Source organism: Neorhizobium alkalisoli (assembly GCF_002968635.1).
Lineage (GTDB): Bacteria > Pseudomonadota > Alphaproteobacteria > Rhizobiales > Rhizobiaceae > Neorhizobium > Neorhizobium alkalisoli.
In genome coordinates this window covers 737103-791242 of record NZ_PVBN01000001.1, presented here as the reverse complement: position 1 = coordinate 791242, position 54140 = coordinate 737103, and the positions used below count along the sequence as shown (strand labels likewise).

Here is a 54140-nt window from a genome sequence, read left to right as displayed (position 1 = left end):
CTGCCCGTCGGCGCAATTCTTCGACGATGACAGAACCCTACCAAACCACCGTCACGCCGTCAAGGATTATTTTCCTATCTCGCGAATTTTAGATAGAGAACAGCTTTTGGGAACGCGCCTAGAGATAATGCTTACCGGTCGCGGTTTCCATTACGCTGGTCAGCTGCGCCGCCAACATGCCTTCAATCAGTTCTTCCATTTTGGAAAAGTCATATTGACCGGCGATGGCCGCTTTGTCGGCCGCCTCCAGTGCGTCGAAATAAGGTACTCGATTGTCGACGATCTGATCAGGGATGGTATTGCGGCCGGGCAACAACAATCCCAATTTTACACACAGAACGAGGTACGAAACCATACGAGAAGTGCGCCCGTTGCCGTCGCTGAATGGATGAATCCAGTTTAACCGCCACATTACAAACGAGGCCAGGTGGACAGCCGTCTTCTCCCTCCAGTTGTCATTCACATAGTCGCAAAGTTCTTCAATGAGTTCGGGAACCCGGTGCGCTTCCACGGGCTTATGCTGGCTTCCTTCAATCTCAACTGTCGAGGGTCGAAAATTTCCCGCGTAGTTGCTAATCCCCTGAAGCGCTTCACGATGAAGAGCAAGAAACGTTGATGGACGAAGCTTCCAACCCTCGCCCTTGTCGATTGCGTCCATGATCATCCGGCAGGCGAGATCAAATTGAAGCAGGCCATTTCGCGCTTCCGCCTCAGCGCGTGCGTTTTGATCACCGACCAGATAGGCCTCCGCCGCAATACTGTGGCGGCGCGTATGATCACTCATCTTTGTCTTTCTCAACCATTTCGTCGGCGATGCGGTCAACCATTTCTCGAGTAATCAAACCGTTCTCGAAATGGGTGTTTCCATATGCAAAACTCCGACGCTGGATTTCCAGCTCCTTTGGAGTCTGGGGAACCTTCCTTGCGGCATCAAGAAGTTTTCTCAGTGGCTCGTTCATTTGGAATTCCTTTCTGCATATGCCCATAAAATCGCTTTTATGATTCACGGCAATGTAGATTCATATATTCTCGCAAATTTGCGTCGGCCTTATGGCCTATACGCCACTCACGTCCCGCAAAACGTCTGGGTCACCCGCTCTTCCGGCTTCGGCGGCGTCGTCAGGTCGGCAAATTCCGGACGTTCGTCGAAGGGATGTTCGATCGCCTCCAGCAGCCGTTCGAAATAGCTGAGGTCGCCGTAGTTCGCGGCGGAAAGCGCTTCCTCGACCCGGTGGTTGCGGGGAATGATGGCGGGATTGACCGCCCGGAGCGCCGCAGCCCGTTCGCCGCCCTCCCGCAGATCGCCGGCCAGCCGGTCGCGCCATGCCGAAAGCCAGTCGCCGGCCTTGGTGGTCGTGGCAAAGCAGGAGAGAAACGCCTCGTCCTCGCCCTCCGCCGGGCCGGCCAGCCGCCGGAAGGCGAGCGTGAAATCCGCCTCCCCTTCCTGCATGGCGGAAAGCAGCGCCTGGATCAGCTCGCCGTCGCCTTCGGCCTCGGAGAAAAGCCCGATCTTCCTGCGGAAAACCGCCAGCCATTCGGCCTGAAACCGCTCGCCGAATGCCTTCAGCACGGCGTTCGCCGCCTCCACCGCCTTCCCTTCGTCGGCGTCAAGCAGCGGCAGCAGGCATTCCGCCAGCCGGGCGATGTTCCACTGGCCGATGCCGGGCTGGTTGCGATAGGCATAGCGGCCCATCTGGTCGATCGAGGAAAAGACCTTCATAGGATTATATTCATCGAGAAAGGCGCAGGGGCCGAAATCGATGGTTTCGCCTGAAATCGTCATGTTGTCGGTGTTCATCACCCCGTGGATGAAACCTGCCCCCATCCAGCGGGCGATCAGTGCCGCCTGCCGCATCGCCACGGCCTCGAGCAGCGCGAGATAAGGATTTTCCCGCCCTCGGAGTTCAAGATAATGCCGCTCGATCACATAGTCGGCGAGCAGTTGGACGCCTTCGTTGTCGCCACGTGCGGCGAAAAACTGGAAGGTGCCGATCCGCACATGGCTTGCCGCTACCCGCACGAAAACGGCACCCTGCTCGACCCGTTCGCGATAGACCGGCTCGCCGGTCGCGACCGCAGCGAGCGCCCGCGTCGCCGGGATGCCGAGCGCCGCAAACGCCTCGGAGATGATGTATTCGCGAAGCACCGGGCCGAGTGCCGCGCGTCCGTCACCGCGTCGGGAAAACGGGGTCGGCCCCGCCCCCTTCAACTGGATGTCGCGGCGTATTTTCTTGCGGTCCACCACCTCGCCCAGCAGGATCGCCCGCCCGTCGCCGAGCTGCGGCACGAAATTGCCGAACTGGTGGCCCGCATAGGCCATGGCGATCGGCGCTGCTCCCGGCGGCAGGACATTGCCGGCGAGGATCGCCGCAAGCCTGGCGGGATCGGAAAAATCCGCTTCGACGCCAAGCTCCTCGGCAAGCTCCTGGTTGAACTTCAACAAGACAGGCCCGTCGACCGGCTCCGGGTAGACGGAAGCGAAAAACCTGTCCGGCAGGCGGGCGTAGGAATTGTCGAACTGGAACACCAAGAATGCGCCTCCTCGGGCCGCTGCGGCCTCATTTCCTCAATATGGGTAAGCTGCCCTGCCGAACAAGGAAATCACGCTTTTGTTGCACCGCCGGACTGCCGCTGAGGGCCGTGATCATGAAAACCAAGCCGGTGGGAGAAATAGTCAGACTACCACCAACGAAGGGCTTAGGGAGATCCGGCCAAAGTTGACGTTTATCAACTACAAATACCTATTGATAAGCACGTTCCCCCAATGGATTAAGTATATTACCCCTAAACTCTTGTGTAATAATTGGTTCACATATAATTAAAGTGGGGCAACGATGTTGTTGCGTTGAGGGGGTAACTATGAAGAAGGGTTTATTCGCGTTGGCCGCGGTAACAATCCTTGCACTTAGCGGGGGCTCGGCCTTTGCGGCCAAGGGCGGCAATGGCGGCGGCGTCGGTGGTGGTGTCGGTGGCGGCAAAGGCCACAAAGGCGCTCCGGTGCCGATCGCTGCGCTCGGCTTGCCGCTCGCTGCAGGCCTTTTCGCCTATGTCGTACGCAAGAACAGCAAGAACTGACCTACCCGCTGCGGCATTACCTGCCGCAGCGGCCTTTTTGTTTGAAAGGCAGCGCGTGGGGCCACTTTATTCCATCCTTGTACTTTGTGCGTTCGCCAACGCTGCTTTCGAAGATGTCCGCAAGGTGTTCGTTGAAGATGGTGCCATGTCCGCCCTGCTCACGGGCGGAGGCATTCACCCGGTGCTCTTGTTTTCGGTGCTGTGGGTTGCCTGGGCTCTCTGGAAAGCGCCTCTCGAAAGCCGCCTGCCGGTTTGGGCGGAAAGGCTGATCCTCGGCCTCGTCGCGCTTCTTCTCTATGTTCCACTCACCTGGTTTTCATGGCTGGCGCTCACCGTCCTCGGCGGCCGCGTGCTTCTGTCCGAACGCTGGCTGGGCATGCTCTGCATCTATCTGACGGTTCCCAAATTCTGGGGCCTGATGCTGGTCATGGGCATCGGCACGCCTGTTCTGACCATCGATGCCTATGTCACAGCACTCGCCGCCGGATACGAGATCAGCGGAAATTTCGTTGTGCCGGGCGATGGCAATGACCCGGTGCTCATCCTCTGGGCCTGTTCTTCCTTCCACGGCATTTCCTACATGCTTCTGGCATGGCTCGCGTTTTCGGTGGTGAACAAGGTCAGCCCGCTGCAAAACCTCCACTGGCTGGCGGCGGGTGTTGCCGGCGTCGTGCTGATCAACTGGATGCGCCTCTTCGCGATGATCCGCTTCATGGACCTCTACCAGCCCCTGCACGAGGGCACCGCCGGCGAAGTGGTCGGGCTGCTCACCACCCTCTGGATGATCGGGCTGGCGTCCATGCGTCCCAAGTCTGCGGTGCGCGCATGATCCGCCTGCTTGTCGTTGTCCTCCTGTTTCTGGCCGTTCCGCTCGTTCTGAAGGAAAGGGCCGGAGGCCTGCGCGACCTTGCGTCCACGAGCTGGCGCGAGGGCGTCGCCAACGCGCAGGTATTGTCCGCCCTGCGCGCGGCGGGCATGTCGGTGGAGGTCGGCCCGAACGGATCGGAGGGAACAGCGGCAGCGGCGGGCTGCGAGGTGGAATTACGGCCCGCGGATCCGCAGGGGCAGACTCTCGGTTACCTCATCGAGTTTTCCAAGGAGTTCGACCGCCTGTCATTCCTGTACAAGGGCGGGCTTCACGACGAATTCCCCTATCTGAACGCCCTCACCCGGCATATCCTGTTCATTCTCCTGAATTCCGTCGGGATCGAGAACGACTACCGGCCGGTCATCGGGGTTTTCCAGCGGGGCGCCTGCGGCAACCTCGACCAGCTGCGCCAGATCTGAAACCCCTCTTTCCCGGCGTCAGTTGCCTTTCAGCCTTACGCCGAAGCCGAACAGGAAGGTGAGCAGCGCGCCTGCTGCCGCCGTGCCGTAGAGCCAGAAGGCCGGGCCGCCTGCCTCCCCGCCCTCGAGCCGGGATATGAGCCCCGTTGCCGTCGCGATCATCCCGGCAAGGCCCGCGCCGATCGCATAACCGGCGGTCGAAATGGTCGGCAGCAGCGCGCTCGCCAGATCCCGCTCCGCCGTCTCGGCCGCCTCCATGGCGGCCTGGTTGATGCTGGCCCAGGCGAGGCCGAAACCGGTGCCGATCGCGATCTGTCCGAAAAGCAGGAGCTCCAGCGAGCCGTTCACAAACGATGCCGCGAGCGCCAGGAACCCGAAAAGCTGGAACAGGGCGCCGCTGCGCATCCAGGCATGCCGCGGCCCCAGTGCCACGATGCGGCTTGCGACGACCGCGACCACGCTCCAGGTGAGAGCCATGCTGACGACGATATATCCCACCACGGCCGGCCGGAACCCGAACACCGCGTCGATCATCACCGCCAGATAGACGCTGCCGACCGAGTGGCTGGCCGACATCAGGAACAGCACCCAGAAGCCGTTCCCCAGCACCGAGCCCAGCCTGAAGGCCCCGGCCGGGAAAAGCCTGGCGCCGATCTTTCCGTCGAGCTTCAGGGCCGGCAGGAAAAGCCCCGCCCCGGCGGCAATCGCCACAGCCTGCATGGCGCCATTGGTCGCGACGGAGGAAAGCGACAGGACGAAGGAAGCGGCAAGGCAGAGCCCGATCGTGGCGAAGGAAAGCGGCATGGGCGCCGCCTCCGTCACGCGAGGCCGTGCCGCCAGCGTCAGGACCGGCAGGAGAAGAACGAAGGGGGCAACGGCCAGGAATGCCGCCCGCCAGGAATAGGCCTCGGTCAGCAGCCCGCCTGCGAGCGGCCCGGCAATTGCCGCCACCGCCCAGACGACCGCTTCGACGGCAAAAACCTTGGCGATCAGCGCGGAGGGAAAGTTTGCGGGGATTAGGCTGTAGCAGATCGCCACCACCAGCCCGTCGGCCACGCCCTGCAGGAGACGCCCTGCCATGATCCAGGAAAAGGCAGGCGCGGCCAGCGCAAGCAGTCCGCCGGCCGCAAAGACGAGCGCCGAGATCATCAGGCTCGCCTTCACGCCGATGCGGTCCCGAAATGCCGCCGCACCGGTGCCGCCGGCAATCGAACCCAGGAAATAAAGCGTATAGGCCCAGCTGAAATAATCCGTGCCGCCGATCTCCCGCGCCGCCGGCGGCAATGCCGCAACGATTGCGAACTGGTTGAAGGCATGCAGCCCGATCCCGGAGGAGATCAGCGCAAGCATTGCACCGTCACGACCCCGCAAAAGCCTCGACCAACTCGTATCCATGTCCTGCAGCACGCCTGTCTCCATGTCCGTTTTACAATGCGCGGCACGCTACGACCTCAAGCACAGTTGAGGTCAAGGCGATAGATGAAAATAAAAGCGCAGCAATTTCAATCGCTTAAAATGAGTCGCCAGTTTTGGCGCTTTGTTGTATTTTAGCTACAGCTTTCCAAGCAATGCGCACTACATCAATATCATCATCAACCGGAGGGAATATCCATGAGGGCTATTTTCATTCTCGCCACGACGGCCGCCATGACCGCCTCTTCCGTTGTTTTTGCCGCGGATGCGGTCGAAGCGGTTCCTGCCGCGCCGGAAGTGGTGGAAACGCCAGCCGTATTCACCTGGTCCGGCCCCTATATCGGTCTTCATACCGGCTATGGCTGGGGAGATGGCGATGCGATCGTCGGCGGCTCCGACAGCTTCGATGGCTGGCGGTTCGGCGGGTTTGTCGGCTACAACTGGCAGTTTTCGAACGGTTTCGTCGCAGGTCTCGAAGGCGACGTGAACTACGACTGGAATGAAAACAGCTATGCCGGCGGCGTCGACATCGGCACCGGCTTCTCCGGTTCGGTGCGCGGCCGTGTGGGTTATGCCATGGATCGGGCTCTCATCTTCGCAGCCGGCGGCTGGACCGCGACCAATGCCAGCATCGACGGCGGCGGTTTCGACGATGACGACACGCTGCACGGCTGGACGGTCGGCGCCGGCCTCGACTACGCCTTCACCGACAACGTCTTCGGCCGTATCGAATACCGTTACAACGATTTCGGGGAAGGTGACCTCGCGGGCTCCGATTTCAACTTCGACCAGCACATCATCAATGTCGGCATCGGCGTGAAGTTCTAGGCACGCGGCGCCTATTGCACCAAGGCCGCCGGAACGGGAATTCCGGCGGGTTTCAGGTGCAATCCTCTTCCCTCGGACCGCACCGCTCACTGCTTCTCAATCTGCTCGCGCAGACGCTCGTGCTGCTCCACGATCTCGGGCGTCAGGACCTCGGCGAAATCCTCCATCTCGTAGAGGGGTCGGATCTCGATCTCGCTCGGGCCCGGCATCGGATTGGGGCAACGCTTGACCCAGGCGATCGCCTCGTCCAGATCCTTGACCTGCCAGAGCCAGTAACCGGCGACCAGTTCCTTCGTTTCCGTAAAAGGCCCGTCGATCACCAGCCGGTCGGCGCCGTCGAAGGCCACGCGCTTGCCCTGAGACGACGGCTTGAGGCCATCGCCGGCCAGCATGATCCCGGCTTTCACCAATTCCTCGTTGAACTTGCCCATTGCTTCGAAAAGCTCAACGGTCGGCATCACGCCCACTTCGCTATCCTTGGTCGCCTTGACCATCACCATGACACGCATTTTTCTCTCCTCTTGCCAACCGGCCACCACGGCCGTCTCCCGAAAGACGCATGAACCCGGTCGAAACCGACAGACGACACCAAATTAAACTGAGCCCAAATCAAACTGGGCAAAGGGTCAGATGATGGCTTGGGCCAGCGGTCAACTTGTGACCGCAAATTGCGCGTGCCATCATAACCTCATGACGAGACTCAGCATCCGCCGAATTGAAGACGCCGTTCACAAGATCGACCGCGTTTTTCAAAACACACCTCAGTATCATTGCCCCCATCTCAGCAGAGCTTTGGGATGCCGCATCATATTGAAGGTCGAAACATTGAACCCCGTCCGGTGTTTCAAAGGGCGCGGAACAGAAACCGTGCTGGCCAGTCTCGAAGCAAACGGCGGTCAGAAAGCCGTGGTCTGCGCAAGCGCCGGAAATCTTGGCCAGGCACTTGCCTACTGCGGAAGGAACAGAGGCTTCGCAGTTACCGTGGCGGCCTCATCCGCTGCCAATCCCTTGAAGATCGAACGCATGAAAGCCCTGGGCGCCACTGTTGTTCTGGTCGAAGGGCAAATCGAAGAAGCACTCGAAGCGGCGATCGCCCATTCCCGAAAAACCGGCGCATTCCTTGTCGAAGACAGCAAAAACATCGACACCTGCGAAGGAGCGGCGACGATCGGTCTGGAACTCGCCAAACTGCCGTTCCCGCTGGATTCCGTCCTGATTTCACTCGGCGCCGGGGCGATGGCGACCGGTATTGGTTTCGCGCTGAAAACCCATAGCCCGGACACCAGGGTCTTGTCTGTTCAGCCTCGAAATGCGCCTGCGTTGACCCGGTCATATCTTGCGGGTGAAGTCGTGGAATCCGGGGCGCCCAACACGATCGCCGACGGTGTCGCCGGAAGATACGTCATCCCCGATGTGTTGACGGATATGCTGGAAGTCGTGGACGATGCCCTTCTGGTCGAGGAAGGCAGCATCGTCGAGGGCATGAGGCTGCTCTACAAGCACTCCGGCTTGATCGTCGAACCTGCGGCCGCTTTGGGTATTGCCAGCATTCTCGAGAGCCCGGACCGTTTTCGCGGGCAAACGGTCGCGACGGTTCTGTGTGGAAGCAACGTCGCACCCGTGGATTTCGAAAACTGGATGAAACATTGACACCATGAGCGGCAGGCCCACGAGGTCCGTCCTTAGTTTTACTACCAGCAGAAACAACTCTACTTTATTCGCAGCTCCTAAACATTAGTTCTACACCTCAGGCCAGTGTATTTATCCACAGGTTCCTCTGTATCTCTAATGCAACCCCCAATTTGGGGGATGGATTTTCTTGCAGATCTGCCGTCTACTGCGCAAATCGAATTGAGGTAACGAGGCACCGCGACGTGAGCGCCATAACCGATCTGGTATCTGAACTCGTGCGGTCGGCAAATGAGCTCGTGCGGCTTTCCGACGTGGGAAAGCGGCAGTTGTTGACCAGTGCCAGCGAGAAGGTCTCCGACCTTCAGGAAGGCGCCTGCGTTGCGGGCATGCACAAGGAGATCGTCGGCGACCTCCAATCCATTTCGCTCACCCTTGGAATCGGCAAGATCACCAACGACCAGCTTCAGGCCAATCTGCTGGATGCCGCCGGCGCGCTGAGGATGCTGCATATCGCAATCGACGCCCGCCGGGCATAAGCGCTGCGCCAACGAAACACCGCGTTTCGGTCCTCGGCGCCGGCCGCATCGTTCCGAGAGGGCAGGCCGTCTTTCAGGCTGCCACGCGCTCGGGGCTGTAGCCTGCCTCGCGAATGGCCTCCTCGGCCTTTAGCGCATCGCCTTCGACCGCAACCCTTTTCGACGAGAGGTCGACCGCCACGGCGGCACCCGGCAGCGCTTCCTCAAGCGCTCCACGCACGGTCTTTTCGCAATGGCCGCAGGTCATGTCCGGCACGGTGAAAACGGCAGTCATAGGGGTCTCCTTGTCCGATTTTACTTTTCTGCTCTCCTCCCTCAGGGGAGATCAAGCGGGTTGTTTCGTCTTGCGGGGTGCCGGCGCGGGGGCGTCACCTGCGAGGTCGTCGAGGATCGGGCAGTTCGGCCGCTGGTCGCCGCCGCAGCAATGGGCAAGATGCTTCAGCGTCTTCACCATGCCCTGCATCTCGGCGATCCGGCGTTCAAGGTCGGCGATGTGGGCGGTCGCCACATCCTTGACGGCAGCGCTCTCGCGGCTCTGATCCTGCCAGAGCTTCAGGAGCGTCTCCGTCTCTTCGAGCGAAAAGCCGAGCGAGCGGGCCCGCCTGATGAAGCGCAGGACATGCACCTCCTCCTCGCCGTAGACACGGTAATTGTTGCCCGTGCGGCCCATCGGCCGGATCAGGCCGATCTCCTCGTAATAGCGGATCATCTTGGCCGATACGCCTGACGCATCGGAAGCCTGGCCGATATTCATCTCTTTTCTCCAATCGTGACGGCCTTCAGTCTGAGCGCGTTGCCGAGCACGAAGACGCTCGACAGCGCCATGGCGCCGGCGGCAATCATCGGCGACAGCAGCCAGCCGAAGGCGGGATACAGGGCACCTGCCGCAACCGGGATCAGCGCGACGTTGTAACCGAAGGCCCAGAACAGGTTCTGCTTGATGTTGGTCATGGTGGCGCGGCTCATGGCGATCGCCGCGACGGCGCCGGAAAGCTCGCCGCCCACCAGCACCACGTCGGCGCTTTCGATCGCGACGTCCGTGCCGGTGCCGATGGCAATCCCGATATCGGCCTCGGCGAGCGCGGGAGCGTCGTTGATGCCGTCGCCGACGAAGGCGAGTTTTCTGCCGCCCGCGCGCATCTCGTGGATCGCCTTTACCTTGCCCTCGGGCAGGACTTCGGCCACGACCTTTTCGATGCCGACCTGGCGGGCGATCGCTTGCGCCGTGCGGCGGTTGTCGCCGGTCACCATGGCGACCTCGATGCCCATGTCCTGCAAGGCCTTGATCGCATCGCGGCTGGCCGGCTTCAACGGATCGGCAACGGCGATCGCAGCCGCCACCTTGCCGTCGATCGCGGCATAAAGCGGCGTCTTGCCCTCGTCCGCGAGGCGCGCTGCGGCTTCGGCAAAACCTTCGACCGAGGCCCCGAGCTTTTCCATGAAGCGATCGGCGCCCACGGCCACCCTGCGGCCGTCCACGTCGGCTTCGATGCCGTAGCCAGTGACGGATTGAAACCTGTCCGCCTTCGGCACGGTAATGCCCGTTGCTTCCGCCGCCCTGACGATGGCATCGGCGATCGGGTGCTCGGACTGCGCCTCGACGGCGGCGACGAGCTTCAGCACCTCGTCCTCGGCAAAACCGTCCGCGGTCACGAGATCGGTCAGTTCCGGCCGCCCCTTGGTGACGGTGCCGGTCTTGTCGAGCACGACGAGATCGACATTGCGCAATTCCTGCAGCGCTTCGCCCTTGCGGAACAGCACGCCGAGTTCCGCCGCGCGCCCGCCGCCGACGACGATCGAGGTCGGCACGGCAAGCCCCATGGCGCAGGGGCAGGCAATGATCAGCACGGCGACCGCGTTGACGAGCGCATGGGTCAGCGCCGGGCTCGGGCCGTAGAAGAACCAGACGGTGAAGGTAAGCGCCGCCAGCACGATCACGGCCGGCACGAACCATGCGGTCACCCGGTCGACCAGGGTCTGGATCGGCAGTTTCGACCCTTGCGCCTGCTCGACCATGCGGATGATCTGCGCCAGCATCGTGTCGCGGCCGACCTTGTCGGCACGGAAGCGGAAGGAGCCGGTCTTGTTGATCGTTCCGCCGACGACGCTTGCGCCCGCCACCTTTTCGACGGGCAGCGGCTCGCCTGATATCATCGATTCATCGACGTTCGACTGCCCGTCGATCACCGTGCCGTCGACCGGCAGTCGCTCGCCGGGACGGATCACCACGATCTCGCCCGCCACGACCTGATCGGCCGGAATATCGATCGTCCTGCCATCGCGCTCGACACGGGCGGTCTTGGCCTGAAGGCCGGCCAGTTTCTCGATCGCCTCGCCGGTGCGGCCGGTCGCGCGCGCTTCCAGCAGCCTGCCGAACAGGATCAGCGTGACGATCACGGTGGCCGCCTCATAATAGACGAAGCGGGCACTTTCCGGCAGCAGATCGGGGGCGAAGGTCGTCACCAGCGAATAACCGTAAGCGGCCAGCACGCCGACCGCCACCAGCGAGTTCATCTCCGGCGCACCGCGCAAAAGCGCCGGCAGGCCAAGCCTTAGAAAGCGGAAGCCGGGACCGAAGATCACCACGGTCGCAGCCAGGAAATAGCCGTAATAGAGGTTCTGCGTCTTGATGACGCCCATAAGCCAGTGATGGAACGGGTCATAGAAATGGCTGCCCATTTCGAGCACGAAAAGCGGCAGGGTCAGCACGAAGGCGATGGCGAGATCGCGCTTCAGCACGCCCTCCTCACCCTGATGCATATGCATGTGGTCGTGCCCGCCGGCCGGAGCCGGTTGGTCGTGGCCTGCCATGTGCCCCGCGTCCGCTGCGTGGTCGTGATGATGGTCATGCCCGGCATGCTCCGCCGCCGGCGCCGCAGGCCGTATCCCGGCGCCGCGCATGGCGTGATCCATGGCACCCGGCGGAATTTCGTAGCCCACCTTGCGGATCGCCTTTTCAAGATCGTCCGGCGAAAAACCTTCAGCCGATTCCACCGTCAGCTTCTTGGTGGCAAAATTGACGGCGCTCCTGTCCACGCCCGGCACCTTGGCGGCGGCGTTTTCAACGCGGCGTACGCAGGACGCGCAGGTCATGCCCTCCACCGGAACGGTGAAAGGCTCGGCGGGATGAACGTGTTTTGTCATCTGGTTCATGGGCGGAATCTCCATTTCCCGCCCTATGTGGACCTTCCCATCATGGGAAGGTCAAGAGGCTTTTGTCGCCCGCCTAAACTTGCCCGCTCAAACGAGGAATTCCAGCCCGTTGCGGCGCCCGATCTCCAGCAGTCGGGGAATGTCCGGGGCGGCATCCTGCGGCGGAAATTCGGTTGTTCCTTCCGCGACCTTCTCCCCGGCTTCGCTGAAGAAGGACTCGTGAATCCTGCCGGGAGTATTGATGACGAGCATCCGAGCCGGCGTCTGTCCGGCATTGGTAAAGGAATGGACCGCGCCATTCGGCACCTTTATGCAATCGCCGGGACGAGCGGAAAACGCCCGGTCAGCAATCATGAAATCGAATTGGCCTTCCAGCACGTAAAACACCTCATCATCTCCGGGGTGCCGGTTCGGCGGCGCGCCGGCACCGGGAGCGGTGCGCAGTTCCACCATGCAATAGCCGCCGTTTTCTGCGGGGCGGACATGGAAGCGAATGAGGTTTCCGAGTAAATAATAGGTATCGCCGTGATCTGCAGGCATCGCAGTTCCTCCTCGACGGACGTTCTGGCCAATGGCTTTGAACTGGATGCAGAAATGCTGGCTCAACGCGGCATCTGCCGCAATAGATCATTCGGATGAAGAGCCTTTGCCGGCCAGAGACCGCTGCTTACTTCACTCGCCGTTCGCGCCACCGCCGAAGATCGGCGCGCTCAATCCCGACAGCAAGAGAACCAGTTCCGCCTGCCTGGTCGTGCCGGTCTTCTGCATGATCCGCTTCAGATGCGACCGGGTGGTTTCGACGGAGACGCCGAGCGAGGCGGCGATCGTTTCCGGCGTTTGGGCGAGCGCGATGCCGCGCGCCACCCGCGCTTCCGCCGGCGTCAGGTCAAAAAGGCCGCACAGGACCCGCATGTCGGGTGGCCCGACCTTGCCCACTTCGGTGACCGCAAGCACGGCCATCGAGCGGGAAAAAATGTCGCGCGCCGCGCGGCGGATCGGCAGGAGATGCAGAATAATAGGCGGTGCGCCGTTGCGCGACATCATCGGCAGCGACTGCACGGTGGGGGCAGCCTGCGCGCGGTAGCGCTCGATTGCTTCGTTGAACAAGATGCTTGCGCCATTGCTCTCGAATACCAGCCGATTGGCCGCGCCGGTGCGGATGCGGGGGCTCAGATGCTCCATCTCCGGATTCATGGCGATCGCCTGGCCGTCGTCGCCGATCACGGCCGCCGGAAGTCCCAGCATGGACAGCGCCTCCGTCATCGAGCGCGCTTCGTTGAAGGCGAGCCTCGACGACATATAGGCGGCGCGGGCAAGATCCGGCTTCAGTGCGTTCAGCAGACCAAGCTGGTCGTCGGAAAAATGGGTGAGCCCCTTGGCACGCATCAAAGTGATGACGATCACATGGCCCGTCGGTTCCTGAAATGCCCAGCCGGCCTCCCATTGCATGCCATGCGGCTCTATGAAGTCCGTGCGGATCGTATCCTGTGCGTATTCTTCCTTGGTGAGAATGTCACTGTCACGCGCAAACGAGAAGGGAAAACGCTGCATCGCCCTCAGCGGCTTTATATTGGTCAGCCGCTGCTCGCTCTCTACGAACTGTGCGAAGGCTTCGGCGAAATTCGAGCTTGTGACGTAACGGTGGGTTCCGTGAGCGTCGACGGTGAAGATCGATGCCGTGGAGGACCCGATTTCCGCAGCGATCCGTTCGCAGGTATCGGTCCATAGATCGGGAACGAGAGCCGCCTCATATAGACGGTCGGCGAGTGTGCTTTCTGTCTTCATCTATATGCCGATCGGTTGCCCTTGCCACGCGGAAAGTATTACCCGCTGCTAAAACAGAAGCATATATATTATTTTCCTATAAAAAAATTGTCTTAAGTCAATTTTGACCTACCGTGAGAGGCCAATCAACAAGATAGTCTTCGAAATCGTCGACATCGACTTCTTCCTCGCTCACCGTGCGCCCGCGGGCAGAAATGCCCGCCTGATGCACGGTTTCCGGATCTCCCGATACGAGCGGATGCCACCAGTAGAGATCCTCCCCGTCCCGCACCAGCCGATAGCCGCAGGTCGGCGGCAGCCAGGAGATGTCATTGACGGTCTCCGGCGTGAGCTGGATGCAATCGGGCACGGTCGCCTGACGGTTGTCGTAGTCCTTGCAGCGGCAGCTCGTCCCATCGAGAAGCCGGCAGGCGACGGAGGTGAAGACCACGTCACCCGTATCCCAGTCCTCGAGCTTGTTGAGACAACAGAGCCCGCAGCCGTCGCAGAGGCTTTCCCATTCTTCTTGGGTCAGCTCATCGAGCCGTTTGGTTTTCCAGAAAGGCATGTCCGTCATCGATGAAACATCACTTTTGCGGCAGAACGGAACAATTCGCCGTATCTGCATTTTACCTGTTGCGAATTGGCTATCGCGCATCAACCATTTGTCAGCTATTGCTGAATAACGGTGAGAGGCTCATGCTCTTGATCCCTGCAAGGGACGGCGTCAAGCAAAACTCATCCACTACAGGCGGGGGAACTCCAAGGTGCAGGAAGAGCCGCAGGACGAACCAAGATCATCCGGCGAGCGGCAGCACCGGAAGCGCCATATCCTGCTGCGCATCGATTCCTGGATCGATTCCACCGTCTGGAACCTAGGCTTCAAGCTTGGCGAAATCTGGGAAGAGATCACCATCTTCTTCCGCCGTTTCCGCGTCCGCGGATGGAAGCGCCTGGGCTTCGAGTTTGCCGGCGAGGCCATGACGCTCGGCACGGCCGGTTCGGTGGTCGTGCTTGCACTCGCCCTGCCCGCCTTCGAGGAAACCAAGGAAGATTGGCGAAACCGTGGCGATTTCGCCGTCACCTTCCTCGACCGTTACGGCAATACCATCGGCCATCGTGGCATCATCCATGAAGATTCCGTGCCGATCGACGAGCTGCCGGATCACCTGATCAAGTCCGTGCTGGCAACCGAAGACCGGCGTTTCTTCGACCATTTCGGCATCGATTTCCTGGGCCTTGCCCGCGCCATGAGCGAAAACGCCAAGGCCGGCGGCGTCGTCCAGGGCGGTTCGACGATCACCCAGCAGCTTGCCAAGAACCTCTTTCTCACCAACGAGCGCTCGATCGAACGCAAGATCAAGGAAGCCTTCCTGGCGCTGTGGCTCGAGGCGAACCTTTCCAAGAAGGAAATTCTCTCCCTTTATCTCGACCGCGCCTATATGGGCGGCGGGACCTTCGGCGCCGCCGCAGCCTCGCAGTTCTATTTCGGCAAGAACATCACCGAGGTGAACCTCGCCGAATCCGCCATGCTGGCAGGGCTTTTCAAGGCGCCGGCAAAATATGCACCGCATGTGAACCTGCCGGCGGCGCGCTCGCGCGCCAATGAAGTGCTTTCCAACCTGGTTCAGGGCGGGCTGATGACCGAAGGCCAGGTGATTGCGGCCCGCCGCAGCCCCGCGACGGTCGTCGATCGGGCCGACGTCAATGCGCCGGATTATTTCCTCGATTGGGCGTTCGACGAAGTGCAGCGGCTCGCCAAGGCCGGCAAATTCAGCGAGCATTCCGTCATCGTGCGCAGCACGATCGACACGGGCCTGCAGCAGGCCGCCGAAACCGCGATGGAATCGAGCCTGCGCGAATACGGCGAAAGCTACAAGGCCAAGCAGGGCGCGCTTGTCATGATCGAGAACGGCGGCGCCGTGCGGGCCATGGTGGGCGGCCGCGACTACGGCGAAAGCCAGTTCAATCGTGCCGCGAAGGCGCTTCGGCAGCCGGGTTCCTCCTTCAAGCTCTATACCTATTCCGCCGCCATGGAGCATGGTTTCACGCCCGAATCGGTCGTTTCGGATGCGCCGATCACCTGGCGCGGCTGGTCTCCGCAGAATTATGCCCGCTCCTACAAGGGCAAGGTGACGCTGCTTTCGGCCATGGCGCAATCGCTGAACACCGTGCCGGTCAGGCTCGCCAAGGACCATCTCGGCACCGACGTGATCGTGCAGACCGCCAAGGCGATGGGCATCGAAACGCCGCTCAGGAGCGACAAGACGGTGCCGCTCGGCACGTCGGAAGTCACCGTTCTCGACCAGGCGACGGCCTATGCCGTCATGCCGGCGGGCGGCATGCAGTCGCGCCGCCATGGTATCGAGCAGGTGCTAAGTTATGGCGGCGAGGTGCTTTACGACTTCAATCGCGACGAGCCACCGGCACGACGCGTGCTGTCGGAGAAGGCGACGTCGTCCATGAACCGGATCCTGACGCAGATCCCGGTGATCGGCACCGCCAAGCGGGCGGCGCTCGAGGGCGGCATCGTCACGGGCGGCAAGACCGGCACCTCGCAGAGCTATCGTGACGCCTGGTTCATCGGCTTTACCGGCAACTACACCACCGCCGTCTGGTTCGGCAACGACGACTTCACCTCGATGGACAACATGACGGGCGGCTCGCTGCCGGCCATGACGTTCAAGACGGTGATGGACTACGCCCATCAGGGCATCGAGCTGAAGCCCATCCCGGGCATCGAAAATCCGCTGCCGACCGGCGATCACAAGGGCAGCGAAGTTGCAAAGAAGGAAGGCGAGGCTCCCGGCCTGCCGGCGCTTATCCGCCCACGCTCGCTGTCGGCCGAATCGACCCGAATCCTCAAGCAGATTGCCGGCAAGCTGAAGGCCGCCAGCCCGCTGGTTCCCGCCAAGGTGGCCGATGCCGGCATTGTCGGCACCGTGGGCGATGATGGCGCCCCCCGGCCGTCGCTTCCAGTCACCCCCGCCAGCGCCGAACTGAAGCGATAGTCAGGCAGCGCGGGGCTGGATATGGTCGAGCGCCTCACCGAGCTCCCGGCGCCGCTGCGTCGGCAAACCACCAAAACAAGAAACCCCGCCAAGCTTGTTATCGCCGTGACGGGGTCTGCCTCCAAGGAGGTCTTGAGGCTGAACGGCTTTCGCCGCCAGCGATCATGATCAATATGAGTGTTAGCCTTTAAATATCAAGTTAAATCCCAAGGCCCGCCCGTACTCCAGCTCGAATTCTTTCCAGCATCGCGTCATCCACCCGCCTTGTCAGATATTTACGTCTGCCGTGCTGATCTCTCCCGGTCCTAAACAGATCGAGCCGATCGAAGCTGACAGTTGCTATCATATCGCACTTCGCCCACATCGTCAGCGAATCAAAGGGGACCGGCAGCGGCGAAGCCAGAGTGAGTTCGACGACATACTTTACCGGTTGAGTGGGCGGGGTCGTCGAAAGCGGAACAACAGAACAAAGCCCGTCCCGGTGTGGGAGCCGAGGCGATACGACAACAGCTGGCCGACGTTTGACCATCTCGGGCGGCACGAAACCACCAAGCGAATAGTCACAGAGCAGAAGCGTACCGGGAGGAACGGCATATCGAATCGACATAGCGGGACTCTAAGTCATAACTCGTAAACCGCTAACCCATTCCTTCCCGGCAGAATCAATGCTAACCCTCTGACGCAGCTCTTCCCGAGGACCCAAGCAAACCCGTGTTTCGTGTTCCCATCCTCATCGCGATCGCGCTTGCCATCGCCTTCGGCGGCGGGATCTGGTCCACCCTTGTGGCGCTCGATGCGACCGTCGGTTTCGGCGCCATCAAGCTCGGCCCCTGGGAAGCCTTTCCCGAGGTGCAGACGGCGGCGGCGGACCCCTACGCCAAATCGCACAGGGCCAATGGCGGCAGGCTGCTCTATGCCAGCGCGGAAGGCCTCGTCTTTACCGCGTCCGTCGATGACACGGGCGCGCGCCTTTCCGGAAACTGCACCTATCGGCTGACGGGTCACACGCCGCCGGCGCGCCTCTGGACATTGTTTGCCGCTGCCCCCGGCGGCGGCCCGCCTTCGGCGCAGTCGGACCTGCCGACCGCACTCAACTCCCGCATCGTGCTGCGCGACGAGACCGGCAGTTTCGATATCACCATTGCCGCGACCGCCAGGCCCGGCAACTGGCTCGCCGTGCCCGCGAACGGAACCTTTCGCCTGACGCTGACGCTTTTCGACACCCCGACCGCCGGCAGTTCCGGCCTTATCGACCTCACCATGCCGCGCATCGAAAAGACCGGGTGCGGCAATGCTTAGTACGAGGCTTAGATCGGGGCTTAGTTCAGGGCTTAGATCCGGGTCCAGATTCGCCCTTCAGGTGGTTTTCGCCGTGGTGACCGGCCTTGTCGGCGCCGCCCTGCTGCACCTCATCATCGTCCTGCTGCTGCCGGAATTCAGCGAACGGGACGCCTATACGCGCATTCTGGCAAAGGGCGAGATCCATCGCTTCTACCGGCTGGGGGAAAAGGCGGATCGGACGGGGCTTGCCAAGGACGATCCATTTGTGGAGGTGGCCGTCTGCGCCTTCGACGTCGCGGACGGTCCGGTGCGGCTGACGGCTGCCAATAGCGGTGCGCCCTTCTGGTCGCTGGCGATCTACGACCAGTCGTCCAACGAGGTGTTCAGCATCAACGACCGGACATCCGCCGGCGGCGGCCTGGATCTGGTGATCGCCACGCCGGTGCAGCTCACGACGCTGCGCAAGGCGTTGCCGCAAGCAATATCGCAGTCGATCCTGGTGGAAACGCGGCAGGCGGACGGTTATGCCGTGTTGAGAAGTCTTGCACCGCAAAAGAGCTTTGCGGATATCGCGTCGCAGTTCCTGGACAAGGCAACCTGCATGCCTTTCGAATGGCGCACCAGAAGCCGGTTCTGATGGAGACCAGTCCTTAAAAAAGTCAGTCGGCGCGTACCGCGTGATTTTCCGCCTTGCGGTCCATCCGGTCGTCGAAACGCTCGTACCGCACGCCGGTAAAGAACAGAAGCTGACCCGCGTCCTTCGCCTCGCCGATCTTGATCTGCGGCCGGCGGGGGTGTTCGTTGCGCCATCTATTCAACAATACGATCTCTGCCATGCTCGTCTCCGTTTTCGGAATTCGAGACGGATGAAGACGGATCGATCTCACCCTGCCCTCTGAATGGGCCGACGCTTCCGGGAAACCCGGACATTCGCGTCTTTCTCGTCGGTGCGCCGGTTGAAAAGCGCAAGGACATTTCGCCATAAACGGCCGGTTCCGCCTGAGCCGGCCGGGAATGGGATGGCCCTCAAGACATACATGAAACGCGAGGGCCACCCGGAACTCGAAGCCCCGGCAACACACGCCGGTTATGCTGAATTTCGCCAGAACGGCATTAACAGTCAGTTAATGCTAAAATACCACTTACTACCGATGCTTACCTGTTGTCTGCAGCAGAAACGCAGTCGCGATTTCCTGGTGAGCAGGCACAGCCGGCGCGAAATGCGCTTTCCGGTTCCGCTTGTGAAACAACAGACCACCAAAAAATGACAGACGTATCAAAACGACCCGTCTTCACCGACCGTTAACTCTCAGAGGGTTAGCATACGGTTAAACCAAGGCGTCCCGCGAAGCAGATTTACAGCTGCGCGAGCGGCAGCGCCGCCGGGAGTTCCCCAGGAAAGGTACGATGACAGCATCAGGCAAGCCCCGACGGCCCACCTGAAGGCTTCACGGCACCTCATGAGTTGTATTGCGTCGATGTGAGTTTGCCTGTGACGAATGAGTTCCGCGACCTTGAAAGGCCCCGTGCCATGCGTAAGAAGGATGTGGTGCTGATGGCCACTGTGACTGTCTTTGAAAGCCTGCCGCATCCGACGCGGTCGGAACTTCGACAGTTCGCCGAGCTTTTCGCCCCGCTCTTTTCCGCTTCCTCCGAGGAAGCCCGCCGCGAGGCCGTCGCCGCCCTTTCCCAATGCAGGAACGTGCCGCCAGCCGTCGCCTTCTTCATCGCCAGCCAGCCGATTTCGATCGCCGCCCCTTTCCTCACCTCCTCCGGCTGCCTCTCCGACGAGACGCTGATCACCATCGCCCGCACCCAGGGCGAAGCGCATGCGCGGGCGATCGTCCGCCGCGAAGTGCTGTCGCCCACCGTCATCGACGCACTGGTCGGGCTGCGCCACAACCGCACCGCCCGGCCCATCGAGACGCCCGTAGCGGAAGCCGCCGCGGCGCCGGTTGAGGACACGGCGGCTGCCGAGCAACTGGCTCGCGAAGAAGACCTGCGCCAGCGCATCAAGGCGCTCGCCAGCCATATCGACCGCCCGGCGCACGACCGGCTCGGCCTGCGCACGCTCTCGCCGATCCAGGAAGCCCTGCTCGTGCGCTTCGCACGTGACCGGGAGGCCGGCCTTTTCGCGACCGTTCTCGCCGACTCCCTTTCGGCAAGCCTCTGGCTTTCCGAGCGGATCATGCTGGATATTTCCGGCCAGCAGCTCGCCACCACGCTCAAAGGCATTGCGATGCGGGAAGAGGACGCGATCTTCATCCTGCAGCGGATCTACGATCATCTCGGGAGCCTCGAGGACGGCGTCACGCGCGCAGAATCGCTGTGGAACTCGCTCGACGAGGACGAGTGCGGCAAGCGGATCGAAGCCTGGCGCCGGGCCGACAGCTATACCTATGCCGAACCGCAACGGCAGCCGGCCGCAGCCAACGAGACGAAAGAGCACGAGGACGAGCCGCGCATCGTCCGCACCAGCGCCAGCCTCCGGCGCTCGACGGCCGCCGTCCACCGGGCTCGCTAGACCAGCGTCAGACCGGCTTCACCACCTCGAAAAGATCGGCGACGTCGTCGGTCTCCAGCTCCACGAGCCAGAGATCGGGATCGAAGCGAAGCTCGCGAGACAGGATCTCGCGGACGGCATCCGGCTCCGTCTTTTCCGCCCTCACCTCGAACTTGCGCTGCCCATCGTCCTCGCCGAAGAAATTCTGCGGCGCGGGGGCATAGAGCGTTTCCAGCCCGTCGCGAAAACGGTGGCGGATGAAGACGGCGCCCGCCTCCTCCGCACCCTTCTTTTCGACGGCTGCAAAACCGCCGAGCCCGAAGACGCGGCGGATCAGGGCGGAGACGAAGATATGGGATTTCAGGCGCATCACCCCTCTTACGGCGGTTAGCGGGTCAGCGCAAATGACGCGGCCTTCGTTTTACCCGGGTATAATCTTGCATTAATTTTATCCGGATGATATTGCGATCCTCGAATGAGGAAAACGACATGACCATCATCGACAGGAAAGCGGCGATCGCCGCCTACAAGGAAAGAAAGGCTCCCACCGGCATATATGCGATCCGCTGCGCGTCCACCGGCCAGCAATGGGTCGGCCGGGCGGCCGATCTCGACAAGATCAGGAACCGCATCTGGTTCACGCTGCAACACGGCAGCCACGTGAGCAAAAGCCTGCAGGCAGCCTGGAACGCTCAATCCGCCGAGAACTTCGAGCTCAGGCGGCTGGAGGAGATCGATGAGGAGCTGACGGGCTATCTGAAGGACCGGGCGCTGAAGGACCGCCTCACCCACTGGGCTCTCGAGCTGGGTGCCGAGCTGACCTGAGGGGGCTGGCGGCGCCTCCCCGACCTCGAGTGCTGCGTCCCTCTTTCCTTTCGTGCGCCGCACGGTAGTTTAAGCCCCGTGCCATAAGGCATTGTCTTCAAAAAGGAGTTGGGGCTTGGGTACTTCCGTTCTGATCAGCATCCTGATCACTTTCCTGGTGATCATTCTGGTTCTCTATCTCATCGCGCGCCTGCCGATCGACGGACGCGCAAAGCAGATCGCCCGGATCATCGTCATCCTCATCGGCATCATCTCGCTTCTGAAATATCTCGCCGTGTTCTAATCCGGCCTGCGGCCGGACCGCCTCTCGAAAGCGAGAGGGTCCGGCCGAGTTCGGTTTCTCACGCCGGGAGCGCTGCGACGCGGCGATACTCCTGCGTCACCCCGTCGTACCCCCAGGCCTCCGCCTGCACCTCCCGGACGATGACATAGGTCGCCACCGACAGGTCGCCGAGATTTTCCTTGAGCAGCGTATCCATCGCCTTGATGAAGCGCTCCTTTTCGTCAGGCGTATTGGTGCCGAGCGTCACATTGGCCTCCACGTGAGCTGCAACGGACAGCGGCTCGCCGCCGACCGTCCAGCCGTCGAGGCCGACCTCCTCCAAGAGGACGGCGGTCACTTCCCGCCGCTTGCGCATGATCGTGTTCATGAAGGTCGTGGTTTCCTGCTGGATGCGGCGCTTGGCTTCCGGGTCCAGGCGCGTGCCGGCGATGATGACATGAACGAAGGGCATCGGTTTTTCCTTTCGAATTTGGTTGACGAAGACATCATCGGCCTTCACAATAATTTTTAAAATCGCGAAGTTTTAAACTGATAGTTTTGCAAAGCTCAACGATTATGCTGCCACTCAACCTCGATATCGACCTGCTTCGGAGTTTCACGCTCGGCATGGAACTCGGAAGTTTCGCAAAGGCTGCCGACCGGCTCGGCCGGTCTCCTTCGGCAATCAGCCTGCAATTGAAGAAGCTGGAAGAGCAGGTCGGCGAGACACTCTTGCAAAAGCAGGGGCGCGGGCTCGTGCTCACCGAGGCGGGCGAAATCCTGCTCGGATATGCGCGACGGATCCTCGAACTCAACGACGAGGCGCGGGCCGCCGTCCGCAGCACCGCCAAACTCGAAGGCTGGGTGAGGATCGGCGTGCCGCAGGATTTTGCCGAAACCTGGCTGCCCGCCCTGCTCGGCCGCTTTTCGAAGAACCATCCGCGCGTGCGGGTGGAAGCGCGCGTCGACCGGGGATCGAGCATGGTGCAGTCGATCGAGAAGGGCGAACTCGATGTCGCCCTGACCTGGGGCGCACTCGGCACTCCCCGTTCGGAAATCGTCGCGCGCCGCGAGGTCGCCTGGATCGGCGCGGAGAATTTTCGCCGCGACGCAGATGAAGCGCTGCCGGTGGTGGCCTTCGACCCGCCCTGCGCATTCCGGAAAGCAGCCGTCGACGCGCTGGATCGCGACGGCATCGCCTGGCGGCCCGCCTTTGCCAGCCCGAGCCTCACCGGGCTCTGGGCGGCGGTGACCGCAGGCCTCGGGGTGACGCCGCGCATCATGGAAGGAAAACCCGCTCATCTTGTTGCCCTCGACCCCGGCAAAGCCGGCCTGCCGGCGCTCGGCGAGATCGAGCTTGCGCTGCACACGGCCGAAAGCCGGCTCGCGCCGCCCGTCGATGAGCTCAAGCGGCTGCTGCTTGAGGCGGTGACGGTGCGCTGACGAAATCAGTGCGGCCAATACCTGACCAAACCGTCAGCACCAGGGGAAACGGGCATCCGAGACCGGTATCGTCGCGGTATGACGATTTTCCACAGCTATTGCGAGGAAGAAGCGGAGGCAGATCATCGCCGGCCTGGAGAATCGAAAGGCCATGCCAGACTGGCGACCCGCAAGGCAGTTTATGCTAATATCTAGAAGGACATTCCCAACGCCCGATATCAATGAAAGAAAATTCATGAATGCCTCGCAAGTAAGGTCGGACGGAGAAAATTAATCTCACCTCCATTCTCGCCAATCGCGGCATGCAGGCGAGGGAACTGGCGGAACCGGCGGCTAAACTGCTGATTTTCGCCCACAAAACATCTTCTTTCGGCTGCCTGCCTACCTCTTTAGGCTGAATTGCACTGTCAGGGTGACTCTTCCAATTTGCCTAGGCCAATCGGGCTAATCCGCGTCCGTTCGGCGATATTTGGCGCCGATCAGGAAGGGAACAGCGATATGAAATTTTTTCTTCACGTGGATGAGCAGAAGGGTTTCATTCACGATCTCGAAGGCATCGATTTTCCCTCCGTCGAGAAAGCCATTGTCGAGACCTTTCTCGGCATCCGCGATATTGCCGCGGACTGCCTGAGGAGCGGTGAAGAACTGACCCTCCAGGCCATAGCCATCGCCGACGAAACCGGTCTTGTCGTCGCGACGATCACCTCGCACGACGCCTTGCAGGGCCTTCTCCCGGCATTCGCCTGAAGTCTGGTTGATGGCGAGGCTGCAAGTGGCAAAGGTCCGGCTCCCCATGACCGGCAGCGGCTAGCTTTTCCATCGGGCCACCGTCTGTTGCGCCCGCTCTTCCTTCTTTCCGGAACGGACGAGCAGCCAGCCCGAGACGATCATGGCCGCACCCCATATCAGAAATCCGACATCCCAATAGATGCGGGAGGTTTCGGCTACGGTTTCATTGACATGGTGGATGCCGAGGAGCTGGTGATCGATCAGCCCCTCGACGCAGTTGAAGACCCCAAAGCCGATCAGCATGGTGCCGACAAGGAGCTTGCCTGACCAATAGAGGTGGCGGCGGTGGGCGTGACGCCAAAGGATGAACAGCCCGGACACGACGAAGAGATAGGTGCTGCTATGGAATATGCCGTCCCAGAACGTGTTCAGCTCCAGGTTTTCCATGCTGGAGACCGGATACCAGGAACTGAGCATATGATGCCACTGGAGCACCTGATGCAGGACTATGCCATCGAAAAAACCTCCGAGGCCGAGACCAAACAGGATACCGGCAGAGATGGGAAAGGTTCTTTCGTGCGGCTCCATAGGCAAAGCGCTCCTGACCCTCAGTTCTTTTCGTGAACTTGTTGAACACCCACGGGTTCCCACACTATGTCTGAATTTCAGGACGGTCTGGCTGCTGGCTGCCCGAAGAAGCGGATGCGTGAGCCGAAAAAAGCCATGTCATTTTTGCGAGAGACAGAAACTCAGCTTGCCGCCAAAGACATACGCCCTAGTTTTTTGCCTGATCCAGGAGGCAAGATGAACGAAGTTTTGAGTAAAAAAGCGAAGACCGGTGTCCAGGGTCTGGATGATATACTGTCCGGCGGACTGTCAAGGCGACATGTGTTCCTGCTCGAAGGGTCTCCGGGAACAGGCAAAACGACGATCGCGTTGCAGTTCCTCATCGAAGGCGCGAGCCTGGGGGAGCGCTGCCTTTATATAAGCCTCTCGGAGACTGACGAAGAGTTGCGGGACGCCGCCGTGTCCCACGGGATGGAAATTGACGAGCGGGTCGAGATTTTCGAACTGGTGCCGCCCGAAAGCCTGCTCGACGCCGATCAGCAGCAGAGCCTTCTCTACTCGTCCGACCTTGAACTCGGCGAGACGACCAAGCTCATATTTGAAGCCTTCGAGCGCGTAAAACCGGCCCGAGTTGTTATCGACAGCCTGTCCGAAATCCGGTTGCTTGCTCAGAGTTCTCTTCGTTACCGCCGACAGATCCTGGCGCTGAAGCATTTCTTTTCCCGCTCGGATGCAACGGTGCTGCTTCTTGACGACATGACTGCTGACAACATGGACAAGACCGTGCACAGCGTTGTCCATGGCGTGATCCACCTCGAGCAGCTTGCCCCGGACTACGGGTCGGAGCGCCGGCGGCTCCGGGTCATAAAGTATCGCGGGCAGTCGTTCCGCGGCGGTTACCATGACTTCGTGATCAGGACCGGCGGCGTGATGGCATTTCCCCGCCTGCGCGCGATCGAGCATAAAACAGGCTTCGAGCGGGTGACACTTTCAAGCGGCCTGCAGGAATTCGACGGTCTTCTCGGCGGCGGAATCGAGCGCGGATCGAGCACACTTCTGATCGGTCCGGCGGGAACGGGCAAGAGCCTCTTCGCGCTGCAGTTCGTCAATGCAGCGGTCAAACGCGGAGAGAAGGCGGCCGTTTTCATCTTTGACGAAGAACTGGGCCTGCTGTTTTCACGGCTCAAACCGATGGGGATCGACCTTCAACGGATGCGGGACGACGGCTTGATCCACATCGAGCAGCTGGATGCGGCCGAACTGTCACCGGGGGAATTCGCCCAGCGCGTCAGGGATCGGGTCGCCAGCTTCGAGGCAAAGACCGTGGTCATCGACAGCGTCAATGGCTATCAGGCGTCGATGCCGGAAGAAAAGGCGCTCATCCTTCACATGCATGAATTGCTTCAGTATCTTAACCGGCAAGGCGCCAATACCTTTCTCACCGTTGCGCAGCATGGTCTGGTCGGCGATATGAAGTCACCCGTGGATGTCACCTATCTGGCCGATACCGTGATCCTGCTTCGTTATTTCGAAGCTCACGGCAAAATTCGCCGTGCCGTTTCCGTGGTCAAGAAGCGGACCGGCAGACACGAAGACACTATTCGTGAGTACCGGATCAGTGAGGCGGGGCTGACCTTGGGCGAGCCGATTTCGGACTTTCAGGGTGTCCTCCGCGGCGTGCCGACATTCGTGGGCAAGAGCCAGCCTTTGTTGCAAAACTCAGATGAGGATGGCTACCATTCCTAACCGAGAGGCCATCGGCCTGATCCACGCGCCGCTCGGACGGGATGCGCAGATTGCAGCTTCGCTTCTGCAGGAAGCCGGAATAACGTCGAAGGCGGCGTCGGATCTTCCGACCTTCGTCGCCAGTCTGGACGACAACGTCGCCTTTGCCGTCATGACCGAGGAGGCCGTGCGCTCAGCCGATCTGCGTTCGCTCGCGTCATGGATCGAGGATCAGCCGAGCTGGTCGGATCTGCCGTTCATCATCCTGACCGCCCGGGGCGGCGGCCCCGAGCGCAATCCCTCGGCAGCCCGCCTGCTGGAGGTGTTGGGCAATGTCAGCTTCGTGGAACGCCCCTTTCACGCAACGACTTTCATCAGCGTGGCTCGCTCCGCGATGCGCGGGCGGCGCCGGCAATATGAAGCCCGGCTGCGTATCGAAGCCCTGGACGAAGGCGAGCGGCGCCTCCAGACGGCCCTGGACGCGGGGCGATTGGGCGCCTGGGAGCTGGACCTTGCGACCAACGAGCTGACGACCTCTACCACCTGCAGACGGATTTTCGGCCGCAGCCCCGAAGATCCCTTCACCTACGAAGACCTGCTGGCCGCCACTCATCCGGAAGATCTCGAACGCGTGCAAGCTGCGTTGAGGGCTTCGATTGCGACCGGATCGGATCACGCCGTCGAATACAGAACCGTCTGGAAAGACGGCTCCATTCATGGGGCAGAAATTCGGGCACAGCTTCACAAGGACCGGGCGGGCAGAGCGATCAAGCTGGTCGGCGTGTCGGCCGATATCACGGAGCGATTGAAGGCCGAGGAACAGCAGCGCCAGCTCAACGAGGTTCTCGAGGAAAGGGTTGCCGAGCGCACCCGCGAGCTGGAAGAGGCGCATGCACTGGTGATGGCGGAGGTGAGCCAGCGCGAGCGGGCTGAAGAGCAGCTTCGCCAGGCGCAGAAGATGGAGGCCATTGGTCAGCTCACCGGCGGCGTGGCACACGACTTCAACAACCTCTTGATGGCTGTCCTGGGTAACCTCGAACTCCTGCGCAAGCATGTCGGAGACGACATCAAGGCGATCCGGTTGATCGACGGCGCCTTGCAGGGCGCAAAGCGCGGCGCCTCGCTGACCCAGAGATTGCTCGCATTCGCACGCCGTCAGGACCTTCATATAGGGCCGGTCGATCTGGCTGGCCTGGTGATGGGGATGAAGGACCTGCTGACGCGCTCCGTCGGCTCCACGGTCTCGGTGGAAGTCGTTGTCCCCGATCAGCTTCCTCCCGTATCGGCGGATGCCAACCAAGTCGAGCTGGCGCTCCTCAACCTCGCCGTCAACGCAAGGGACGCGATGCCGGACGGCGGTGCGATCCGCATAGACCTGAGGGAAACAGAGCAGATTTCAGCGACCGATGCGCTCGCCGCCGGACGCTACGTCGTTCTTTCCGTTGCCGACCAGGGACACGGGATGGACGAGGAAACCCTTCAGAAGGCAATCGAACCGTTCTTTTCCACCAAGGAACTGGGCAAGGGAACAGGGCTTGGACTGTCGATGATCCATGGCCTGGCTCTGCAGTTGAAGGGTGACCTCAAACTGGCGAGCGCGCCCGGCAAGGGCACCACGGCGGAACTTTGGATACCGATCTCGACATCGTCCGTTCCCGAACAGGAGCAAAGCCAGACGGCGCCGGACGACGCAGCGAATGCCGTGGGACCGAAACGGATATTGCTGGTCGATGACGATGTCCTGATCGCCATGAGCTCGGCTGACATGCTGAGCGACCTTGGACACGAAGTTTTCGAAGCGCATTCCGGGCAGGAGGCACTTGCATGTCTCGCCGACGACGGCCGCTTTGACCTGATGATCACCGACTATTCGATGCCGGGCATGACCGGCGCCGAGCTGGCCAAAGCCGCCCGTGAGATCGCTCCCGGGCTGCCGATCGTGATTGCATCGGGCTATGCCGAACTTCCACCGGGCCTGGATCTGGATGTCGCGAGGTTGGGCAAGCCCTATACCCAGGATCAACTGGCTCAGGAGATCCTGAAGCTGACGGCCGCCGGAGACAGGTCGTGACCGCTTCCGGCATATTAGCCGCGCAGCTCGACGCATCGCGCCGCCGCTACAGGGCGCCGATCGATTTCAGCTTCTTCAGGACCATGGCGTTGGGTTCGCCGGTTTCCGGCAAGCGATAGTGCTTTTCGAAACGACGGATGGCGGCCTTGGTCTGTTCGCCGGCAACGCCGTCGACCTCTACATCCGCATAGGCGATGTTGGAGAGCCCCCGCTGGATCTGCAGCACGAGGTCGGTCGAAGGTGACGTCGCGGCGGACGGCCGGACAGCGGCGGGAACTGCGGCTGGCGGTCGGGCGGCAGCAGGGATAGCCGCGGCGGCACGGCGGGCATTGGGGATTTCGGCGGGCGGCGTCATGGCCGGAATGCGCTCGGCGGCGCGGATTGCCGCCGCCACCGGGTCCTCGCTCCGGACGCCGGCATTCTGCACCGGCCGGCGCGGCAGGGCGGCCTTCGACGCCGGTGACGGCGCCGGCTGGGCCGGCTTGATGGAAGCGGGAGCCGGCGCCCTAGCGGTTTCGACCGGGGCAGGTTTCGGCGTCACGGGGGCGGCCGGAAGGGGTGCTGCGAGCTGCGGACGCGGAGCCGGCGGCGCGACCGGAACCGGCGCGGAGACCGGTGCCGCGGCCGGATCGGAAACGGGTGCTGCAACAGGCGGTGCGGAGGGTGCCGCAGGGGTTGCGCGTTCGATGCGGAAAGTCGTGGTATCGGCAGGCGCCGTGCGTTTTATCGGCCGGTAGCCGGCGATCGCGTTCGGGTCATCGGCATCACGGGTGGCGAGGAAGGGTGCGGGATGGCCGCCCGGCTGATACCAGAGGGCATTGGCGGCAACGAAGCTGAAGATGACGCCGACGGTCACAAAGCCGAACAGGGGTTTTGGATGGCGCAGGGCCGCGCGCCCCGCCGCCGAAGCGAGGTTCGACAGAAGACCCGGCTGCCGGACGGCTTTTTTCCTGTCAGGCGATTTTCGCTTCCGCGCGGTCATCGGCAAAATCCTGTTCGTCCATCATGGGCGCCTGCCGGACTGCTTGCAGCCGCGGCGGGAATTCAATTTTCTCCTCATGCAATTCGTCCGGTGTGCTACCGATTCCCGAACCGTCGACCGGAAGCGCGACGGTGACCACCGTTCCCTCGCCCGGTCGGCTCGCGATCGAGAAACGGCCGCCATGCAGCGCCACCAGCCCCTTGACCAGCGAGAGACCCAGGCCGGTTCCTTCGTACGAGCGGGTATAGGCGTTTTCAACCTGCATGAACGGCTGTCCAATGAATTCGAGTTTCTCGGCGGCGATCCCGATTCCCGTATCGCTTACCGAAATCACCACGTCATCGCCCGACATCATGGCATCAATGGAGACGACGCCGCCCTGGCCGGTAAATTTGATTGCATTGCCGGCGAGGTTGATGAGGATCTGCTGTACGGCGCGGCGATCCGCCACCACTTCGCCGAGGCTCCGGGAGGCGCGACTCGTCAGCGTGACACCCTTTTCGCGGGCCGTGAGATCCAGCATGGCGCGGCAGGTTTCCATCGCTTCGGCAAGCGAGAAGGGCTCGGCCAGCAGCTCGTAACGCCCGGCCTCGATCTTCGACATGTCGAGCATGGTGTTGACGACGGAAAGCAGATGCGCGCCCGACTGGCGGATCAGCCCGACATATTCGCGCTGGCGGTCGTTCGCGAGCCGGCCGAAATATTCTCCGGCCAGCACGTCGGAAAAACCGAGGATGGCGTTCAGCGGCGTGCGCAGTTCGTGGCTGACGGCCGCCAGGAAGCGCGACTTGGCTTCGTGGGCGGAACGGGCCTCGGCGACATGGGCGGCAGCCTTGGCATGCAGGTCCTGCTCGTCCGAAACGTCGCGTGCCTGCGCAAAGACATAGAGAACCTGGCCCTCGCCGTCGCGGATGGCGGTCATGTCGAAACGGACGGGCAGGAACTGGCGCCCGGCGGAGGAGAAAGGACGCTCGATGCGGATATCGGCGACAGCGCTTGCCGCCCCCTGACGCAACATGTCGAAGGCCTGGATGAGGCCGATCCGGTCCGACACATGCACGAGTTCGGCAAGCGACTGGCCGGCGGCCTCGCGCAGGTTTTCGGGGAAGCCGTCGCGGTCACGTCCGCCCGTCCTCACGACATGGCCGTGCGGATCGAGAACCAGCGACAGGCCGGGGCAGGCATCGAAAAGCACGTCATCCGGCTGCGCGACCGCGACCGAAACCGCCGCGGGACGCGGAAAGGCAAAAGAGGCCGCGACGCAAAGGAGGAAGAGCGAGAGCACCAGGGCGACACCGACCGGCAACGCCAGTGCCGGCGCAAGAAGCATGGTCAGCGCGGGCGGCACGGCAACCAGAGCGGCGGCGCAGGCAAAGACCAGACGCCGCAGCCGGGCGATATCGCCGGCGCGGGTCTCCTCGCCGTCGCCAAGACGGGTCAGCCAGCGGATTGCGGTCTTGTCGACCAGCAGAACCGCCTTCCCGGCAATGTTACTCAATACGCGCACGCAAAACCCTGAAACAGACTCGTTTGACGAGGCCGACAATAGGCCCCGGCGACTTAAGGAAAGGATAAAAATAGGGGTCTTCTCCCCGGCAAGCAGGCCCCAAATCCGGCTTTGGGACATATTCGAAGGGCCTTCTATGCTTGTGGTTAATGGCGGGTAAGCGACGGATTTGGCTTGATTTTTCCAGCGCTGTTAACTTCTGTGGCGAAGGAGCACACGGCAAGCCCAAGGCTTTCGGCGGGCCTGCCGCAATTATGCTTAACATCAGTCGCTAAACTTCGAGCGAAAGTGTCCGCAGACGTCACACCGGAAGGACGATCGTTCGAATTTTAGATAAATTTGCCGAAAAACCGAACGGCTGCGTCAAAGCGATCTTTGCTTCCGGCCGGTACAACCATGTTCAAGACCGGCACAGACCCGGCGGCCCGCTAGATCCTGCGGGAAAAACAGGTGGACAGGACGATGTGGTTTCTCATCAAGGGAAGTGTTTGGTTCGCAGCCGTTTTGGTGGTGCTTTCCTATTTCAGCAGCCGCCCGGCGACCGACACCCAGGGCGCCTCGGCGCTGGAGGTCAGCGACGCCTTTGCCGCCGCGACCGAAGCCTATCAATATGTCAGCGCCATCTGCGCCGAAAAGCCGGACGTTTGCGAAAAGGGTGCGGAGACCTTCTCGGCGCTCGGCGTCAGGGCCAAGGAAGGCGCTCGCGTTGCCTTCGAGCTGCTCGACAAGCAGTTCGGCGGCAGTAAGCCCGAACCGGAACCCGCCGTGCTCGCCGATCCGCAGCCCACGCCCTTTCCGACAAAATCTCTCGAGAGCGCAGCAGCCGCGGCCTCCGACACGATCTTCACCGGCACCGTGCCGGTGCCCCAGAAGCGCCCAGCGCACTAAACGCTGCCGCTTCATACCGAAATTCAAAACTTGCGCCGGGCTCCATTGCCACGGTTCCCGGCGCCGGACTGCCTGCCCTGCTATTCGGCTTTTTGCTGACGCCGTGAGGAATGAACTCCTCACGGCGCATTTTTTTGCTGTTTTCGGGCCGCTGCAATACCTATATGGAGTGCAGCCAATAACCGGAGCACGCATGGCAAGCCTCGACCAGATCCTAGACGATTTCGCCTTCCTCGACGAATGGGAGGATCGCTATCGCTATGTGATCGAGCTGGGCAAGGCACTGCCGGACCTTGCCGACGACCAGAAGACCTCCCAGAACAAGGTGCAGGGCTGCGCCAGCCAGGTCTGGCTCGTCAGCCATATCGACGGCGGGGCGGATCCGGTGATGACCTTCGACGGCGATTCGGACGCCCATATCGTGCGCGGCCTCGTCGCCATTGTGCTCGCCGTCTATTCGGGCAAGCGCGCGTCGCAAATCGCCGCGACGGATGCCATCGAGATCTTCAACCGCATCGGGCTCGTCGAGCACCTCTCCTCGCAGCGCGCCAACGGGCTCAAGTCCATGGTCAAGCGCATCCGCGAAGAGGCGAGGATGAAAGTCGCGGCGTAAGGCATGCGGGCGGCCGAGCGCGCCTTTCAGCAACGCTCGACGCCCTTCGCCTCCAGGATGCCATCAGCGGCTGCCGACATCAGGAATTCCGACAGCTGCCTGGCGGCTTCTGCGTTCGTTGAATCGGCGCTGATGCCAATGGCGAAGTCGACGTAACTTTGGAGTTCTGCCGGAAACCGACCGACCAGCATGACCTCGGGAGCGGCAGCGAGAATCGAAGTCACGGGAACGACGCCCAGCTCGGCTTCCCCACGGCCGACGGCCGGCGCCGTCTGCCCTCCTGTTACGGCCACCAGCTTGGGCTTCACCTCATCGGCTATTCCCAAGCGTTCCAGCAAACCGGAAAAGTAGCCACCGCTGGTTCCTTCACTGGCGTAGGCGATTGATCCGGCGCTCTTCAACGCATGTTCGAATGCTTCCACGGATCCGATGTCGAGCGGTTGGCTGCCTGCCTTGGCCGCCACCCCCATTGCTATCCGGCCGAACGCTACCTGGCTCCCCGCTTCGACTTTTCCCGCGGCGGCCAGATCCTGCACCAGGTTCGGATTGGTGATGACGAGGTCAAAAGGTTCCCCAGCCTCAATCTCTTTCCTGACCGTCGGATTGAGTTCCCACTTGACCGCAACTGTGAAGCCTGTGGCCGTTTCGAACCGGGATATGAGAGGAAGGACCGCGGGTCGGACCGCAATAGCGCCAAAAAGCCGGACTTCCTGATTCATGGCTTAACCCGAAATCGGTTGAAACGACCTGCCTTACAATACGTATCTGGCCCGCATTTCCATCGCGCCGGCCATTTTATGCTCAGCGTCCATCGTGTCGGCCCTCCGAAAACAGGCCGACAGCGAATGGGACAATACCAGAGCCACACAGGGAACGCACTTCCCGGAAATGCTCCAAGACTTGCGTGAGTTCGAAGGTGCCGCCTTACAACTCCGGCCGATAGTCCTCCGTGCCCCAGTGGTGGCTTTTACGACGATTGGGCGCTTGCGGGGGCGCATAGTGGCGGGCGAGCGCCAGAAGGGACGTGCGCAGCATCAGCTTCGCCGAACGCGCCGGCCACTGGCGTTCGCGCTCCACCGTCTCCAGCCCCTTCGAAAAGCAGCAGACATCCACCGCCACGCCTGACAGTTCCGGTCCCATGGCATCCATCGCTTTGGAAAACCGCATCCTTGCGGCCATCGCGCTGTCGGCGATTTCCGTCGGTCCGCCCGCCTGGCCTTTCGTCCGTTTCGCCAGACGCGGCTCCCAGGACGAGGTGACGCGCGGCTGGAGCTGCCCGCGGGTAAAGTCGGACAACAGCCGTTCGCCCGCCTCGATCGCCTCCGCCGGGAAAAACTCCCTGCCGTCGCGGTCCTTCAGCCGGGCGACCGCTCCCAGCGGAGATTCCAGCAGATTGCGGCGAACCGGCTGGCGTGTGCCTTCCACCTCCATCGTGGCAATGGCGATCTCGCCATGCTGTTCGACGAAGGCCTCTTCGCCCATCACCAGCGACCGGCGCAGAAAAGCGGAGGCTTCGGCCGTGGCGGCGATTCGCGTCGCAGACAGATGCGCAAGACCGAGAGAACGGGCCTGCGACACCACTTCCTCCGGATAAAGCCGTTCTTCGGCGCCCGACAGCCTGATTTCGCCGGCCTCCGTCCGTTGGATCCCGCATTCACCGCGGGCGAGCTGGCGGATCAGCCGCAGAAGCTGTTTCCTCGAGGCGGGATTGGATGTCTTTTCAGTCATGAGACGGCACTTCCGACAAGCCGAAGACGGCCGTGGCGATACGCTCCACCGCCGAGACGAAGTCGTCGAAAGCCGCGTCGTCGCGGCGGTCTTCGACCACATGGCAGGCGTGGCCGACCGTCGTGCGGTCGCGCCCGAAGGCATTCCCGATATCGCTCATGGAGATCCGCAGCGAAACATGGCAGACATACATGGCGATCTGCCGCACATGGCAGGCGTAGCGACGACGATCGCGGCGCAGCATCACCCGGTCGCCGAACAACAGGATCAACTCCGCGACCATCTGGCGCACGATGCGGCATGCAGTCCGGACCGCCATGCTGGCAGGAAGCTTGGAGGGATCGGCGGACGCTTCGAAGGCCGCAAGGGGAGCAAGCGGCGGAGCCGAAGGCTCGAAATGTTTCTCTAAAGGCATGACAACTCCTCAATGAATAGGAATTAATTCATACAGCCTAGAGCAAGAACGGGGACACAGGAACCGTGGCGCCTGCAATTTTTTGCTGAAAAAATTGATATTTTTCGCAAATACTTGAAAGGGAATGGGATTTTTTTCCTCTACCCTTCCTCCCTCAAGGCAAAGAAAAACCGGGCGCGATGGCCCGGCTCTTGTCCGTATGCAGTTGGGCATACAGCTCATCCGCCCGTCGTTTGCGCGATCGGTTCCTCATCGGACGAGATTAAAATCCTCCCATGCCCGGCCGGATTGTCCGGCTCAGGCCTTGCCGCGCTTGCGGCGCTGGCCAAGGCCCATTTCCTTGGCTAGCCTGGAACGGGCTTCCGCGTAGGCGGGCGCCACCATCGGATAGTCGGCCGGCAGGCCCCACTTCTCACGATACTCTTCCGGTGTCATGTTGTAGTGGGTCATCAGATGCCGCTTCAGCGACTTGAACTTCTGACCGTCCTCAAGGCAGATCAGATAGTCGTCTTCGATCGACTTCTTGATCGGAACCGGCGGCTTCGGCTTTTCGACGGCCGTCACCACCGGAGCCGGCGACGAGGTGTTGCTCAGCGCCGAGTGTACGTCTGCGATCAGATTGGAAAGATCACTGACGGGTACCACGTGGTTGCTCACATAGGCAGCCACGATATCTGCGGTCAATTCCACCAGCAGATCCTGGCCTTTGCCCAATGCGATTTCTGTCATTTGTTGTCTCCTGTTCAACGTCGTGGCAGGCTCCGCGACCTCCGCAGATCCTGCCGTTCGTAGAGTCTTTCGGAGAAAAACCACTTGCCCCGCACCGTCTTGCGACCGAAGCCTACCCCTAAGCTTCATGCGGAAGAAAAGCCGATTTTCACCGGATATTGCTTTCGATTGAAACCTGCCCCGCGGCCACCTTTCGTGTGTTCTTCCACTTGAAGAACTTGCCGTCATTGCCATATTGGCGATGGGGACGCTTAATCTCGAACAACATCTGCACTCTACTTGAAATGAAGTACCACTGCTTCGCTCAATGTCCAAGTGAGAAATTTTTCGGATACAGGGCTTTCTATCAGCTATAGACGCCCTAGATCAGCATTACTGACGTATAGACGGTGATTTTCCCAATTATGACAAGCTTATAACTCGTTTTGTGACGGGTTATATTCAGTTTCGGTAATCGTTCAATTCATCCCGCACGGATTTCTCGTGCAGAGGATAACCCATTTTGTGCGCCGCCATGGCGAGCAGATGCGCCGAAATCGGTGCCGTCAAAACGAAAAAAAAGAAGCCCGCCAGCGCCCTTGCAAGGGTCGAGAGATCGCCGGCATGCAGAGCGACCGCCAGAAGCATGAGGCCGGAACCGACGGTGCCCGCCTTGGACGCCGCATGCATGCGGGTATAGACGTCCGGCAGCCGGGTGAGGCCGACCGCGGCCACCAGCGCAAAACCTGCACCGACAAGGATGAGGAGCGCGGTCAGAAGGGCGATCAGCACCTCGATCATTTTTTTGCCTTTCCACTGACGGCAGGGCCGGCGCCCGGCTTGCGGCTACTTGCCCGCTTGCGTTTCGGCGCCAAGGGCGGAGCGGGAATCACCTTGCTCGCTTCCTTCTCGGCCGTTTCGTCTCCCCTGCCCTGCGCCAGGATGAAGCGCGCGAAGGCGACGGTCGCCAGAAAACCGACCAGGCCGAGGGAAATGGCGATATCGATATAGAGCGTGAAGCCGGTGCGGATGGCGATGAGGGCAATGAAGCCGATCACGATGCCGACCAGCATGTCGAGCGCTACCACCCGATCTGGAAGCGTCGGGCCCTTGATGACGCGCCAGACGGTCAGCAGGAAGGAGAGGCCAAGCACCACAAGCGCCAGCCAGAGGGCGGAGGAGAGGATCATCTGAGCCGCCGTCATCGGAAGGCCTCCATGATCTTCCTTTCGAAACCGGTGGCGATATCCCGCTTGACCGCCTCCGCGTCGGAGCAATCGATCGCATGGACGAAGAGCGTCCTGCGATCCTGCGAAACGTCGACGGAAAGCGTTCCGGGCGTCAGCGTGATGAGATTGGCAAGCAGGGTGATCTCGAAATCCCGGTCGACCGTCAGCGGATAGGCGAAGATGCCCGGCTTCAATTCCATCCGCGGGTTCATGACCAACACCGCAACCTTCCAGGCCGAGAGCGCCAGTTCCTTGAAGAACAGGGCAAGCAGCGACAGGAAGCGGCCCATCCGCTGCCAATAGCCACGGGCGCTCATCTGTTCGCGGACGATCCACAGCGACAGGGTCGAAAGCGCGAAGCCGAAGATGAGGTTGTGCAGCGTGGCGCTGCCGGTGACGGCGACCCAGATGACGGCAAAGACCAGCGAGAGGATGTAGGTGGTCACGGCGCGGCACCTCCGGGGAAAACCGATCGGATATAGGCCGACGGTTCGGCAAGGCCGGTTGCGGCCCTTTGCGAAAGATCCAGCACCGTCTCCGGAAACAGGCCGAAGAGAATGGAAAGCGCCGTCAGGCAGCCGAGCGGCCAGGCGATCCGCCAGTCGCGCGCGATTACCAGTTCGGGCGCCGGCTCGGGCCGCGGGCGCCAATAGGCGAGCAGGAAGACGCGGGAAAGCGCCAGGGTGACGATGAAGGCGGAGATCAGGATGGCGGCGGCGAGCCACCAGGCACCGATATCCAGGGAAGCCTTGAGAAGCGCCACCTTGGGCCAGAGGCCGGACAAGGGCGGCAGGCCGGCGGCGGCGAGGAACAGGGCCAGCGAGGCGGCGGAAAACCACGGCGCCCGGCGATAAAGCCCGCCGAGACCGGAGAGCGACCAGGCGCCGCCGAGCCGAGCCGCCTCGCCCGCCACCAGATAAAGCGCCGTCATCGTCACCACCGAATGCAGTGCGTAGAGGATGGAACCGCTGACCGCGGCCGGCGTGCCGATCGCCACCCCGGCCATCATGTTGCCGATGCCTGCAATCACCACATAACCGACGAGCCGGCGCAGATCGTTCTGCGCCAGTGCGCCGAGAGCGCCGATGACCATGGTCAGCGCGGCAGAGATCGCGACGACGAGACTCAGTTCCTCCCGTTCGACGGGAAAGAGCATGACGGTAACGCGGATCAGCGCATAGATACCGACCTTGGTGAGCAGGCCGCCGAACAGCGCCGACACGGTGATACGTGGCGTGTGATAGGAGGCGGGCAGCCAGAAATTCACCGGAAAGGCCGCAGCCTTCATGGCAAAGGCCAGAATAAAGAGCGCCGTCAGCGTGACGAGCGGGGCAGTTTCCCTCAGCCTTGAGGCCTTGCCGGCGATATCGGCCATGTTGAGCGTGCCGAAGATCGCATAGAGATAACCGATAGCGATCAGGAACAGCGTCGTGCCGATCAGGTTGAGGACGGCATATTTCAGCGCCCCGTCGATCTGCTCGGGTTCGGAACCGAGGATCAGCAGACCGAAGGACGAGATCAGCAGCACTTCGAACCAGACGTAGAGGTTGAAGATGTCGCCGGTCAGGAACGCGCCGGAAACGCCCGCCATCAGCAGCATCAGAAACGGAAAGAAACCATAGCGGCGGCCGCCCGCATCGATGTCCCGCAGCGCAAAGACCCCGGCGGCAAGCGCCACGATGGCCGAGACGAACGCCATCAGCGAACCGAAGAGATCGGCGGTGAACGCAATCCCGAAAGGCGGCAGCCAACGGCCCATGACCATGGTGACCGGGCCATATGTCGAGACGCGTACGAGCAGCGCCGCATCGAGGAAAACGAGCAGAGCGAGGCCGGTGATGGCGATCGTCCCGTGCAGGCGCACGGATTTGCGCACCATCATCAGAACCGCCCCGAAGCCGATCATCAGCGCGACCGGCAGCACCACCAGCCAGTCGGCGAGATGCGGAGAAACGAGGACAAGGGCTGCGGAGATATCGGTCGAGGGGGCGGCCATCTATTGAACCTCCCCCCGGGCAAAAACACCCCCCTCTGCCCTGCCGGGCATCTCCCCCTCAAGGGGGGAGATCGGATGGGGCCGGCGTTCTGCCCAAATCAGCGGTGGCGAAGCAAGGCGTCGGCCATGAGACTTGGCAATCGCCAAGTCTCCCCGACAGATATGGAGCGGGGAGCGCGCCGCTTGTCGATCTCCCCCCTTGAGGGGGAGATGCCCGGCAGGGCAGAGGGGGGTGTCCGGCGTAATGTGCAACACCATCCCTTCAATACCCCAGCGGCGGACGTTCTTCGTCTCGCGGTTCGGCAAGGCGCATCTCGTCGGTGTTGTCGGTGCCGAGTTCCTGGTAGGCGCGGTAGGTCAGCACCAGAAGGAAGGCGAAGAAGGAAAAGGAGATGACGATCGCGGTGAGGATCAGCGCCTGCGGCAGCGGGTTGGCGGCGCCCGCGGCCAAGGCATCCATGCCATTCGGGATGATAGGCGGCACTTCGCGGGTCAGGCGGCCGGTGGTGAAGAGCAGCAGGTTCACGCCATTGCCGAGCAGCACGATGCCGAGCAGGATGCGCACCGTATGCTTCGACAGCATGAGATAGATCGCGGCAGCGAAGAACAGGCCGATGAGGATGGCAAACAGCGCTTCCATCAGCCCTCCACTTTCGGCTTGGGGCGCGGTTTCCGGGGCCTTTTCGCCCGGAGGGGCGGTGGTTCGGCGACAACTTCCCGCGGTTCGGAATCCTGCTCCAGCGCCAGCGCAATGGAGGTGATGGCTCCGACCACCACCAGATAGACCCCGATATCGAAGGACATGACGGTCGACAGCGGCACTTCCACGCCGAGGACTTCCGGATAGATCCAGAGGCCTGACATGAAGGGCACGCCGGCAAAGATGGAGATCAGGCCGGAGAGCGTGGCAAGCAGCAGGCCGGAACCGGCGATTGCCATCGGATGAAAGCGGATCGCCCGGCGCACGGCAGAAACCCCGAAGGCGATGCCATAGATCGCCAGCGCGGAGACGGCGATCAGACCGCCGATAAAGCCGCCGCCCGGTTCGTTATGGCCGCGCAGGAGGACGAAGACGGAAAACAGGAGCATCAGCGCAGTGAGAACGGGGGCGACGGTGCGCAGGATGAGCGTGTTCATGAGCGGCCGCCCTCCATCGCGTGCATGACCACCGTCGAGCAAGATCGCCCCCCTCTGCCCTGCCGGGCATCTCCCCCACGGGTGGGGAGATCGGCTGGGCGCACCGGGATCGCCAAATCGCAAAGGTCGATGGGGACACGGGCGTGGCCGCTGTCCGATCTCCCCCCTTGTGGGGGAGATGCCCGGCAGGGCAGAGGGGGGTGAGCCGCGCATGCCGGCATTATCGCCCCTCCCCCGATCCGGCACGTTTGCCTGCCCGCACCCGGATCAGCGCGAGAACCGCAAGCCCGGTCACCATCACCACCGCGATCTCGCCCAATGTATCCGTGCCGCGGAAATCGACGATGATGACGTTTACGACATTGGCGCCGTGGGCGATGGTCTTGGAATAGGCGTTGAAGAAATCGGTCAGCAGGTTGTCGAACGGCGCCTCCACCGACTTCATCAGCAACAGCGTGAAACCGAGCCCGCAGGCGACACCGACCATCGCGTCGAACAGCATCTGTCCGACCGGCCGGTGATCGCGCGGGGAAAGCCTCAGCCGCGTCATGACCAGCGCCAGGATGACGACCGACAGCGTTTCCACCATGAACTGCGTAAAGGACAGGTCCGGCGCGCCGAACAGCAGGAAGATCACCGCGACGGCAAATCCCTGGATGCCGAGCGAGACGATCGCCGTCAGCCGGTCCGTCGCGCGCACCACAGCGAGGATGCCGATCAGCGCGATCAGCAGGAAGGCCCCCTCCTGCACCAGCAGGTTTTGCGGCCAGGCGGGCATGCCGGGCAGTTCGCCGAAGACCAGGGGCGGCACGAGCAGCGTCAGTGCCAACAGGATGAAGGTCGCGGTGATATAGATCTCCAGCCGTCCGGGCTGCACGAAGCGGGTGATGGCGACGGACAGGCGGACCAGCCCGCAAACCAGGCGATCAAAGCCCCGGTCAGGGCCCGGTCCAAGATTTTCGAGCGCCCGGACCATCAGCGCGCGGGCGGTATCGAGCCGCCAGTAGACGAGCGCGCCGAGCGTCATGGTGATGAGCGAAAGCATCAGCGGCAGACCGACATGCGGCATGACGGCGATGTCGACCGTCACCTTTTGATCGGTAATGGCGCTCGCCATCGGCGAGGAGACGTAGCGATGGGCGAGGGCGGAAAAGAGCGTCGCCAGCAGGCCGAGCGCCGCCAGCACCACAGGCCCCAGCCAGAGCGTAACCGGGCCTTCATGGGCATGTTTCGGGGTCTCGATGCGAGGGCCGAGAAAGGGTTTCAGCCCGACCGCAAATGCGATCGCGAACATCAGCGCATTGCCGGCCACTGCAAGGCCGGTGAAAAAGACGGCACGGGGATTTCCGGCCGCAAGCGCCGCATAGATCTCCTCCTTGGCGAGGAAGCCGAAAAAGAGCGGCAGCCCGCCCATGGACAATGCCGCGAGCAGCGCCGCGCCGAAGGTGATGGGCATGGCGGTTCGAAGGCCAGCGAGTTTCGTCAGATCCCGTGTGCCCGTTTCATGATCCACCGTGCCGGCGACCATGAAGAGCGCGCCCTTGAACAGCGAATGGGCGACCAGATAGAGCACCGCCGCTTCGACCGCATGCGGCGCCCCGAAGCCGGTGAGCATGACGAGAAGGCCGAGCGAGGCCATGGTCGTATAGGCGAGCATCAGCTTCAGGTCCGTCTGCCGGACGGCAAGAAGCGTGCCTGAGATCAGCGTGATGCCGCCGAAGAAAGGCAGAAGTATTTCCCAGGCGGGCGTTTTTCCCATCACCGGGTTCAGTCGCATCAGCAAATAGACACCGGCCTTCACCATGGTCGCCGAATGCAGATAGGCGGAAACCGGCGTCGGCGCCTCCATGGCGTTCGGCAGCCAGAAATGGAACGGAAATTGCGCCGATTTGGTGAAGGCGCCGGCCAGAACCAGAACGAGTGTGGCCAGATAGAAAGGGCTTTCGCGCAGGCCGTTTTCCAGATGGACGAGCAGCGAAAGCTGCGTGACGCCCGTGATATTCCAGAGAAAGACGAGACCGGCGAGCAGGCAGAGCCCGCCGCCGCCGGTCACCACCAGCGCCTGCAGAGCGGCGCGACGCGCGGCCTCCCGCTCATGGTCGAAACCGATCAGCAGGAAGGAAGTGATGGAAGTGAGTTCCCAATAGACGAAGAGCATCAGGAAACTGTCGGAGACGACAAGCCCGAGCATTGCGCCCATGAAGAGGAGAATAAACGCGAGGAACCGCCCCTGATCCGGATGACCCTTCATGTAGCCGCCGGAATAGATGACGATCAGCGTGCCTATGCCGGTGATCAGCAGCGCGAAGGTGAGCGACAGCCCATCGAGAAACCAGGAGAAAGACAGATTGAAGCTCGGCACCCAGGCGTAGCCGCCGGTCACCACTTCGCCCGCGGCGACCTCGCCCAGGAAGGTGCAAAAATGCAGGAAGGCGAGCGCCGGCGCGAGCGCCAGGACCCAGGCTGCCTTGTCGCCCAGAAAGCGGGTCAAACCTGGGGCGAGAACAGCGGCCAGGACGGGGAGAAAAAGGACGATGAATGTCAATGCCGGCACATTGGCGGCCATGTCATCTCCTCGGTTGAAACCCCAGAATTCCCCCGAGCATTCGGAAGGAACTGGCTTTCTAGGGTAAAGCTTTCCCCGCCTCAAGCAAAACCGGGCACAACACACAGGAACACGGCTTTCCGGGAACGCCCCCGATGCCTATCTATGGGGAAAACGAAAGGATCCCGTCGATGTCCGATGTCACCACCCCAAAAGTTCACAAGAGCGATGTGGAATGGCGCGAGCAGCTCTCCTCCGAGCAGTATCGCATCCTCAGGCAGGCCGGCACCGAGAGGGCCTTCACCGGCCCCTTCTGGAACAGCAAGGAAAAGGGTGTCTACCACTGCGCCGGCTGCGGCGAGAAACTCTTCATCTCCGACACGAAGTTCGATTCCGGTTGCGGCTGGCCGAGCTATTTCGAGCCGGTGAAGCCGGGTGCGGTGACCGAATACAGCGACAGCTCGCACGGCATGGTCCGCACGGAAGTGCGCTGCGCCAATTGCGGCGGCCACCTCGGCCACGTCTTTCCCGACGGTCCGCCGCCGACCGGCCTGCGTTACTGCATCAACGGCCATGCGATGACCTTCGAGCCGCTCAAGTAAAGGCCGGCTTGCGAAAACAAGTTGTCTCTCGGGAATTGCGCCGGTTGCTCGCACCTCGAACACGTGCGAGCCTGGCTCACCCGTCGCTCGGAAAAAAGCCATGCCCAAGTTAGACCTCGCCGCCATACCGGCACGCAAAGGCTCGGGATACCCGGCGCCATTCGACGCTCCCTGCGCCCAACGCGTGCGGCAACGACTGGGTGACGCCGGCGGACTGACTGATTTCGGCGTCAACCTGATGCGCCTTCCACCGGGCAACTGGTCGAGCCAGCGCCACTGGCATTCGGCTGAGGATGAATTCGTCTATGTGCTGGAAGGCGAACTGGCGCTGATCGAGGATGATGGCGAGACGATGCTGCGAGCCGGCGATTGCGCCACCTTCCGGAAAGGCTCCGGCAACGGCCATCACCTGATCAACAGATCGGGCGCCATGGCGGTTTATCTTGAAGTCGGCTCACGCTCGCCCGCCGACATCACCACCTGCTCCGACATCGACATGATGAGCGCCAATGCGGACGGCCGGTTCGTTCACAAGGACGGCACGCCCTATCCCGAGCCCGGTTGATCGCCATCTGCCTTATCCATCAAGGCGCTGGCGCGTGCCACGCCACCGGGATGGGGGATTAGATCGCCCGACCGCGGATGGTCCAGGCCTTTGCCCGAAAGGCAACGGAGCCGTCGCTCTCGTAACGAAGATCGGCCTCCAGTTTTTCCTTGAGCCGTTGCCGCTGTTCGGCCGGCAGGCTGACGCAATAGCCGGGCGCCGGCCCCGCGCCGAGCGTGAAGGGGCGCCAGAAATCTTCAAAATTCTTGAAGCGTGTCGGAACCTCGACCTCGCCCGCTTCGACATCCGCCCATCCCGATTGCCGCGCCAGATCGGCCAGCTGATCCCGGGTGCAGAAGGGGAAGCGGCGGTCCTCGCTAAGCTCGCGGGCAGCGGGGTCCAGCGCGCCGGCTGCCGTCCAGAATGCGCGCATGAACCCCATGCCACCGCCCGGATAATCCCAGACATAGAAGGCCAGAGTGGCACCTGCCCTCGCGACGCGCGCCATTTCCTGCAACGCCTTTTGTCTGTCGGGCACGAAGTTGACCATCAGCCCGGAAACGACGATGTCCATCGTGCCCGAAGGGAGCGACAGCGCTTGCGCGTCGCCCACGCGAAACCCCGCCCGCGGATCCTTCACATTCGCCCGCGCCTTGTTCAGGAACCCTTCCGACGGATCGATGCCGATCAGGCTTCGAGGATCGCAGCCGGCGAGGATCGCCGCCGACAGCGCGCCCGTGCCGCAGCCGACCTCCAGCCAGTCAAGCTTGCGTCCGGGCCTTAGCCATTCGAGGAAAAGTGGTGCGATCTGCCGGCTCCATCGGCCCATATAGAGGTCGTAGCTGTCGCCCATCTGCCACGCGTCATGCCGGGAAGCTTCGGTCATTGCCCATCCTCCGCCAATGTGCGGCCTAGATGATACTTGCGTCCGCCTTTCCGGAAAATAGTCCGAGGGAGGTAGACCGGCGATGGAGGCCCTCAAACCTGGCCGGGCAGTTCCACCGTGAAGGCAAACCGCGCCTTTCTTCCCGGCTGCAGGATGACGCTCCAGGGGCGCTCGGCGAGGTCGTCGGAACCACCGAGTTCGGCTGCCGTGCCGTGCCAGGGCTCGATGCAGATGAAGGGTGCGCCAGGCTTTTGCCAGAGGGCCAGGTTGGGCAGGTTTTCGAAGGAGAACCTGAGCGCCGGCCCGCCTTCGGCGGCATAGACGAGACCTTCGCCGGCGCCTTCGGGAAAGATCATCGCATCGGCGTCGAACATGGCATGATCGAGCGTGAGCCGGCCCTCCTTGAACGGCGAAGCAAGCTTTTCGGGGTCTATCAATCCATGCCGAGGCGGACGAGCGCCGGTTCGGCATGGTTGTCGAGCGTCACGGTATGAGCCTGCCCATCAGCGTCCGGCAGCGGCCAGAGGAAAGCCGGATGGAAGCCGAGGCCGAAGGGCATCGGTCGAGTATCGCGGTTTTCCACCTCCGCCGATACGGTGAGCTTCAGACCGTCCAGCGCGTGCTCCACCGCCAGCAGGAATTCGAACGGATAAATGGCCCGCGTGGTTTCCGAGGCGGCCAGTTCATAGCGGCACATGGTTTGGCTGGAAGCGCCAAGCGCGAATTCCGCCCTGCGGGCAAAACCGTGCTGGCCCATCTCATAGGATCTACCCTCGATGCTGATCCTGTTTTCCGGCGCCTTGCCGACCATCGGAAAAAGCACCGGCGAGCGGCCGTTCCAGAAAGCTGCATCGCCATTCCACAGCCAGGAGCGGCCATCGGCCGTCGTGAGGTTCTGCATTTCCGCACCGAGAGAAGAGACATCGACCGTCAGATGCTGGTTTGCGATGCGGGTCTGGCTGGGCATGGCGGCTCCTCTTGGGATTTTGATCTGGAGAGGTGATATCAGGGCCGGATGAAGCCCGTATCAAGGCAACAAATAATCAGGCGCTGAGCGCGATCGACCTCTCGGCCTGCTCCTCGGCCTGCTCTTCGGCCTTCTGGGCCATGCGAATCTCGTAGCCCTTGCCCCAGTCCGCCATGACGCCAACCGCGTGATTGAGGCTGCGGCCGAATTCCGTCGCCGAATATTCCACCCGCTGCACCTTTCCCGGAAACACCTCGCGGCGGATCAGATCGTCTGCCTCCATCTCGCGAAGCTGCTGGGCGAGAACTTTCTCGCTGACGCCCGCAAGGATGCGTCTCAGCTCGCCGAAGCGGCGCGGCGCTACGTTGATCTCCCAGAGGATGTCGGTCTTCCATTTTCCGCCGATCACGTTGAGGGCGCTCGCAAAGCCGCAATCGTCGTCCGGTAGCCGTTTCATCTTTGATCTCCTTACCTCAACGTAACCGCTTACCCGAAGGTACGTAATTTACCGCCAGCCGGCCGGCAGCCATATCAGAGGGCGTGTTAAATATGGAGTTCGACCCGATGACCACAATAGGCTTTCTCGGCGCCGGCCGGATGGGCACAGCGCTTGTCAGGACATTGTTGAAAAACGGCCATGACGTGCATGTCTGGAACAGGACGGCCGAAAAGGCCGAAGCGCTCGCGGCCTTCGGCGCGACAGCGAAGGCGACGCCGGAAGAGGCGATCGGCGGAGCCGACATCGCAATCGTCAACCTGCTCGACTATGCCGCCTCCGATGCGCAGCTGCGCCGGCCTGCGGTGACGGAGGTGCTGAAGGGCAAGCTTCTGGTGCAGCTCACATCCGGTTCGCCGAAGACGGGCCGCGAGACGGGCCAGTGGGCCGTGAGGCAAGGGATCGCCTATCTCGACGGCGCCATCATGACCACGCCGAACATGATCGGGGATCCGGAAACGCTGGTCCTTTACAGCGGCTCGCGACCGCATTTCGAAAAGCATGCGGCTTTGTTTATGGCGCTCGGCGGCAAGTCCGCCTTCGTGGGCGAGGATTTCGGCACGGCCTCGGCACTCGACAGCGCGCTTCTCGCGCAGATGTGGGGCACGCTGTTTGGCGCGCTTCAGGCGCTCGCCGTGACCCGTGCCGAAAATATCGACGCAGACACCTATGCGAACTTCCTGAAGCAGAGCCAGCCGGTCATCGACGCGGCGACGCAGGACCTCATGCAGCGCGTTCGTGACGGCCGCGACCACGGCGACGAAGACACCTTCGCGAGCATCGCCGCCCATAGCGCGGCCTTCCACCATCTGCGCGAGATCGTGCGGGAGCGCGGCATCAATCCCGCAATCTCCGATGCGTTCGGAAGTCTGTTGGAGACGGCGATCGCCAAGGGCCACCAGGACGACGATTTTGCGATGCTCGCCCGCTTCATGGTCCCGGCGTGACCGGCGACCGGGCCTCGGACCGTGCGGACACCCGCACCGCAGGCTGCTCCTGCGGCGGCTTGCGGCTCTCATTTCGCGGCGAACCGCTTCGGGTCTATGCCTGCGCCTGCCTCGAATGCCAGCGCGCGACCGGCACCGCCTTCGCCTATCGGGCGCGGTTCAATGTCGAGGCTGTGGTCGAGGACGTGGGCGAACGCCGACGTTTCCGGCGCATGACCGACAAGGGCCACTGGATGGACCAGATCTTCTGCCCGACCTGCGGGACGCTGCTCTACATGGAGGCGGAAGTGATGCCGGGAGCGCTCGTGGTTTCCGTCGGCTGCTTCGGCGATCCCGATTTCGCGCCGCCCGCAGCCCTCTTCTGGGCCAGGCGCAAACACGGCTGGTACGGGCTCGACGAAGCGATCGATCAGAAGGACTGACCTCAGTCCTTCGCGACATCGCCGGAATACTGATCGTCGGCGACCGGCTCCAGCCATTCCGCCGTCTTGCCGTCGAGGGCCTCCTGGATGGCGATATGGGTCATGGCGGTGGTCGCCGTTGCCCCGTGCCAGTGTTTTTCGCCCGGCGGGAACCAGATGACGTCGCCGGGGCGGATCGTCCGGATCGGCTCACCCCAGACCTGCGCCAGGCCGCAGCCGGCGGTGACGACCAGCGTCTGGCCGAGCGGATGGGTGTGCCAGTTGGTGCGGGCGCCGGGCTCGAAGGTGACGGATGCCGCGACAACACGGGCGGGCGCCTGCGCTTCGTTGAGCGGATCGAGGCGGACCGCGCCGGTGAAATAGTCCCCTGGCTGTTTCTTGGACGGCTGCGAACCGCTGCGCTTGATGTCCATGGTCGATGTCCTCCCGCTATTTGCTCTCTCCCCCTCACATAGGAGGAGGTCATCGAGAATTAAGCCCATTCGCGAAGAATATCGCGGCGGTGGCTTTCTTAGCTGGCGCGAGCGTATACCGTAGCTTTGCCCCGGCTTGCCGCGCGCCATCCGCGACAGGCTGCGGGGACTATGCAAACCAAGGGGGTCCCGGATGCGCTTCATTCTCCCGGCATTACTTGCTGTCGCAATTGCGGTTGCGGGGATCGACGCAGCATCGGCGGAGGACGACGGCCTGCCGCCCGTCGATTATCCCAGCCTTCCCGCCGCTGTCGCAACACGCGCGGAACTGGTTCCTGCCGGATGGACCCTGGAGGCGGAAGCATCCGGCGATCTCGATGGCGACAAGCGGGCCGATCTGGCGCTCGTCCTTCAATCGGAAAAGCCGGATCTCGACCCAACCGGCGAGCCGCTTGTCGGCCCGCGTATGCTGGTGGTCGCTTTCGGAGCCCGCAAAGGCTATCAGCGGATTACCGCCAATCATCAGCTGATCCCGCGCGCCACCAGCAGCTTCGTCGAAGACTATTTCGACGCCGCTTCCGGCGCCCTGACCATCAAGCGGGGTACGCTTACCATTTCCTTGCATTATTTCGCGACGGCCGGCGGCTGGGGCATGTGGGACAAGACCTATTCCTTCAAATGGAGAAAGGACGATTTCGTCCTTTCCCGGTTCGACCACGACTATACCCATCGGGCCAAGGGCGACACCAAACGGATCATTGCGGATTACGGGACCCGAAGCCTCAGGGTGATCACGGGCAATATCCGGAACGACGCCACGAAAACGAAAAAGTTGAAGTTGCCCGGGCCATCGACGGTGACGCTGGAACAGGTCGGCGACGGCATGGAGTTCAGCCCCATGACGGACGAATGATGCTCGCGGAAAAGATCGCCCGCTTTGACTTTTCCGTGCCGTCTGTTATCGATTGCAACCGAAGAGCGTCGGCTTTTGAGGTTCATTTTGCCTAAGTAATTCCCGGTCTCGACAGTTTCACCCTTCCATGCGGGCAGGCCGATCGCCGCCGCGTGGGTAATTCTGTTCATCGGGGTGGCGGCTTGAGACCGGTTTGGCATTGATCTGCCAGTGCTGCTCGAAAGCCGCCCTGAGACGCCCGACGCTTTCTTCTCCATAAGTCCGGACCATCGCCACGCCGCGCCCGCAAGAGGGCTTCTCGACCGCCGTTCCGCATGAACTTCCTGACCGGAAGATCAAAACGGCATGTGCGACATCCTTCATGTTGAATGGACCCTCACCCCCAAAACTCCACCCCAAGCGATACTCCGCTGCAGTTCCTGCGGCGACACGAGACCCTTCCGCTCCAGCGGGCGGACCCGCCTCAACGCCAACGGCAAACAGCTCGACGCCTGGCTCATCTACAAATGCGTCGATTGCGACGGCACCTGGAACCGGCCGATCTTCGAACGGCAATCCGTCCGCTCGCTAGATCCGGCTCTGCTGGAAGCGCTGCAGGCGAGCGCGCCCGGCTATGTGGCGGGCCTCGAATTCGATCAGGAAGGGCTGAAGGCCTGCGCAGGCCGCATCGAGGAAAGCGGGGACATCGGCATGGGCAGGAAGGTCCTGCGCCACGACGCGGACTGGCGGCGGATCGGGATCACGCTTGCCCTGCCCTATCCCTTCGGCCTGCGGCTCGACCGGCTGCTGGCGGCGGAACTGCCGCTTTCCCGCAGCCGGCTGCAGGTGCTTTTCGAGGCGGGCGATATCCGGGTCGAGCCGGCGCGGAAGGATACGCTGAAACGCGGCATCCGCGACGGCACCCTGATCACGCTCGACCTGCGTGACGAGGTCGAACGGTTGGCGATGGGGCGGGCGGCGATGGGCGGCTGATCAGCGATAACCCGTGGCGTCGGCCGGCTTGCCCGCTTCCTGAACCTCTTTCAGGTAGCGCCAGCAATCCGGCCGCGAGCCGTCGATATCATCGAACTGATAGACCTTAGCGAGCCCGCCGCTCGAGAGCGACTGGCCGTTCCATCTCGCGCGGCCCGGATCGGCGGCCAGCGAGGCGATCGCCCGGCCGATGAAATGCGGCGTCTCGGAGATGCAGAAATGCGGCTGGATCCTGGTCGCGTCGCGCCAGTTCGCCTCGCTGACCTCGTATGCCTCCAGCATCATTTCAGACCGCAGCCAGCCGGGCGTGATCGAGACCGCCATGCAGCCGTGCTTTTCGAGATCCTTCGCATGCGCCCAGGCCATCCGCGTCGCCGAGGTTTTGGCAAGGTCGTAGAAGGGCGACAGTCGGTAGTGATCGGCATTGTATTCCGCCGTGCCGTCGGTGACTTCCACCAGCAGCCCGCCCGGCCTTTCGATCATCAGCTTCAGCGCATGATGGGCGGTGATCAGATGGGTATCGATCGCCAGCCGGAGCAGGCGAAGGCCATTCTGCAGATCATGCTCCCAGACCGCCTTGTCCCATTCGAACAGACGCTCGCCGCCCCAGATGTCGTTGACGAGGATATCGAGCCCGCCCTGTTCGCTGCGGATACGCTCGACCAGAACCGCCACATCCTCCGCGACGAGATGATCGACAGCGACGGCTATGCCGGTGCCGCCCGCTTCGGTCACCAATGCTGCCGTCTCCTCGATCGTCTCGGGCCGATCATATTCGGAGCGCTTTCCGCGCGTCGAGCGGCCGGTGCAATAGACCGTCGCGCCGGCGGCACCGAGCTCGACCGCAATCCCCCTGCCCGCGCCTCGCGTGGCACCCGCCACCAGCGCGATCTTCCCGGTCAGCGGTTTTTTTCCTAAATCCGACATGGGACCTCCTTCCCTTCGCATTCCGCACAGCTAGAACTGGCTTCAAGGGCAATTTCAATATATAAACGTTTATTCGTTTATTATTCGCGAGGCAAGATGCCGAGACCAAAAACCATGCCGGATGGCGATGTGCTGAAGGCGGCGCTGAAACTGATGCACGAAAAGGGCCCGGACGCGCTTACCTTCGCCTCCCTTTCCACGGCCTCCGGCCTTTCGCCTTCGACGCTGGTGCAGCGGTTCCGCAACAAGGAAGAACTTGCCCGAGCAGCCTTGCTGCATGCCTGGGACGAGCTCGATGCCAAGACGGAAGCGGCCATCTCGGCAGCGCCCAGGACGCCCGGGGGCGCGGTGGATATTCTCGTCGCGCTGTCCGGCGATTATGGCGGCATCGAAGCCTATGCGGAAGGACTGCTGATGCTGCGCGAGGATTTTCGCGATCCTCTGCTGCGGGAGCGCGGCACCGCCTGGGGCGAGCGGCTTTCCAGCGCCATAACCGATTGCTTTTCAGAGAAGGCCGGCACGCCTGACAATATCGGTATGCTGATGGCGTCCCAATGGCAGGGCAGCCTTCTCTGGTGGGGGTTCAACCCGACCGGAACGATCGACGCGCATGTGCGCAAAAGCCTGGAGGCGTTTCTGGCGGCGATGCGCCTGTCTCACGGGTAGGAACTTGGCCGCAGCCGCGGGAAGCGGAACGAAGCGCCCTTCAGCGATACGATCGCAACGCCTGCCAGCACGATGGCCGTAGCGGCGATTTCGCGCAGGCTCACCGGTTCGCCAAGCAGGACGAAACCGAGCAGGATCGTCCAGAGCGGCAGGAAATAACCGTTCATCGAACCGACGGTGGGACCGGCCTTTTTCAGGATGTTCATATAGAGGACGATCGGCAAGGCGGTTCCGAAGACGCCGAGCACCAGCAGGATGACCGCCGCATCGAGCGCCGGCGCGAAGGACGACATCCCGCCGAGATAGACCACGACCGCAAAGGTCGGCAGGCCGGAAAAGAGTTGCTGGCCGAGCGCAAGCCGCATCGGCCGCGGGTCCGGGATCGCACGTACATAGAGGTTTCCGAGCGCGTAGCTGAGCGCCACGATCACCATGGCGCCAACGCCGTTCAGGCTGATGTCATCCGCGCCGAACGCTGCGGGGCCGATCAGCAGAACCATTCCGGCGAAACCGGTGGCGAGCCCGAGCGCCAGCTTGAGCGTCAGGCGCTCGCTCGCGAACAGGGCCTGCGCCAAAACCGCAACGATGAGCGGCGTGGAAGCCTGGATCATCGAGGTCAGGCCGGCCGAGATCTGGGTGAGCGCATAGGCCGTCAGCGCGTTGGGCACGACGCCCTGCAGGAAACCGAGGATGATCCAGTCACGGACCTCGCGGCCGCGCGGGAGGACTTGGTGTCCGGTTGCCGCCATGAAGGCTGCGATCAGTCCGCCGCCCATCAATCCTCGCAGGGCGGTCAGTGCCAGCGGCGAAAGCGAGGTTCCCGCGACTTTCAGCAGGATGAAGGCGCTTGCCCACAGAAAGGAGCAGACGAGCATCTGCACGATCAACGGCACGGCGAAAGACTTCCGTAGGGCATGCAGGGTCATTGCGGCCTCCCATTTATCTTCATGTGAAGATATTTGCACATTATTTATCTTCATGTCAAGATAGTTTTGAAACAGCATGGAAAGCCGCATGAGCCGCGAAGCAAAACCGCAGGATCACATCGACCGGGCACGCGCCCAATGGGAAAAGGAACTGCCGGATCTGAGTACGGAACCGATGGAGATCCTCGGCCGCATCTACCGGCTGTCGCGGCTGGTGACGCCCTCCATCGAGGCGACATTCGCCTCCTTCGGGCTCGACCGCGGCGAGTTCGACGTGGTGGCGACACTTAGACGCTCAGGCCCGCCCTACCGGCTGACGCCCACCGAACTCTATCGCTCGCTGATGATCGCCTCGGGCAGCCTGACACACAGGCTGGCGCGGCTGGAAAAGGCGGGCCTCGTCAAGCGCGTACCTTCGGAAAATGATGGGCGCAGTCTTGCGGTCCAGCTCACCGATGAAGGCCTTCGCCGGGCCGAAGCCGCATTCCGGCGGGACATGGCCAACGAAGCCGATGCCATCGCCTCGTTCGATCCGGAGAAGAAACGGCAGATTTCCGCGCTGCTGCGGGAGCTGAACCTGACGGTCGAGGCACATCTCGCCGCGCGAGCGGAAAAGATCGAGGAAAACTGAGGCGGAAACCGCTCCCCTCGAGCGGCTTGCAGCCAGGCGCAAGCTGCTGCAATGATGCCTCGGTGACCCCAAGGAGCCGCATATGCCTTCGACCGAGCTGTTTATCGCTTTCCTCGCGACCACCGCGGTGTTTGCCTACATCCCCGGCCCCGCCATGCTTTATGCCGCGGCCCAGACACTGGCTGGCGGCCGCTGGTCGGGACTGATGGCGTCGATCGGCATCCATATCGGCGGTTATGCCCATGTGTTCGCCGCCGCCGCCGGGCTTTCGGTGCTTTTTCACGCGGTGCCGATGCTCTATATGGCGGTGAAGTTTGCCGGTGCAGCCTATCTTGTCTGGCTCGGCATCTCGCTCTTCCGCGCCAAGGCGGCAGGCGATGCCGAACTTCCGGAGATTGCGCAAAAATCCGGCCGGCGGGCATTTTTCGAAAGCATTACGGTCGAGGTGCTGAATCCGAAGACGGCGATCTTCTTTCTCGCCTTCCTGCCGCAGTTCATCGATGCATCCGCAGCCTTCCCGGTCTGGCTGCAGTTCGTCATTCTCGGCACGATCGTCAACCTGATGTTCTCCTCGGCAGACATCGTCTGCGTCCTGCTGGCAGGCGCGGTGATCACCCGGCTGAGGCGCTCGAGTGGCGCGCAGCGGCTGATGCAACGGGCCGGCGGCGCGCTCCTCGTCGGTCTCGGCGCCCATCTGGCGCTGCAGCGGAGCTAGGGATTATTCGTCGGGAAAGAGGATGGCCTTGTAATCCTGAGCGCCGTTGAGAATGTGCAGGATATCGACCCGCTCGTCCACAATGCGGTAGAAAATCAGGTAGTTGCCGCGGGGAACCCTGCGGATGCCGCTCACTTCATGCCCCGGCACAAGCGGGTATCGAAGAGGCATATCCGAGAGGGCCACGCTTCGCCCGACGATTTCACGCACGAAACTGATGGCGCGCCGGGGATTACTTTGTTCAATATAGGCCCAGATTCTGTCGAGGTCGCCACGTGCTTCAGGGGTGAAGTTGACGATCACGCCCTACGGTCTTTCGTCGCGGCCGCATAGCGCGCCTCGAAATCTGCCAGAACCTCCTCGGCAGGAGTTCCCCTTCCCGCCTCGGAATCCGCCAATCCGCGGGCCAATGCAGCTTCAAGCTCAGCCCGTCGCCGCTCCTTGATTTCCAGTAGCCGCAGACCTTCTCGCAGAACATCGTCGCGCGAGCGATATCGTCCGGCATTCACCAGTTCATCGACATAGTCTTCCAGATGTTTTCCGAGATCCACGTCGCTGACCATGGCTTAGCTCCTTTGTTAAAAGGATACCAAGCCCTGTCATTGTTATCAACGTCAGCCCGGAATCTTCAACTCCATGCAGGTGAGGTCGAGCCAGCGGCCGAACTTTGTGCCGACTTCGGAGAAGTTGCCGGCAACGCGAAAGCCGAGCGTCTCGTGGAGGCGGATCGAGGCCGCGTTTTCGGATTCGATCGCAGCGATCATCACGTGCACGCCATTGGCGGCGGCGCGGGCGATCAGCTCCTGCATCAACAGCCGGCCAATGCCGCCGCCCCTGGCATCCCGATGCACATAGACCGAATGTTCGACCGTGTGGCGATAGCCATCGAAAGCGCGCCAGTCGCCGTAGGACGCATAGCCCGCAACCTTGCCGTCCACCTCGGCAACCAGGACCGGAAAACCTTTCGCCTTCCGGGCGGAAAACCATTCCTTCCGGTTTTGGAGGTCGACCAGAACCTCGTTCCAGATCGCCGTGGTATGGGCGACCGCGTCATTGTATATTTCCATGATACCCGGGAGATCGGCTTCGGTGGCATCGCGAAGGTAAACGGTAAAGGCCATGGTCGCTCGTCCATTATAGTAGATTACGTCTTGTTTATGAGACGTCTGCCGACCTTTGTCCAGCCGCTCTGTGAGGTGCTAGAGGAGCAAAGCCCAAAATGGCCGTCCCGCAACATTCTTCGCCATCAGGATCAGCGGA

The 54140-nt window shown here is 62.0% G+C and carries 64 protein-coding genes and 2 pseudogenes; 28 read left to right on the top strand and 38 right to left on the bottom strand.

Annotation, left to right across the window (positions count from 1 at the left end; all coding sequences use genetic code 11):
* Positions 1–118: 118 nt before the first annotated feature.
* The 3 genes from C5L13_RS03960 to C5L13_RS03950 all read right to left on the bottom strand — a co-directional run bounded on the left by C5L13_RS03960 (position 119) and on the right by C5L13_RS03950 (position 2527).
* The gene (locus tag C5L13_RS03960; protein ID WP_105381906.1) at positions 119–784 is read right to left on the bottom strand and encodes a Fic family protein; all 666 of its coding nucleotides are present in this window, start codon (positions 782–784) and stop codon (positions 119–121) included.
* Positions 777–959 carry a hypothetical protein gene (locus C5L13_RS03955; protein ID WP_105381905.1) on the bottom strand — a complete coding sequence of 61 codons (183 nt, stop codon included), beginning with the start codon at positions 957–959 and terminating at the stop codon, positions 777–779. The genes C5L13_RS03960 and C5L13_RS03955 overlap by 8 nt, the downstream gene beginning before the upstream one ends.
* Positions 960–1066: 107 nt before the next feature.
* Positions 1067–2527 (bottom strand): protein adenylyltransferase SelO, encoded by a 1461-nt coding sequence (locus tag C5L13_RS03950; protein ID WP_105382079.1) that lies wholly within the window; start codon positions 2525–2527, stop codon positions 1067–1069.
* A 332-nt stretch (positions 2528–2859) separates the two neighbouring features.
* On the opposite strand from C5L13_RS03950, the gene C5L13_RS03945 reads away from it, so the two are divergent.
* From C5L13_RS03945 to C5L13_RS03935, 3 genes are all read left to right on the top strand, one after another.
* A complete protein-coding gene (locus tag C5L13_RS03945; protein ID WP_105381904.1) occupies positions 2860–3075 on the top strand; it encodes a hypothetical protein in 216 nt (71 codons plus the stop codon).
* Positions 3076–3220: 145 nt separating this feature from the next.
* On the top strand, positions 3221–3904 hold the full coding sequence (locus C5L13_RS03940) for a hypothetical protein (protein WP_158693379.1): 684 nt from the start codon (positions 3221–3223) through the stop codon (positions 3902–3904).
* On the top strand, positions 3901–4362 hold the full coding sequence (locus C5L13_RS03935) for a hypothetical protein (protein ID WP_105381902.1): 462 nt from the start codon (positions 3901–3903) through the stop codon (positions 4360–4362). Before C5L13_RS03940 ends, C5L13_RS03935 begins: the two co-directional genes overlap by 4 nt.
* A gap of 18 nt (positions 4363–4380) precedes the next feature.
* On the opposite strand, the gene C5L13_RS03930 is transcribed toward C5L13_RS03935, so the two are convergent.
* Complete coding sequence (locus C5L13_RS03930) at positions 4381–5769, bottom strand: MFS transporter (protein ID WP_158693378.1); 1389 nt, start codon at positions 5767–5769, stop codon at positions 4381–4383.
* A 204-nt stretch (positions 5770–5973) separates the two neighbouring features.
* Between C5L13_RS03930 and C5L13_RS03925 the strand changes: the two genes are divergently transcribed.
* Positions 5974–6603, top strand: coding sequence for an outer membrane protein (locus C5L13_RS03925; protein ID WP_105381900.1), 630 nt, complete (start codon positions 5974–5976; stop codon positions 6601–6603).
* Positions 6604–6689: 86 nt separating this feature from the next.
* On the opposite strand, the gene C5L13_RS03920 is transcribed toward C5L13_RS03925, so the two are convergent.
* Complete coding sequence (locus C5L13_RS03920) at positions 6690–7112, bottom strand: YciI family protein (protein WP_105381899.1); 423 nt, start codon at positions 7110–7112, stop codon at positions 6690–6692.
* Between the two features lie 181 nt (positions 7113–7293).
* On the opposite strand from C5L13_RS03920, the gene C5L13_RS03915 reads away from it, so the two are divergent.
* A complete protein-coding gene (locus C5L13_RS03915) occupies positions 7294–8253 on the top strand; it encodes a threonine ammonia-lyase (protein ID WP_105382078.1) in 960 nt (319 codons plus the stop codon).
* 224 nt (positions 8254–8477) lie between these two features.
* Positions 8478–8771 carry a hypothetical protein gene (locus C5L13_RS03910; protein WP_105381898.1) on the top strand — a complete coding sequence of 98 codons (294 nt, stop codon included), beginning with the start codon at positions 8478–8480 and terminating at the stop codon, positions 8769–8771.
* A gap of 73 nt (positions 8772–8844) precedes the next feature.
* On the opposite strand, the gene C5L13_RS03905 is transcribed toward C5L13_RS03910, so the two are convergent.
* From C5L13_RS03905 to C5L13_RS03880, 6 genes are all read right to left on the bottom strand, one after another.
* Positions 8845–9045 carry a heavy-metal-associated domain-containing protein gene (locus C5L13_RS03905; RefSeq protein ID WP_105381897.1) on the bottom strand — a complete coding sequence of 67 codons (201 nt, stop codon included), beginning with the start codon at positions 9043–9045 and terminating at the stop codon, positions 8845–8847.
* 51 nt (positions 9046–9096) lie between these two features.
* Positions 9097–9525 (bottom strand): Cu(I)-responsive transcriptional regulator, encoded by a 429-nt coding sequence (gene cueR, locus C5L13_RS03900; RefSeq protein ID WP_105381896.1) that lies wholly within the window; start codon positions 9523–9525, stop codon positions 9097–9099.
* Positions 9522–11924, bottom strand: a complete 2403-nt coding sequence (locus C5L13_RS03895) for a heavy metal translocating P-type ATPase (RefSeq protein WP_105382077.1) — start codon at positions 11922–11924, stop codon at positions 9522–9524. Before C5L13_RS03895 ends, cueR begins: the two co-directional genes overlap by 4 nt.
* Positions 11925–12011: 87 nt before the next feature.
* Entirely contained in the window at positions 12012–12464 is a 453-nt protein-coding gene (locus C5L13_RS03890; protein WP_105381895.1) for a cupin domain-containing protein, read from the bottom strand.
* Between the two features lie 132 nt (positions 12465–12596).
* Positions 12597–13709 (bottom strand): helix-turn-helix transcriptional regulator, encoded by a 1113-nt coding sequence (locus C5L13_RS03885; protein ID WP_105381894.1) that lies wholly within the window; start codon positions 13707–13709, stop codon positions 12597–12599.
* A 97-nt stretch (positions 13710–13806) separates the two neighbouring features.
* Positions 13807–14265, bottom strand: coding sequence for a YcgN family cysteine cluster protein (locus tag C5L13_RS03880; RefSeq protein WP_105381893.1), 459 nt, complete (start codon positions 14263–14265; stop codon positions 13807–13809).
* Between the two features lie 190 nt (positions 14266–14455).
* On the opposite strand from C5L13_RS03880, the gene C5L13_RS03875 reads away from it, so the two are divergent.
* A complete protein-coding gene (locus tag C5L13_RS03875) occupies positions 14456–16699 on the top strand; it encodes a transglycosylase domain-containing protein (protein ID WP_105381892.1) in 2244 nt (747 codons plus the stop codon).
* A gap of 199 nt (positions 16700–16898) precedes the next feature.
* Here C5L13_RS03875 and C5L13_RS29590 read toward each other — a convergent pair whose 3' ends face one another.
* Positions 16899–17228, bottom strand: a complete 330-nt coding sequence (locus C5L13_RS29590; RefSeq protein WP_407070401.1) for a type II toxin-antitoxin system PemK/MazF family toxin — start codon at positions 17226–17228, stop codon at positions 16899–16901.
* Between the two features lie 182 nt (positions 17229–17410).
* On the opposite strand from C5L13_RS29590, the gene C5L13_RS03865 reads away from it, so the two are divergent.
* Together C5L13_RS03865 and C5L13_RS03860 are read left to right on the top strand one after the other, a co-directional pair.
* Positions 17411–17998, top strand: coding sequence for a DUF1214 domain-containing protein (locus C5L13_RS03865; protein WP_105381890.1), 588 nt, complete (start codon positions 17411–17413; stop codon positions 17996–17998).
* 73 nt (positions 17999–18071) lie between these two features.
* A complete protein-coding gene (locus tag C5L13_RS03860) occupies positions 18072–18617 on the top strand; it encodes a DUF1254 domain-containing protein (protein ID WP_245423219.1) in 546 nt (181 codons plus the stop codon).
* Positions 18618–18639: 22 nt separating this feature from the next.
* On the opposite strand, the gene C5L13_RS28905 is transcribed toward C5L13_RS03860, so the two are convergent.
* Positions 18640–18816 (bottom strand): hypothetical protein, encoded by a 177-nt coding sequence (locus tag C5L13_RS28905; protein ID WP_170117194.1) that lies wholly within the window; start codon positions 18814–18816, stop codon positions 18640–18642.
* A gap of 183 nt (positions 18817–18999) precedes the next feature.
* Here C5L13_RS28905 and C5L13_RS03855 point away from each other — a divergent pair, with 183 nt between their 5' ends.
* On the top strand, positions 19000–19248 hold the full coding sequence (locus C5L13_RS03855) for a hypothetical protein (protein ID WP_105381888.1): 249 nt from the start codon (positions 19000–19002) through the stop codon (positions 19246–19248).
* Between the two features lie 224 nt (positions 19249–19472).
* Positions 19473–20504: a DUF2336 domain-containing protein gene (locus C5L13_RS03850; RefSeq protein WP_205836807.1), complete on the top strand. Its 1032-nt coding sequence runs from the start codon at positions 19473–19475 to the stop codon at positions 20502–20504.
* Between the two features lie 7 nt (positions 20505–20511).
* On the opposite strand, the gene C5L13_RS03845 is transcribed toward C5L13_RS03850, so the two are convergent.
* On the bottom strand, positions 20512–20853 hold the full coding sequence (locus C5L13_RS03845) for a DUF1491 family protein (RefSeq protein WP_105381887.1): 342 nt from the start codon (positions 20851–20853) through the stop codon (positions 20512–20514).
* Between the two features lie 119 nt (positions 20854–20972).
* On the opposite strand from C5L13_RS03845, the gene C5L13_RS03840 reads away from it, so the two are divergent.
* Positions 20973–21308, top strand: coding sequence for a GIY-YIG nuclease family protein (locus C5L13_RS03840; protein ID WP_105381886.1), 336 nt, complete (start codon positions 20973–20975; stop codon positions 21306–21308).
* 115 nt (positions 21309–21423) lie between these two features.
* Positions 21424–21591 carry a Thivi_2564 family membrane protein gene (locus C5L13_RS03835; protein WP_105381885.1) on the top strand — a complete coding sequence of 56 codons (168 nt, stop codon included), beginning with the start codon at positions 21424–21426 and terminating at the stop codon, positions 21589–21591.
* Positions 21592–21649: 58 nt separating this feature from the next.
* On the opposite strand, the gene C5L13_RS03830 is transcribed toward C5L13_RS03835, so the two are convergent.
* The gene (locus C5L13_RS03830) at positions 21650–22042 is read right to left on the bottom strand and encodes a tautomerase family protein (RefSeq protein WP_105382075.1); all 393 of its coding nucleotides are present in this window, start codon (positions 22040–22042) and stop codon (positions 21650–21652) included.
* Positions 22043–22146: 104 nt separating this feature from the next.
* Here C5L13_RS03830 and C5L13_RS03825 point away from each other — a divergent pair, with 104 nt between their 5' ends.
* Complete coding sequence (locus C5L13_RS03825; RefSeq protein ID WP_105381884.1) at positions 22147–23013, top strand: LysR substrate-binding domain-containing protein; 867 nt, start codon at positions 22147–22149, stop codon at positions 23011–23013.
* A gap of 498 nt (positions 23014–23511) precedes the next feature.
* Positions 23512–23760 (top strand): DUF6894 family protein, encoded by a 249-nt coding sequence (locus C5L13_RS28620; RefSeq protein WP_158693377.1) that lies wholly within the window; start codon positions 23512–23514, stop codon positions 23758–23760.
* Positions 23761–23820: 60 nt separating this feature from the next.
* Here C5L13_RS28620 and C5L13_RS03815 read toward each other — a convergent pair whose 3' ends face one another.
* Positions 23821–24330, bottom strand: a complete 510-nt coding sequence (locus tag C5L13_RS03815; RefSeq protein WP_105381882.1) for a DUF2243 domain-containing protein — start codon at positions 24328–24330, stop codon at positions 23821–23823.
* Positions 24331–24546: 216 nt separating this feature from the next.
* Here C5L13_RS03815 and C5L13_RS03810 point away from each other — a divergent pair, with 216 nt between their 5' ends.
* Positions 24547–26055, top strand: a complete 1509-nt coding sequence (locus C5L13_RS03810) for an ATPase domain-containing protein (protein WP_105381881.1) — start codon at positions 24547–24549, stop codon at positions 26053–26055.
* A complete protein-coding gene (locus C5L13_RS03805; RefSeq protein WP_105381880.1) occupies positions 26039–28105 on the top strand; it encodes a hybrid sensor histidine kinase/response regulator in 2067 nt (688 codons plus the stop codon). The genes C5L13_RS03810 and C5L13_RS03805 overlap by 17 nt, the downstream gene beginning before the upstream one ends.
* A 46-nt stretch (positions 28106–28151) precedes the next feature.
* Here the strand turns inward: C5L13_RS03805 and C5L13_RS03800 are convergent, their stop codons facing one another.
* Positions 28152–29087: a peptidoglycan-binding domain-containing protein gene (locus C5L13_RS03800; RefSeq protein WP_105381879.1), complete on the bottom strand. Its 936-nt coding sequence runs from the start codon at positions 29085–29087 to the stop codon at positions 28152–28154.
* Entirely contained in the window at positions 29059–30594 is a 1536-nt protein-coding gene (locus C5L13_RS03795) for a sensor histidine kinase (protein WP_170117193.1), read from the bottom strand. Before C5L13_RS03795 ends, C5L13_RS03800 begins: the two co-directional genes overlap by 29 nt.
* Before the next feature lie 462 nt (positions 30595–31056).
* On the opposite strand from C5L13_RS03795, the gene C5L13_RS03790 reads away from it, so the two are divergent.
* Complete coding sequence (locus C5L13_RS03790; RefSeq protein ID WP_105381877.1) at positions 31057–31482, top strand: DUF5330 domain-containing protein; 426 nt, start codon at positions 31057–31059, stop codon at positions 31480–31482.
* Between the two features lie 193 nt (positions 31483–31675).
* Positions 31676–32095 carry a SufE family protein gene (locus C5L13_RS03785; RefSeq protein WP_105381876.1) on the top strand — a complete coding sequence of 140 codons (420 nt, stop codon included), beginning with the start codon at positions 31676–31678 and terminating at the stop codon, positions 32093–32095.
* Positions 32096–32121: 26 nt separating this feature from the next.
* Here C5L13_RS03785 and modA read toward each other — a convergent pair whose 3' ends face one another.
* From modA to C5L13_RS03720, 11 genes and pseudogenes are all read right to left on the bottom strand, one after another.
* Entirely contained in the window at positions 32122–32814 is a 693-nt protein-coding gene (modA, locus tag C5L13_RS03780) for a molybdate ABC transporter substrate-binding protein (protein ID WP_105381875.1), read from the bottom strand.
* Between the two features lie 205 nt (positions 32815–33019).
* A complete protein-coding gene (locus C5L13_RS03775) occupies positions 33020–33823 on the bottom strand; it encodes a DUF6456 domain-containing protein (RefSeq protein WP_105381874.1) in 804 nt (267 codons plus the stop codon).
* A complete protein-coding gene (locus tag C5L13_RS03770) occupies positions 33816–34238 on the bottom strand; it encodes a helix-turn-helix domain-containing protein (RefSeq protein ID WP_105381873.1) in 423 nt (140 codons plus the stop codon). The genes C5L13_RS03775 and C5L13_RS03770 overlap by 8 nt, the downstream gene beginning before the upstream one ends.
* 297 nt (positions 34239–34535) lie before the next feature.
* On the bottom strand, positions 34536–34967 hold the full coding sequence (locus C5L13_RS03765) for a MucR family transcriptional regulator (RefSeq protein WP_105381872.1): 432 nt from the start codon (positions 34965–34967) through the stop codon (positions 34536–34538).
* Positions 34968–35408: 441 nt separating this feature from the next.
* Positions 35409–35747: a monovalent cation/H(+) antiporter subunit G gene (gene mnhG, locus C5L13_RS03760; RefSeq protein ID WP_105381871.1), complete on the bottom strand. Its 339-nt coding sequence runs from the start codon at positions 35745–35747 to the stop codon at positions 35409–35411.
* Positions 35744–36151: a cation:proton antiporter gene (locus C5L13_RS03755; RefSeq protein WP_105381870.1), complete on the bottom strand. Its 408-nt coding sequence runs from the start codon at positions 36149–36151 to the stop codon at positions 35744–35746. The genes mnhG and C5L13_RS03755 overlap by 4 nt, the downstream gene beginning before the upstream one ends.
* Entirely contained in the window at positions 36148–36621 is a 474-nt protein-coding gene (locus C5L13_RS03750) for a Na+/H+ antiporter subunit E (protein WP_105381869.1), read from the bottom strand. Before C5L13_RS03750 ends, C5L13_RS03755 begins: the two co-directional genes overlap by 4 nt.
* A complete protein-coding gene (locus tag C5L13_RS03745; protein WP_105381868.1) occupies positions 36618–38171 on the bottom strand; it encodes a Na+/H+ antiporter subunit D in 1554 nt (517 codons plus the stop codon). Before C5L13_RS03745 ends, C5L13_RS03750 begins: the two co-directional genes overlap by 4 nt.
* 262 nt (positions 38172–38433) lie before the next feature.
* Complete coding sequence (locus tag C5L13_RS03735; RefSeq protein WP_105381867.1) at positions 38434–38811, bottom strand: Na+/H+ antiporter subunit C; 378 nt, start codon at positions 38809–38811, stop codon at positions 38434–38436.
* Between the two features lie 92 nt (positions 38812–38903).
* Positions 38904–39308: pseudogene (locus C5L13_RS03730) on the bottom strand (Na+/H+ antiporter subunit B); the annotation flags it as partial.
* Between the two features lie 220 nt (positions 39309–39528).
* Positions 39529–41874 (bottom strand): putative monovalent cation/H+ antiporter subunit A, encoded by a 2346-nt coding sequence (locus tag C5L13_RS03720; protein ID WP_105381866.1) that lies wholly within the window; start codon positions 41872–41874, stop codon positions 39529–39531.
* A 170-nt stretch (positions 41875–42044) separates the two neighbouring features.
* Between C5L13_RS03720 and msrB the strand changes: the two genes are divergently transcribed.
* Together msrB and C5L13_RS03710 are read left to right on the top strand one after the other, a co-directional pair.
* Positions 42045–42455: a peptide-methionine (R)-S-oxide reductase MsrB gene (msrB, locus tag C5L13_RS03715; RefSeq protein ID WP_105382074.1), complete on the top strand. Its 411-nt coding sequence runs from the start codon at positions 42045–42047 to the stop codon at positions 42453–42455.
* Positions 42456–42555: 100 nt separating this feature from the next.
* Positions 42556–43020 carry a cupin domain-containing protein gene (locus C5L13_RS03710; protein WP_105381865.1) on the top strand — a complete coding sequence of 155 codons (465 nt, stop codon included), beginning with the start codon at positions 42556–42558 and terminating at the stop codon, positions 43018–43020.
* Between the two features lie 58 nt (positions 43021–43078).
* On the opposite strand, the gene C5L13_RS03705 is transcribed toward C5L13_RS03710, so the two are convergent.
* The 3 genes and pseudogenes from C5L13_RS03705 to C5L13_RS03695 form a co-directional block, all read right to left on the bottom strand.
* Entirely contained in the window at positions 43079–43885 is an 807-nt protein-coding gene (locus tag C5L13_RS03705; RefSeq protein WP_105381864.1) for a class I SAM-dependent methyltransferase, read from the bottom strand.
* A gap of 92 nt (positions 43886–43977) precedes the next feature.
* Positions 43978–44852: pseudogene (locus C5L13_RS03700) on the bottom strand (aldose 1-epimerase family protein).
* 76 nt (positions 44853–44928) lie between these two features.
* Positions 44929–45309 (bottom strand): winged helix-turn-helix transcriptional regulator, encoded by a 381-nt coding sequence (locus C5L13_RS03695; protein ID WP_105381863.1) that lies wholly within the window; start codon positions 45307–45309, stop codon positions 44929–44931.
* 107 nt (positions 45310–45416) lie between these two features.
* On the opposite strand from C5L13_RS03695, the gene C5L13_RS03690 reads away from it, so the two are divergent.
* The gene (locus C5L13_RS03690) at positions 45417–46295 is read left to right on the top strand and encodes an NAD(P)-dependent oxidoreductase (protein ID WP_105382073.1); all 879 of its coding nucleotides are present in this window, start codon (positions 45417–45419) and stop codon (positions 46293–46295) included.
* The gene (locus tag C5L13_RS03685) at positions 46292–46717 is read left to right on the top strand and encodes a GFA family protein (RefSeq protein WP_105381862.1); all 426 of its coding nucleotides are present in this window, start codon (positions 46292–46294) and stop codon (positions 46715–46717) included. Before C5L13_RS03690 ends, C5L13_RS03685 begins: the two co-directional genes overlap by 4 nt.
* 2 nt (positions 46718–46719) lie before the next feature.
* Here the strand turns inward: C5L13_RS03685 and C5L13_RS03680 are convergent, their stop codons facing one another.
* Positions 46720–47130: a (R)-mandelonitrile lyase gene (locus C5L13_RS03680; RefSeq protein ID WP_105381861.1), complete on the bottom strand. Its 411-nt coding sequence runs from the start codon at positions 47128–47130 to the stop codon at positions 46720–46722.
* 193 nt (positions 47131–47323) lie between these two features.
* Between C5L13_RS03680 and C5L13_RS03675 the strand changes: the two genes are divergently transcribed.
* Both C5L13_RS03675 and C5L13_RS03665 read left to right on the top strand, forming a co-directional pair.
* Complete coding sequence (locus C5L13_RS03675; protein WP_105381860.1) at positions 47324–48043, top strand: hypothetical protein; 720 nt, start codon at positions 47324–47326, stop codon at positions 48041–48043.
* A gap of 345 nt (positions 48044–48388) precedes the next feature.
* Positions 48389–49015, top strand: a complete 627-nt coding sequence (locus tag C5L13_RS03665; protein ID WP_105381858.1) for a DUF1062 domain-containing protein — start codon at positions 48389–48391, stop codon at positions 49013–49015.
* On the opposite strand, the gene C5L13_RS03660 is transcribed toward C5L13_RS03665, so the two are convergent.
* On the bottom strand, positions 49016–49942 hold the full coding sequence (locus C5L13_RS03660; protein WP_105381857.1) for an SDR family oxidoreductase: 927 nt from the start codon (positions 49940–49942) through the stop codon (positions 49016–49018). It lies immediately after the preceding gene.
* Between the two features lie 96 nt (positions 49943–50038).
* On the opposite strand from C5L13_RS03660, the gene C5L13_RS03655 reads away from it, so the two are divergent.
* Positions 50039–50608, top strand: a complete 570-nt coding sequence (locus C5L13_RS03655) for a TetR/AcrR family transcriptional regulator (protein ID WP_105381856.1) — start codon at positions 50039–50041, stop codon at positions 50606–50608.
* Here C5L13_RS03655 and C5L13_RS03650 read toward each other — a convergent pair.
* Positions 50599–51534 carry a DMT family transporter gene (locus C5L13_RS03650; protein ID WP_158693376.1) on the bottom strand — a complete coding sequence of 312 codons (936 nt, stop codon included), beginning with the start codon at positions 51532–51534 and terminating at the stop codon, positions 50599–50601. The genes C5L13_RS03655 and C5L13_RS03650 overlap by 10 nt on opposite strands.
* Before the next feature lie 88 nt (positions 51535–51622).
* Between C5L13_RS03650 and C5L13_RS03645 the strand changes: the two genes are divergently transcribed.
* Both C5L13_RS03645 and C5L13_RS03640 read left to right on the top strand, forming a co-directional pair.
* Complete coding sequence (locus C5L13_RS03645; RefSeq protein ID WP_105381854.1) at positions 51623–52165, top strand: MarR family winged helix-turn-helix transcriptional regulator; 543 nt, start codon at positions 51623–51625, stop codon at positions 52163–52165.
* An 82-nt stretch (positions 52166–52247) separates the two neighbouring features.
* Positions 52248–52880 carry a LysE family translocator gene (locus tag C5L13_RS03640; protein ID WP_105381853.1) on the top strand — a complete coding sequence of 211 codons (633 nt, stop codon included), beginning with the start codon at positions 52248–52250 and terminating at the stop codon, positions 52878–52880.
* Between the two features lie 3 nt (positions 52881–52883).
* Here C5L13_RS03640 and C5L13_RS03635 read toward each other — a convergent pair whose 3' ends face one another.
* The 3 genes from C5L13_RS03635 to C5L13_RS03625 are packed head-to-tail and all read right to left on the bottom strand — an operon-like array spanning position 52884 to position 54001.
* The gene (locus tag C5L13_RS03635) at positions 52884–53183 is read right to left on the bottom strand and encodes a type II toxin-antitoxin system RelE/ParE family toxin (RefSeq protein ID WP_105381852.1); all 300 of its coding nucleotides are present in this window, start codon (positions 53181–53183) and stop codon (positions 52884–52886) included.
* Positions 53180–53443 (bottom strand): type II toxin-antitoxin system ParD family antitoxin, encoded by a 264-nt coding sequence (locus tag C5L13_RS03630; protein ID WP_105381851.1) that lies wholly within the window; start codon positions 53441–53443, stop codon positions 53180–53182. The genes C5L13_RS03635 and C5L13_RS03630 overlap by 4 nt, the downstream gene beginning before the upstream one ends.
* Positions 53444–53494: 51 nt before the next feature.
* Positions 53495–54001, bottom strand: coding sequence for a GNAT family N-acetyltransferase (locus C5L13_RS03625; protein ID WP_105381850.1), 507 nt, complete (start codon positions 53999–54001; stop codon positions 53495–53497).
* Positions 54002–54140 lie beyond the last annotated feature (139 nt).

Coding starts and splice junctions, on each gene's coding strand:
- C5L13_RS03660 (WP_105381857.1), bottom strand. CDS start 49,942: ATGTCGGATTTAGGAAAAAAACCGCTGACCGGGAAGATCGCGCTGGTG.
- C5L13_RS03645 (WP_105381854.1), top strand. CDS start 51,623: ATGAGCCGCGAAGCAAAACCGCAGGATCACATCGACCGGGCACGCGCC.
- C5L13_RS03815 (WP_105381882.1), bottom strand. CDS start 24,330: ATGGAGCCGCACGAAAGAACCTTTCCCATCTCTGCCGGTATCCTGTTT.
- C5L13_RS03885 (WP_105381894.1), bottom strand. CDS start 13,709: ATGAAGACAGAAAGCACACTCGCCGACCGTCTATATGAGGCGGCTCTC.
- C5L13_RS03705 (WP_105381864.1), bottom strand. CDS start 43,885: ATGACCGAAGCTTCCCGGCATGACGCGTGGCAGATGGGCGACAGCTAC.
- C5L13_RS03840 (WP_105381886.1), top strand. CDS start 20,973: ATGACCATCATCGACAGGAAAGCGGCGATCGCCGCCTACAAGGAAAGA.
- C5L13_RS03755 (WP_105381870.1), bottom strand. CDS start 36,151: ATGACGGCGGCTCAGATGATCCTCTCCTCCGCCCTCTGGCTGGCGCTT.
- C5L13_RS03775 (WP_105381874.1), bottom strand. CDS start 33,823: ATGACTGAAAAGACATCCAATCCCGCCTCGAGGAAACAGCTTCTGCGG.
- C5L13_RS28620 (WP_158693377.1), top strand. CDS start 23,512: ATGAAATTTTTTCTTCACGTGGATGAGCAGAAGGGTTTCATTCACGAT.
- C5L13_RS03745 (WP_105381868.1), bottom strand. CDS start 38,171: ATGGCCGCCCCCTCGACCGATATCTCCGCAGCCCTTGTCCTCGTTTCT.
- C5L13_RS03925 (WP_105381900.1), top strand. CDS start 5,974: ATGAGGGCTATTTTCATTCTCGCCACGACGGCCGCCATGACCGCCTCT.
- C5L13_RS28905 (WP_170117194.1), bottom strand. CDS start 18,816: ATGGCAGAGATCGTATTGTTGAATAGATGGCGCAACGAACACCCCCGC.
- C5L13_RS03735 (WP_105381867.1), bottom strand. CDS start 38,811: ATGGAAGCGCTGTTTGCCATCCTCATCGGCCTGTTCTTCGCTGCCGCG.
- C5L13_RS03895 (WP_105382077.1), bottom strand. CDS start 11,924: ATGAACCAGATGACAAAACACGTTCATCCCGCCGAGCCTTTCACCGTT.
- C5L13_RS03830 (WP_105382075.1), bottom strand. CDS start 22,042: ATGCCCTTCGTTCATGTCATCATCGCCGGCACGCGCCTGGACCCGGAA.
- C5L13_RS03640 (WP_105381853.1), top strand. CDS start 52,248: ATGCCTTCGACCGAGCTGTTTATCGCTTTCCTCGCGACCACCGCGGTG.
- C5L13_RS03905 (WP_105381897.1), bottom strand. CDS start 9,045: ATGACTGCCGTTTTCACCGTGCCGGACATGACCTGCGGCCATTGCGAA.
- C5L13_RS03785 (WP_105381876.1), top strand. CDS start 31,676: ATGGCAAGCCTCGACCAGATCCTAGACGATTTCGCCTTCCTCGACGAA.
- C5L13_RS03720 (WP_105381866.1), bottom strand. CDS start 41,874: ATGGCCGCCAATGTGCCGGCATTGACATTCATCGTCCTTTTTCTCCCC.
- C5L13_RS03960 (WP_105381906.1), bottom strand. CDS start 784: ATGAGTGATCATACGCGCCGCCACAGTATTGCGGCGGAGGCCTATCTG.
- C5L13_RS03650 (WP_158693376.1), bottom strand. CDS start 51,534: ATGACCCTGCATGCCCTACGGAAGTCTTTCGCCGTGCCGTTGATCGTG.
- C5L13_RS03770 (WP_105381873.1), bottom strand. CDS start 34,238: ATGCCTTTAGAGAAACATTTCGAGCCTTCGGCTCCGCCGCTTGCTCCC.
- C5L13_RS03935 (WP_105381902.1), top strand. CDS start 3,901: ATGATCCGCCTGCTTGTCGTTGTCCTCCTGTTTCTGGCCGTTCCGCTC.
- C5L13_RS03825 (WP_105381884.1), top strand. CDS start 22,147: ATGCTGCCACTCAACCTCGATATCGACCTGCTTCGGAGTTTCACGCTC.
- cueR (WP_105381896.1), bottom strand. CDS start 9,525: ATGAATATCGGCCAGGCTTCCGATGCGTCAGGCGTATCGGCCAAGATG.
- C5L13_RS03800 (WP_105381879.1), bottom strand. CDS start 29,087: ATGACCGCGCGGAAGCGAAAATCGCCTGACAGGAAAAAAGCCGTCCGG.
- C5L13_RS03805 (WP_105381880.1), top strand. CDS start 26,039: ATGGCTACCATTCCTAACCGAGAGGCCATCGGCCTGATCCACGCGCCG.
- C5L13_RS03955 (WP_105381905.1), bottom strand. CDS start 959: ATGAACGAGCCACTGAGAAAACTTCTTGATGCCGCAAGGAAGGTTCCC.
- C5L13_RS03665 (WP_105381858.1), top strand. CDS start 48,389: ATGTGCGACATCCTTCATGTTGAATGGACCCTCACCCCCAAAACTCCA.
- C5L13_RS03695 (WP_105381863.1), bottom strand. CDS start 45,309: ATGAAACGGCTACCGGACGACGATTGCGGCTTTGCGAGCGCCCTCAAC.
- C5L13_RS03890 (WP_105381895.1), bottom strand. CDS start 12,464: ATGCCTGCAGATCACGGCGATACCTATTATTTACTCGGAAACCTCATT.
- C5L13_RS03845 (WP_105381887.1), bottom strand. CDS start 20,853: ATGCGCCTGAAATCCCATATCTTCGTCTCCGCCCTGATCCGCCGCGTC.
- C5L13_RS03630 (WP_105381851.1), bottom strand. CDS start 53,443: ATGGTCAGCGACGTGGATCTCGGAAAACATCTGGAAGACTATGTCGAT.
- C5L13_RS03790 (WP_105381877.1), top strand. CDS start 31,057: ATGTGGTTTCTCATCAAGGGAAGTGTTTGGTTCGCAGCCGTTTTGGTG.
- modA (WP_105381875.1), bottom strand. CDS start 32,814: ATGAATCAGGAAGTCCGGCTTTTTGGCGCTATTGCGGTCCGACCCGCG.
- C5L13_RS03655 (WP_105381856.1), top strand. CDS start 50,039: ATGCCGAGACCAAAAACCATGCCGGATGGCGATGTGCTGAAGGCGGCG.
- C5L13_RS03625 (WP_105381850.1), bottom strand. CDS start 54,001: ATGGCCTTTACCGTTTACCTTCGCGATGCCACCGAAGCCGATCTCCCG.
- C5L13_RS03915 (WP_105382078.1), top strand. CDS start 7,294: ATGACGAGACTCAGCATCCGCCGAATTGAAGACGCCGTTCACAAGATC.
- msrB (WP_105382074.1), top strand. CDS start 42,045: ATGTCCGATGTCACCACCCCAAAAGTTCACAAGAGCGATGTGGAATGG.
- C5L13_RS03710 (WP_105381865.1), top strand. CDS start 42,556: ATGCCCAAGTTAGACCTCGCCGCCATACCGGCACGCAAAGGCTCGGGA.
- C5L13_RS03920 (WP_105381899.1), bottom strand. CDS start 7,112: ATGCGTGTCATGGTGATGGTCAAGGCGACCAAGGATAGCGAAGTGGGC.
- C5L13_RS03855 (WP_105381888.1), top strand. CDS start 19,000: ATGGCCCTCAAGACATACATGAAACGCGAGGGCCACCCGGAACTCGAA.
- C5L13_RS03945 (WP_105381904.1), top strand. CDS start 2,860: ATGAAGAAGGGTTTATTCGCGTTGGCCGCGGTAACAATCCTTGCACTT.
- C5L13_RS03690 (WP_105382073.1), top strand. CDS start 45,417: ATGACCACAATAGGCTTTCTCGGCGCCGGCCGGATGGGCACAGCGCTT.
- C5L13_RS03675 (WP_105381860.1), top strand. CDS start 47,324: ATGCGCTTCATTCTCCCGGCATTACTTGCTGTCGCAATTGCGGTTGCG.
- C5L13_RS03880 (WP_105381893.1), bottom strand. CDS start 14,265: ATGACGGACATGCCTTTCTGGAAAACCAAACGGCTCGATGAGCTGACC.
- C5L13_RS03765 (WP_105381872.1), bottom strand. CDS start 34,967: ATGACAGAAATCGCATTGGGCAAAGGCCAGGATCTGCTGGTGGAATTG.
- mnhG (WP_105381871.1), bottom strand. CDS start 35,747: ATGATCGAGGTGCTGATCGCCCTTCTGACCGCGCTCCTCATCCTTGTC.
- C5L13_RS03810 (WP_105381881.1), top strand. CDS start 24,547: ATGAACGAAGTTTTGAGTAAAAAAGCGAAGACCGGTGTCCAGGGTCTG.
- C5L13_RS03680 (WP_105381861.1), bottom strand. CDS start 47,130: ATGGACATCAAGCGCAGCGGTTCGCAGCCGTCCAAGAAACAGCCAGGG.
- C5L13_RS03940 (WP_158693379.1), top strand. CDS start 3,221: ATGTCCGCCCTGCTCACGGGCGGAGGCATTCACCCGGTGCTCTTGTTT.
- C5L13_RS29590 (WP_407070401.1), bottom strand. CDS start 17,228: ATGGTCAAACGTCGGCCAGCTGTTGTCGTATCGCCTCGGCTCCCACAC.